The sequence below is a fragment of the Accumulibacter sp. genome, from assembly GCF_023806565.1.
GTDB lineage: Bacteria > Pseudomonadota > Gammaproteobacteria > Burkholderiales > Rhodocyclaceae > Accumulibacter.
In genome coordinates this window covers 89,298-143,507 of sequence record NZ_JAMTDV010000062.1, presented here as the reverse complement: position 1 = coordinate 143,507, position 54,210 = coordinate 89,298, and the positions used below count along the sequence as shown (strand labels likewise).

At 62.7% G+C, this 54,210-nt stretch carries 48 protein-coding genes and 1 tRNA gene; 24 read left to right on the top strand and 25 right to left on the bottom strand.

The window, feature by feature from the left end; all coding sequences use genetic code 11:
- From gmd to NFV80_RS07425, 5 genes are all read right to left on the bottom strand, one after another.
- The gene (gene gmd, locus NFV80_RS07445) at window positions 1–1,125 is read right to left on the bottom strand and encodes a GDP-mannose 4,6-dehydratase (RefSeq protein ID WP_295327820.1); all 1,125 of its coding nucleotides are present in this window, start codon (window positions 1,123–1,125) and stop codon (window positions 1–3) included.
- 610 nt (window positions 1,126–1,735) lie between these two features.
- Window positions 1,736–1,921 (bottom strand): hypothetical protein, encoded by a 186-nt coding sequence (locus NFV80_RS07440; RefSeq protein WP_296758280.1) that lies wholly within the window; start codon window positions 1,919–1,921, stop codon window positions 1,736–1,738.
- A gap of 275 nt (window positions 1,922–2,196) precedes the next feature.
- Window positions 2,197–3,240, bottom strand: a complete 1,044-nt coding sequence (locus tag NFV80_RS07435) for a DUF4351 domain-containing protein (protein WP_295327824.1) — start codon at window positions 3,238–3,240, stop codon at window positions 2,197–2,199.
- Window positions 3,241–3,435: 195 nt separating this feature from the next.
- On the bottom strand, window positions 3,436–3,963 hold the full coding sequence (locus NFV80_RS07430) for a transcription termination/antitermination NusG family protein (RefSeq protein WP_295327826.1): 528 nt from the start codon (window positions 3,961–3,963) through the stop codon (window positions 3,436–3,438).
- A gap of 98 nt (window positions 3,964–4,061) precedes the next feature.
- Entirely contained in the window at window positions 4,062–4,442 is a 381-nt protein-coding gene (locus tag NFV80_RS07425) for a hypothetical protein (RefSeq protein WP_296758277.1), read from the bottom strand.
- Window positions 4,443–4,793: 351 nt separating this feature from the next.
- Between NFV80_RS07425 and NFV80_RS07420 the strand changes: the two genes are divergently transcribed.
- The 12 genes from NFV80_RS07420 to NFV80_RS07365 all read left to right on the top strand — a co-directional run bounded on the left by NFV80_RS07420 (window position 4,794) and on the right by NFV80_RS07365 (window position 21,196).
- Entirely contained in the window at window positions 4,794–6,278 is a 1,485-nt protein-coding gene (locus NFV80_RS07420; RefSeq protein ID WP_296758275.1) for a TolC family protein, read from the top strand.
- A 76-nt stretch (window positions 6,279–6,354) separates the two neighbouring features.
- On the top strand, window positions 6,355–7,065 hold the full coding sequence (locus NFV80_RS07415; protein ID WP_295327831.1) for an ABC transporter ATP-binding protein: 711 nt from the start codon (window positions 6,355–6,357) through the stop codon (window positions 7,063–7,065).
- Window positions 7,059–8,279: an ABC transporter permease gene (locus NFV80_RS07410; RefSeq protein WP_295327832.1), complete on the top strand. Its 1,221-nt coding sequence runs from the start codon at window positions 7,059–7,061 to the stop codon at window positions 8,277–8,279. Before NFV80_RS07415 ends, NFV80_RS07410 begins: the two co-directional genes overlap by 7 nt.
- A gap of 203 nt (window positions 8,280–8,482) precedes the next feature.
- Window positions 8,483–9,730, top strand: coding sequence for a nitrate/nitrite transporter (locus NFV80_RS07405; RefSeq protein ID WP_295327834.1), 1,248 nt, complete (start codon window positions 8,483–8,485; stop codon window positions 9,728–9,730).
- Between the two features lie 36 nt (window positions 9,731–9,766).
- A complete protein-coding gene (locus NFV80_RS07400; protein ID WP_295327836.1) occupies window positions 9,767–11,413 on the top strand; it encodes an MFS transporter in 1,647 nt (548 codons plus the stop codon).
- Window positions 11,414–11,446: 33 nt separating this feature from the next.
- Entirely contained in the window at window positions 11,447–15,223 is a 3,777-nt protein-coding gene (locus tag NFV80_RS07395; RefSeq protein WP_295327838.1) for a nitrate reductase subunit alpha, read from the top strand.
- Window positions 15,220–16,743 (top strand): nitrate reductase subunit beta, encoded by a 1,524-nt coding sequence (narH, locus tag NFV80_RS07390; protein WP_295327840.1) that lies wholly within the window; start codon window positions 15,220–15,222, stop codon window positions 16,741–16,743. Before NFV80_RS07395 ends, narH begins: the two co-directional genes overlap by 4 nt.
- 3 nt (window positions 16,744–16,746) lie before the next feature.
- Complete coding sequence (gene narJ / locus NFV80_RS07385; RefSeq protein ID WP_295327842.1) at window positions 16,747–17,442, top strand: nitrate reductase molybdenum cofactor assembly chaperone; 696 nt, start codon at window positions 16,747–16,749, stop codon at window positions 17,440–17,442.
- Window positions 17,439–18,170 (top strand): respiratory nitrate reductase subunit gamma, encoded by a 732-nt coding sequence (narI, locus tag NFV80_RS07380; RefSeq protein WP_295327844.1) that lies wholly within the window; start codon window positions 17,439–17,441, stop codon window positions 18,168–18,170. The genes narJ and narI overlap by 4 nt, the downstream gene beginning before the upstream one ends.
- A 9-nt stretch (window positions 18,171–18,179) precedes the next feature.
- A complete protein-coding gene (locus NFV80_RS07375; RefSeq protein ID WP_295327846.1) occupies window positions 18,180–18,965 on the top strand; it encodes a peptidylprolyl isomerase in 786 nt (261 codons plus the stop codon).
- 69 nt (window positions 18,966–19,034) lie between these two features.
- A complete protein-coding gene (locus tag NFV80_RS07370; protein ID WP_295327848.1) occupies window positions 19,035–20,756 on the top strand; it encodes a nitrite reductase in 1,722 nt (573 codons plus the stop codon).
- A gap of 125 nt (window positions 20,757–20,881) precedes the next feature.
- On the top strand, window positions 20,882–21,196 hold the full coding sequence (locus tag NFV80_RS07365) for a c-type cytochrome (protein WP_295327850.1): 315 nt from the start codon (window positions 20,882–20,884) through the stop codon (window positions 21,194–21,196).
- Window positions 21,197–21,339: 143 nt separating this feature from the next.
- Here the strand turns inward: NFV80_RS07365 and NFV80_RS07360 are convergent, their stop codons facing one another.
- Together NFV80_RS07360 and rnr are read right to left on the bottom strand one after the other, a co-directional pair.
- Window positions 21,340–24,171, bottom strand: a complete 2,832-nt coding sequence (locus NFV80_RS07360; RefSeq protein WP_295327852.1) for an AMP-binding protein — start codon at window positions 24,169–24,171, stop codon at window positions 21,340–21,342.
- A gap of 122 nt (window positions 24,172–24,293) precedes the next feature.
- The gene (rnr, locus tag NFV80_RS07355) at window positions 24,294–26,465 is read right to left on the bottom strand and encodes a ribonuclease R (protein ID WP_295327854.1); all 2,172 of its coding nucleotides are present in this window, start codon (window positions 26,463–26,465) and stop codon (window positions 24,294–24,296) included.
- Window positions 26,466–26,504: 39 nt separating this feature from the next.
- On the opposite strand from rnr, the gene NFV80_RS07350 reads away from it, so the two are divergent.
- The 5 genes from NFV80_RS07350 (at window position 26,505) to NFV80_RS07330 (ending at window position 30,652) form a co-directional block, all read left to right on the top strand.
- Window positions 26,505–26,591, top strand: a tRNA-Leu gene (locus NFV80_RS07350).
- A 438-nt stretch (window positions 26,592–27,029) separates the two neighbouring features.
- Complete coding sequence (locus NFV80_RS07345) at window positions 27,030–28,583, top strand: acyl-CoA carboxylase subunit beta (protein WP_295327856.1); 1,554 nt, start codon at window positions 27,030–27,032, stop codon at window positions 28,581–28,583.
- A gap of 25 nt (window positions 28,584–28,608) precedes the next feature.
- Complete coding sequence (locus NFV80_RS07340) at window positions 28,609–28,941, top strand: hypothetical protein (RefSeq protein ID WP_295327858.1); 333 nt, start codon at window positions 28,609–28,611, stop codon at window positions 28,939–28,941.
- A gap of 12 nt (window positions 28,942–28,953) precedes the next feature.
- The gene (locus tag NFV80_RS07335) at window positions 28,954–29,355 is read left to right on the top strand and encodes a biotin/lipoyl-containing protein (RefSeq protein ID WP_295327860.1); all 402 of its coding nucleotides are present in this window, start codon (window positions 28,954–28,956) and stop codon (window positions 29,353–29,355) included.
- Between the two features lie 91 nt (window positions 29,356–29,446).
- Complete coding sequence (locus NFV80_RS07330) at window positions 29,447–30,652, top strand: sodium ion-translocating decarboxylase subunit beta (protein ID WP_295327862.1); 1,206 nt, start codon at window positions 29,447–29,449, stop codon at window positions 30,650–30,652.
- Window positions 30,653–30,710: 58 nt separating this feature from the next.
- On the opposite strand, the gene phaR is transcribed toward NFV80_RS07330, so the two are convergent.
- From phaR to rluD, 4 genes are all read right to left on the bottom strand, one after another.
- A complete protein-coding gene (gene phaR, locus NFV80_RS07325) occupies window positions 30,711–31,286 on the bottom strand; it encodes a polyhydroxyalkanoate synthesis repressor PhaR (protein WP_295327864.1) in 576 nt (191 codons plus the stop codon).
- Between the two features lie 142 nt (window positions 31,287–31,428).
- Entirely contained in the window at window positions 31,429–32,172 is a 744-nt protein-coding gene (phbB, locus tag NFV80_RS07320; RefSeq protein WP_295328055.1) for an acetoacetyl-CoA reductase, read from the bottom strand.
- A 263-nt stretch (window positions 32,173–32,435) separates the two neighbouring features.
- On the bottom strand, window positions 32,436–33,206 hold the full coding sequence (pgeF, locus tag NFV80_RS07315; protein ID WP_295327866.1) for a peptidoglycan editing factor PgeF: 771 nt from the start codon (window positions 33,204–33,206) through the stop codon (window positions 32,436–32,438).
- A gap of 18 nt (window positions 33,207–33,224) precedes the next feature.
- On the bottom strand, window positions 33,225–34,361 hold the full coding sequence (gene rluD / locus NFV80_RS07310) for a 23S rRNA pseudouridine(1911/1915/1917) synthase RluD (protein ID WP_295328057.1): 1,137 nt from the start codon (window positions 34,359–34,361) through the stop codon (window positions 33,225–33,227).
- Window position 34,362: 1 nt separating this feature from the next.
- On the opposite strand from rluD, the gene NFV80_RS07305 reads away from it, so the two are divergent.
- Window positions 34,363–35,157 (top strand): outer membrane protein assembly factor BamD, encoded by a 795-nt coding sequence (locus tag NFV80_RS07305; protein ID WP_295327868.1) that lies wholly within the window; start codon window positions 34,363–34,365, stop codon window positions 35,155–35,157.
- A 22-nt stretch (window positions 35,158–35,179) separates the two neighbouring features.
- Here NFV80_RS07305 and NFV80_RS07300 read toward each other — a convergent pair whose 3' ends face one another.
- The 4 genes from NFV80_RS07300 to gloB form a co-directional block, all read right to left on the bottom strand.
- Entirely contained in the window at window positions 35,180–35,632 is a 453-nt protein-coding gene (locus NFV80_RS07300) for a DUF3293 domain-containing protein (RefSeq protein WP_295327870.1), read from the bottom strand.
- Window positions 35,629–36,960: a DNA recombination protein RmuC gene (gene rmuC / locus NFV80_RS07295; protein WP_295328059.1), complete on the bottom strand. Its 1,332-nt coding sequence runs from the start codon at window positions 36,958–36,960 to the stop codon at window positions 35,629–35,631. The genes NFV80_RS07300 and rmuC overlap by 4 nt, the downstream gene beginning before the upstream one ends.
- A gap of 63 nt (window positions 36,961–37,023) precedes the next feature.
- On the bottom strand, window positions 37,024–40,386 hold the full coding sequence (locus NFV80_RS07290) for a DUF748 domain-containing protein (protein ID WP_295327872.1): 3,363 nt from the start codon (window positions 40,384–40,386) through the stop codon (window positions 37,024–37,026).
- 139 nt (window positions 40,387–40,525) lie between these two features.
- Window positions 40,526–41,290, bottom strand: a complete 765-nt coding sequence (gene gloB, locus NFV80_RS07285; RefSeq protein WP_295328061.1) for a hydroxyacylglutathione hydrolase — start codon at window positions 41,288–41,290, stop codon at window positions 40,526–40,528.
- A gap of 27 nt (window positions 41,291–41,317) precedes the next feature.
- Between gloB and NFV80_RS07280 the strand changes: the two genes are divergently transcribed.
- From NFV80_RS07280 to NFV80_RS07265, 4 genes are all read left to right on the top strand, one after another.
- Entirely contained in the window at window positions 41,318–42,037 is a 720-nt protein-coding gene (locus NFV80_RS07280) for a class I SAM-dependent methyltransferase (RefSeq protein WP_295327874.1), read from the top strand.
- Entirely contained in the window at window positions 42,027–42,488 is a 462-nt protein-coding gene (gene rnhA, locus NFV80_RS07275; RefSeq protein WP_295327876.1) for a ribonuclease HI, read from the top strand. The genes NFV80_RS07280 and rnhA overlap by 11 nt, the downstream gene beginning before the upstream one ends.
- 23 nt (window positions 42,489–42,511) lie before the next feature.
- The gene (dnaQ, locus tag NFV80_RS07270; protein WP_295327877.1) at window positions 42,512–43,237 is read left to right on the top strand and encodes a DNA polymerase III subunit epsilon; all 726 of its coding nucleotides are present in this window, start codon (window positions 42,512–42,514) and stop codon (window positions 43,235–43,237) included.
- Between the two features lie 187 nt (window positions 43,238–43,424).
- Entirely contained in the window at window positions 43,425–43,688 is a 264-nt protein-coding gene (locus tag NFV80_RS07265) for a hypothetical protein (RefSeq protein ID WP_295327879.1), read from the top strand.
- Window positions 43,689–43,868: 180 nt separating this feature from the next.
- Here the strand turns inward: NFV80_RS07265 and NFV80_RS07260 are convergent, their stop codons facing one another.
- Together NFV80_RS07260 and NFV80_RS07255 are read right to left on the bottom strand one after the other, a co-directional pair.
- Window positions 43,869–44,153 carry a hypothetical protein gene (locus NFV80_RS07260; RefSeq protein ID WP_295327881.1) on the bottom strand — a complete coding sequence of 95 codons (285 nt, stop codon included), beginning with the start codon at window positions 44,151–44,153 and terminating at the stop codon, window positions 43,869–43,871.
- Between the two features lie 282 nt (window positions 44,154–44,435).
- Window positions 44,436–44,720: a hypothetical protein gene (locus tag NFV80_RS07255; RefSeq protein ID WP_295327884.1), complete on the bottom strand. Its 285-nt coding sequence runs from the start codon at window positions 44,718–44,720 to the stop codon at window positions 44,436–44,438.
- 186 nt (window positions 44,721–44,906) lie between these two features.
- Here NFV80_RS07255 and NFV80_RS07250 point away from each other — a divergent pair, with 186 nt between their 5' ends.
- Entirely contained in the window at window positions 44,907–45,164 is a 258-nt protein-coding gene (locus tag NFV80_RS07250; RefSeq protein ID WP_296758263.1) for a hypothetical protein, read from the top strand.
- Window positions 45,165–45,221: 57 nt separating this feature from the next.
- Here the strand turns inward: NFV80_RS07250 and NFV80_RS07245 are convergent, their stop codons facing one another.
- The 3 genes from NFV80_RS07245 to NFV80_RS07235 all read right to left on the bottom strand — a co-directional run bounded on the left by NFV80_RS07245 (window position 45,222) and on the right by NFV80_RS07235 (window position 48,186).
- Window positions 45,222–46,673: a metallophosphoesterase gene (locus NFV80_RS07245; protein ID WP_295328062.1), complete on the bottom strand. Its 1,452-nt coding sequence runs from the start codon at window positions 46,671–46,673 to the stop codon at window positions 45,222–45,224.
- A gap of 5 nt (window positions 46,674–46,678) precedes the next feature.
- Window positions 46,679–47,293, bottom strand: coding sequence for a serine/threonine protein phosphatase (locus NFV80_RS07240; protein WP_295327886.1), 615 nt, complete (start codon window positions 47,291–47,293; stop codon window positions 46,679–46,681).
- A gap of 212 nt (window positions 47,294–47,505) precedes the next feature.
- Complete coding sequence (locus tag NFV80_RS07235; RefSeq protein ID WP_295327888.1) at window positions 47,506–48,186, bottom strand: TIGR00153 family protein; 681 nt, start codon at window positions 48,184–48,186, stop codon at window positions 47,506–47,508.
- A 253-nt stretch (window positions 48,187–48,439) separates the two neighbouring features.
- On the opposite strand from NFV80_RS07235, the gene NFV80_RS07230 reads away from it, so the two are divergent.
- Complete coding sequence (locus tag NFV80_RS07230; protein ID WP_295327890.1) at window positions 48,440–49,675, top strand: sodium:proton antiporter; 1,236 nt, start codon at window positions 48,440–48,442, stop codon at window positions 49,673–49,675.
- Between the two features lie 170 nt (window positions 49,676–49,845).
- On the opposite strand, the gene NFV80_RS07225 is transcribed toward NFV80_RS07230, so the two are convergent.
- The 5 genes from NFV80_RS07225 to NFV80_RS07205 all read right to left on the bottom strand — a co-directional run bounded on the left by NFV80_RS07225 (window position 49,846) and on the right by NFV80_RS07205 (window position 54,032).
- A complete protein-coding gene (locus NFV80_RS07225; protein ID WP_295327892.1) occupies window positions 49,846–50,481 on the bottom strand; it encodes a DUF47 family protein in 636 nt (211 codons plus the stop codon).
- A gap of 304 nt (window positions 50,482–50,785) precedes the next feature.
- Window positions 50,786–51,799 carry an inorganic phosphate transporter gene (locus NFV80_RS07220; RefSeq protein WP_295327894.1) on the bottom strand — a complete coding sequence of 338 codons (1,014 nt, stop codon included), beginning with the start codon at window positions 51,797–51,799 and terminating at the stop codon, window positions 50,786–50,788.
- A gap of 13 nt (window positions 51,800–51,812) precedes the next feature.
- Entirely contained in the window at window positions 51,813–52,451 is a 639-nt protein-coding gene (locus tag NFV80_RS07215) for a DUF47 family protein (RefSeq protein ID WP_295327896.1), read from the bottom strand.
- 181 nt (window positions 52,452–52,632) lie between these two features.
- Window positions 52,633–53,367 carry a hypothetical protein gene (locus NFV80_RS07210; RefSeq protein ID WP_295327898.1) on the bottom strand — a complete coding sequence of 245 codons (735 nt, stop codon included), beginning with the start codon at window positions 53,365–53,367 and terminating at the stop codon, window positions 52,633–52,635.
- A complete protein-coding gene (locus NFV80_RS07205; protein WP_295327900.1) occupies window positions 53,367–54,032 on the bottom strand; it encodes an AAA family ATPase in 666 nt (221 codons plus the stop codon). The genes NFV80_RS07210 and NFV80_RS07205 overlap by 1 nt, the downstream gene beginning before the upstream one ends.
- Between the last annotated feature and the right edge of the window lie 178 nt (window positions 54,033–54,210).

The following is a 54,210-nucleotide window of genomic DNA, read 5'->3' as shown; positions in this document are numbered from 1 at the left end:
TCACTCGTAATGTTCGAAGGTCTTGAAGCCGGCGAGTTTGACCAGCGCATCGCGCTTCGCCGCCGCGTGATCGGCCAGTACCATTTCCCTGACCAGTTCGCGCAGACTGGTTGTCGGGCTCCAGCCGAGTCTTTCGCGAGCCTTGCTCGGATCACCCAGCAGGGTTTCCACTTCCGTCGGGCGGAAGTAGCGCGGATCCACGCGAACGATCACCGCCCCCGGTTTGACCTTCGCCTGATCGCCCTCGACCCTGGTCACGACGGCAACCTCGTTGACGCCCTCGCCTTCGAAGCCAACGCTGATCCCCAATTCGGCGGCAGCGAATTCGACGAACTGTCGCACGCTGTACTGCACTCCGGTGGCAATCACGAAGTCTTCGGGATGCTCCTGCTGCAACATCAGCCATTGCATCTCGACGTAATCCCGGGCGTGTCCCCAGTCGCGCAGGGCACTCAGATTACCGAGGTACAGGCAATCCTGCAGGCCCAGCGCGATTCGCGCGATGGCTCGGGTGATCTTGCGGGTAACGAACGTTTCGCCTCGCACCGGGCTTTCGTGATTGAAGAGAATGCCGTTGCAAGCGTAGATCCCGTACGCCTCGCGGTAATTGACGGTAATCCAGTAGGCATACAGCTTGGCGACCGCGTACGGGCTGCGCGGATAGAACGGGGTCGTTTCCTTCTGGGGTATCTCCTGAACCAGACCATAGAGCTCGGAGGTGCTCGCCTGGTAAAAGCGGCTTTTCTTCTCCAGGCCCAGGATGCGGATTGCCTCGAGCATGCGCAGCGCTCCGAGACCGTCCGCGTTGGCAGTGTACTCAGGCTCCTCGAAGCTCACGGCGACGTGGCTTTGCGCGGCGAGGTTGTAGATCTCGTCCGGCTGCACTTCCTGGATGATGCGGATGAGATTCGTCGAGTCGGTGAGATCGCCGTGGTGCAGAATGAAACGCCGCCCGGGTTCGTGCGGGTCCTGATAGAGGTGGTCGATCCGATCCGTGTTGAAAAGCGACGACCGGCGCTTGACGCCGTGAACCTCGTAGCCCTTCTCGAGCAGCAGCTCTGCCAGATAGGCTCCGTCCTGGCCGGTAACACCGGTGATCAGGGCTACCTTCCGATTTGCTTCCAATAGAAAACCCCTTGCATAGTCTTCGCAACAAGAACCGGCTGTGTGACTTGGCAGCACGCCCTTTCACTCCTGTGGGCGAAGGTGCCAGACCCTCCCGGGCACGCTACCGCCATGCCCGAATGTTCTCCCATTCAGCAGTCTCATCCGCTCTCGTAGAATAGCGGTCGGTACAGCACCGCGCGCAACACCGGCACCGCGACCTGCCCGCATGATCTCATCGCGGGCTCCAGCGGGATGTGCATTCCTTCACGTTTTCCGCCCGTTCCCGCGTCCGGGCGAGTTCCGCGCCGTCTGCGGCCGAGTCGATCGGCCGGCGCGGGATACCTGCGAAAGGCCTATCGAGTCGGCACTTCGAGGCGATTCGAGCTACCCCAACCGTGCGACGCGTGATGCTCGCCCACCCGAACCGCCAGGCCCAGCCCCGCCTTTCGGCTTCGCCGATCAGCACAGCGGCCGCTGGTCGGCATGGCAATGCAGCCGTGGCCGGCAAAAGCCGGGCGCCGGTCACCCCCCTCGCTGGCTGCTTCATCGATCAGCGGATTGCCATCGCTGCGAGTGCCATTCGGAGGTCCTCCGATCCGTGCGGACCGCCGTTCTGCCATACGGGTTCTCATCCTGTGTACTTATCGACGATGATCGCGGCGTCTTTAATCACATTCGGCACGATCGCCAGGAGTATCGGGGACAATGCTGCGACAGCCCTTTGGATCTGGCGCCTTTTTTCCGTCGCGTATTCCCGAGCGATCAGGTTTTTCCGCTCACGGATTGCGGAATGTCCCGTTGCGCTCAGTCTCATGCTTTGATCCCGGCAGGAAGGCCGGCGGGTGGGGTCGGCGATTCTGTCCCAGTACAGATGGTGGAACGGAACGGCGACGACAAATTCACGGGCGCGAATCTGCTTGCCCAGGAGGGCGTCCGTCCGACGGTGTACGGCGATGCGGGTACGTCGGCAGTTGGCGTGGCACTCGGCACCCACCGATTTCGCGTGGGCCAGGCCGCTCGGTCGGTGTTGTCGGCCGTTTGCGCGGGTTGTCCCTCTGACCCCCGCACCGAAAATGACGTCAGGAAAGTTCAGTTTTCGTTGAAGACTTCATCGAGCGTGGCGGCGTCGAGAAGCTTCTCGGCCCAGCGGTCGAGCTGTTCGAGTGTGGCGGCTTGCAGGCGCGCACGGGTTTCGGCACTGAGCGGGCCGAAGCGTCGGGCAAGCAACCGCTCGACGACCCTCGCTTCGCCGATCCGCTCGCCTCGCTCCGTACCTTGCTCGATGCCTTGCTCGATGCCTTGCTCGATGCCTTGCTCGATACCCTGCTGGATGCCTTGCTGGATGCCTTGCTCCATCCCGCGCTGCGTGGCGAGGCGTTCGACACTGGTGACGTAGGGCATTCGCGTTTCTCCTTCCATCGCTTCGATATCTTTCCACAACTTCTGTTCCAGGGCATCCGGCAGCCGCATCATCCAGTCGAGCACCGCAAAGAGGTCGAGGATGCGCTGTCTCTCCCAGCCCTGTCGATACAGCAGGCGGACGAGACTGCGCTTGGCCTGGTAACGGGCTTCGGCGTCATGCCGCGTCTGCCGGGTGCGGCGGTGCGCGGCTGTGACCAGGGCGAAGGGGTTGGGGTTGGCGTCCAGGTTCTCAAGGTCTTGGCAAGACTCGCTGAGCTTGTCGATCGGGAAATGCAGGTGGTGGCGGCAGCCGAGTACCTCGAAGCCGAAATGGTCGGGCTTCCAGCCTTCGTCGTCGTCGGCGAGTACGGCAAGGCTGGCGATCGGACAGGCGTAGCGGTCGTAGAGCCGGTAGTTGTAGGTGAACATGCGCTGCGCGAAATCGGCATCACGCTGACCCTGAACTTCGACGTGGATGTAGATCCAGCGTTCTTCCCCATTGGTCAGCGTGACCTGGACGAGCGCGTCGGCGAAGCGCTTGCCGAGTTCGGCGTCGCGAACGACTTGCCGCAGTTCGGTGTTCCGGAACTGGTGGCCCCGCGTCCAGTCGATCTCTGCGTCGGCAGCCGGGAAATAATAGGCCATGAACTCGGGGAAGGCATGTTCGAGCATGTCCTTCCACGGACTGTCGTAGCTGTCGGCGACGTTGTCAGAGGTATCGGTTTCGGTCACGCGGGGCAGCGGCAGCGGTTCCGGAATGAAGGGCTATGAGTCGTCGGAGCCGCGTTCGAAGTCGTCTCCTGCTGCGCGCGTGGCGCTGTTCGGGCGCGCTTCCGGCCGAATTCGTCTTCGATTCTCCGGGCACGCTACCGCCATGCCCGAATGCCTCACAGCATTCAGCACTTCAGCCATGCAGCCCGACGACACCTACCCCAGGGCCAGTTGATCCGGAGGTATCGCGACCGGCTTTTCCCGACCGAGCAGGCTAAGCAGCACCGTCACCCGTTCCGTGGCGACGGCGGAAACGATCCCGGACATCCCCTTCAGCGGACCATCGCATATTTCCACGCTGTCGCCGGCCTGGAAAGGAAATAGTTCCTCATTTGACCGGTTTTCCTGGCGCTCGACCAGCGCGCGGATCGCTTCCAGGATCGATTCGTCGAGCGTCGCCGGGATCATGCCGAAGGTCACCAGCCCGCTCATCCCGGGTGTGCTGCGGACCGGGCCGATGCTTTGCCCGGGGCGACCACAACGCAGGAAAGCGTAGCGAGGGAACATCACCTGCTGCTTTCTTGCCCAGCCCTCCTTTTTCCTCTCCCACTGCGTGAGCATCGGAAGGAAGACCTCGTACCCCTGTTCCTCGAGCTTACGCTTCGCCAGAGCCTCCTGGCGAGGCTTGGTGAAACAGACATACCAGCTATTGGAGTGATTGGACAGGGGCGGATTGGAAAGCAAGGGAGAACGAAGGCGAGACCGCTCTGGGCTTGCGGGACCCGCGGAAGAAGCGGATGTCCGACTGAGTGTGCAAGTATCTCCGGATCCGCCCTCTCCCGTCAATCGGCTCGCGCAGCATCCAGATGGTAGTGCAGGACACGGTCGAGGTATTGCTCAAGATCCGGTACGGGCAGACCGGCATCGGCAACCAGTTGCTGCGTATCCCGGTTGGCAAAGGCCCGGTCGGTGGCGAGGCAATCGAGGAATGGCGGCAGCGTCCTGACCGCGCGCCTGGCCTCGTCCGACATCAGCACGGTGACGCCGGTCAGGATCGCCCGAAAGACTCCCGTGGGCAGATTGATGACCGGTGGCAGCCGGCGGCCGGCAAGCGAATACGCCTGCCGCACACGGTCGCGCAGGCGGTACAGCGGCAGCGCCAGATCCGGCCCCGAGCAGGAATGCAGGATGCGCCGCCGCCGCTGATCGTCATCGTAGTCCACCAGGCGATGATCCTGGCAACGCAGTCGGCGGGGACGATGTCCAGCCTTGCCTGGCCGAATTTCGGTGTCAGGCCGAGGGTGCTCCGCCCCGAGAGGAATTCGCACAGGTGACAAAAAGGCCTGGAAGTAAATGATGCGCCCGCTTGCGCTGTCGCCGACCAGCATGCTCGGACGATGTACGGTCAGCGGCAATGCGGAGCGCCCCCCGTCGGGACGGCGCACCAACGTCAGCAAGCCGCGCGACAGCCGCCAATCATCGGGGCAAATGACGATCCGGTTCATCTCGATGCCAGCCGCTGGATCACTGCCACGCACACGAGATCGTTCCCCCTCTGGCTATACTAGCGAAAAATGGTTCAGATCACACCTCCAGCACTCGCCAAACCCGCCTTGGCGCCTACGAGCGATCGGCAGCAGGGCGGCAACGCCCGAAACGTCGTCATCACCACACTCTTGCTGGGGACACTGGCCGGAGATTTGCCCGCCTTCGAACTGCGCGACCCCTTCGCCACCCGCTCGCTGGTCCCACCGCGCCCGTCGCTCTACGGCGAACGCGCCGCGCCGCCCTGCCAGCCGTTGCCAGCCGATGCCCCCTATGGCCTGCTCGAAGTCGTGAACCTGGCACTTTGCAGGAATCCGACCACCCGCGAGGTGTGGTCGGCAACGCGCGTGCAGGCCGCCCAGGTCGGTCTCGCCGAATCCGATTTGCTGCCGACGCTCAACGGCCAAGCCAACGCCAGCCGGGTCAGGATCGATTCGCAGAGCGCCCAGCAGCGCAGTGCCTCGCTGACCCTCTCGTGGCTGCTCTTCGACTTCGGCGCCCGCTCGGCCAACCTCGAAGTCGCCCGGCAGTTGATGAGCGCCGCCGTCTCGACGCTCGACTCGACGGTCCAAAGCGTCTTTCTCAACGCCCTGCAGGCGTATTACAACGCCCAGGCGGCGCGGGCGGCGGTGGCTGCCGCGCTGGAGACGGAGCGGGCCAGTCGCGAGAGCCTCACCGCCGCCGAGGTCCGCTATCGTGTCGGCACCGGCACCCCGGCCGATCGACTGCAGGCGCAGACCGCCTGGTCACAGGCGACACTCAGCCGCATCCGCGCCGAAGGCCTGCTGCGGAACAGCTTCGGCCGCCTGGCCAACGTCATGGGACTCGACGCCAATCAGCCGTTGCGGCTCGACGACCTCGCAGCGACGCCGCCGGACGCGAGCTTCGAAGGCGACGTCGCGGCGCTGATTGCCGAAGCGCGCGAACAGCGACCGGACCTCAAGGCCGCGGAAGCCGAACTCAGGGCCGCCGAAGCCGGCGTCGACTATGCACGCGCCGCTGGCATGCCGACGCTTTCGCTGAGCGCCGGTCCGCAATGGGCGGATCTCGGCAGCGCCACGGCCAACGGCAGCTCGATCGGCCTGACCGTCAATCTGCCGATCTTCTCCGGCTTCAACACCACGTACAACGTCCGCGCCGCCGAAGCGCGGACCGAGGTGCAGACCGCCCGGCGCGACAATGTCCGTCAGCAGATCGCGCTGGACGTCTGGGAAGCGTATCAGAGCCTCGCCACCGCCACCCAGACGGTACGCAGCAGTGTCGACCTGCTGGCCAGCGCCGAGCAATCGGAACGAGTCGCGCTGGGAAGATACAAGGCCGGCGTCGGCAACATCCTCGACGTCCTCAATGCGCAAAGCGCATTGGCCAATGCCCGCCTGCAACGCATCCAGGCGATGCTCGACTGGTATGTGTCGCGCGCGACTCTGGCCAAGGCCGTCGGCACGCTCGACGGCCAGCTTCTGCTGATGGGCAGCAATCGGCCGCAGGCCACGCGGCCGTCCGGCCCGCGATGAGCACCGTCTGGGGGCGACCGCCGAAGCTTCCGCCGATTGGCGAGCGGCGCGACGCGGTCGACACGGAATTTCTCTGATGGCCGACCCGGTCATTCGCGTCTGTGGTCTCGGCAAGTCCTACCGCACCGCCGCAGGACTCTTCCCGGCGCTGCGCGAAGTCGACCTCGAAATCCAGGCGGGCGAGTTCGTCGCCATCATGGGACCTTCGGGGTCGGGCAAGTCGACCTTCATGAACCTGCTCGGCTGTCTCGATACACCGAGCTGTGGCGAATACTTCCTGACCGGCCAGCGCGTGGCGCAATTGAGCCGTGACCAATTGGCGGAGTTGCGCAACCGCAGCATCGGTTTCGTCTTCCAGGGCTTCAACCTGTTGCCGCGCATGACACTGGCCGACAACGTCGCGCTGCCGCTGGTCTACGCGGGCGTCGAGCGCGACCAGCGGCAGCGGCGGGCGCTGGACGAACTGGCCCGGGTCGGCCTCGGCGAATATGGCAACGCACTGCCCAGCCGCATTTCCGGAGGACAGCAGCAGCGCGTGGCGATCGCGCGGGCGCTGGTCAACTCGCCGCAGTTGATCCTCGCCGACGAACCGACCGGCAACCTCGACAGCCACACCAGCGAAGAAATCATGATGCTGTTTGCGGCGCTCAACCGCGAGGGCATCACGATCGTTCTGGTCACCCACGAACCGGACATCGCCGCGCACGCCGGGCGGCAGGTGCGTTTTCGTGACGGACGCGTGGTCAGTGACGCGCCGACCCCGGCGCGCGTGCCCACCGCATGTTGAGGGCAATGCTCGGGGAAGCCTGGCAGGCGATGGGGATCAACCGCCTGCGCAGCGCGCTGACGATGCTTGGCATGGTGATCGGCGTCGGTTCGGTGGTGCTGATGATGGCCATCGGCCAGGGCGCACAGTACGCCGTGGCGCAAACCATCAGCACCATGGGCAGCAATCTGTACATCCTGATCTCGGGATCGACCAGCGCCGGCGGGCTGCGCAGTGGCGGGGGTGGTGGTCCGACGCTGACCATCGCCGACGCCGCGGCGATCGCCGAGCTCGACGGCGTGGTCAACGTCGCTCCCGTGCAGCAGGGTACACAGCAACTGGTGGCCGGTGCCAGCAACTGGAGTTCGACGGTGGTCGGCACGACGCCCCCTTACCTCGATGCGCGCGCATGGACGATCGTCAGCGGCTACCCGTTCGGCGACTCCGATGTGCGCGCGGCGACGCGGGTGGCTCTGATTGGCCAGACCGCTGCCGACAATCTGTTCCCGAATGACGATCCGCTCGGCAAGACGATGCGCATCGGCCAGAGCCCGTTCATGATCATCGGCGTGCTCGGCAAGAAGGGGCAGAATCTCGACGGCCGTGACCAGGACGATACCGTGATCATTCCGCTGACCACCGCGCAGCGCAAGGTTTTCGGCAACCCGTTTCCGGGCTCGGTGCGTCTGATCTTGGTGCAGGCGAATTCGGCCGAAGCGATGCCGGCGGTCGAGAAGAGCATGGTCGCGCTGCTTCGCCAGCGCCATCGCCTGCGCGAGGGACAGGACAACGATTTCTACCTGCGCAATCTGGCGGCCGCCGCCGATTCGGCCGCCGAGACAACGCGTGTGATGTCGGTGCTGCTCGGCGCGATTGCTTCGGTCTCGTTGCTCGTCGGCGGCATCGGGATCATGAACATCATGCTCGTCTCGGTAACCGAGCGCACGCGCGAGATCGGCATCCGCATGGCGATCGGCGCGCGTCAGAGGGATGTCCTCGCCCAGTTCCTGCTCGAAGCGCTGATGATCTCGATCGCCGGCTGCCTGATCGGACTATTGCTCGGCATCGGCGGGGCGCTTCTGACCAACGCGTTGACCGACATGGTGATCGTCATCTCCGGTGCCTCGATCCTGGTCGCCTTCACTGTCGCCGCCGGCGTCGGTATCTTCTTCGGCTACTATCCGGCACTCCGCGCCGCCGCTCTCGACCCGATCGAGGCGCTGCGGCATCAGTAGTCGGCAGCGGCAGACGGGCACCGGCCGCCCCCGCCTGCTCGTCGCGGAATGACCGAAACGGCGCCGGAAACCTGCCGCCTACCTCGTCGGCGAGCGCCCGACCAGCGATTTTTCTAATCTTGATCCGCATCAAGTTGGCTGATCAGGGTCCTGCGTTAGCCTTCTCCTGTTTCGATCGACACGCAGGGACGGGGATCTTTTCTATGAGCAGGCAGGGGCAAGGGCTGGCGGTGCTGATCGTCAGCACGCTGGCGTTCACGGTTTGTTTCATGGTGTGGATGATGTTTGGCGTGATCGGCATCCCGATCAAGACCACGCTCGGCCTCAACGCCACCGAATTCGGCCTGCTGACGGCGACGCCGGTGCTCACCGGCTCGCTGATCCGCGTGCCCCTGGGAATGTGGACCGACAAGTACGGCGGCCGCATCGTCCTCTTCGTGCTGATGATGCTCTGTGTCGTGCCGATCTTCCTGATTTCCTACGCCACCGAGTACTGGCACTTCCTGGTCCTCGGCCTGTTCGTCGGCATGGCCGGCGGCTCGTTCTCGGTCGGCACGCCATACGTCGCACGCTGGTTCAGCAAGGAACGGCAGGGTTTTGCGATGGGCGTCTACGGCGCCGGAAACTCGGGCGCTGCGGTCAACAAGTTCGTCGCGCCGGCGCTGATCGTCGCGTTCGGCTGGACCGCGGTTCCCCAGGTGTATTCCGGAGCAATGCTCGCCACCGCACTGATCTTCTGGCTGTTCAGCCATTCCGATCCGACGCATCTGGTCGATTCGAAGATCACCTGGCGGCAACAGCTGGTGGCGCTCAAGGATCCCAAGGTCTGGAAGCTGTGCCAGTACTATTCGATCGTCTTTGGCGGCTATGTCGCGATGAGCCTGTGGATGGTCCAGTACTACGTCGGCGAATTCGGTCTGACCATCACCAACGCCGCCCTGCTGGCCGCCTGCTTCTCGTTGCCCGGCGGGGTGCTGCGCGCCGTCGGCGGCTGGCTTGCCGACCGCTTCGGGGCGCACGCCGTGACTTGGTGGGTGCTGTGGCTGAGCTGGATCTGCCTGTTCCTTCTCAGCTACCCGCAGACCGACTTCACCATCATGACGGTCAATGGTCCCAGATCGTTCCATATCGGCCTCAACGTCTACCTGTTCACCGCTTTGGTGTTCCTGCTCGGCATCGCCTGGGCTTTCGGCAAGGCGTCGGTGTTCAAGTACATCTCCGACGAATATCCGGCCAACATCGGGGTCATTTCCGGCGTCGTCGGACTGGCAGGGGGACTGGGCGGATTCGTGCTGCCGATCATGTTCGGCGCGATCATGGACCTCACCGGCATTCGTTCCAGCGCGTTCATGCTGATGTACGGAGTGGTCTGGGTTTCGCTGATATGGATGTACTACACCGAAGTGCGCGGCACCCATCTCCTGGGCGCCGATAGCCGCCGAGCCTCCTAGCGTGCGCACGCCCTCCCTTTCTTGATCGGAGCCCTTATGCAAAGCACCAAGCCCGCCGCGTCCGTACGCACGAGTTCGGCCGACGTCATCGACTGGCGACCCGAAGACGACGCATTCTGGGAAAACACCGGCAAGCGGATCGCCTACCGCAATCTCTGGATTTCTGTGCCGGCACTGCTGTGCGGTTTTGCCGTCTGGGGCATGTGGGGAATCATCACGGTGCAGATGCTCAATCTCGGCTTTCCCTTCAGCCAGGCCGAGCTGTTCACGCTCACCGCAATCTCCGGGATCGCCGGCGCGACGATGCGCATTCCGGCCTCGTTCCTGATCCGCCTGGCCGGCGGCCGCAACACCATCTTTCTGACCACCGCGATGCTGCTGGCACCGGCGATCGGAACCGGCATCGTGTTGCAGCACAAGGACTGGCCGCTGTGGGCCTTCCAACTGATGGCGCTGTGGTGCGGGGTGGGCGGAGGAAACTTCGCGAGTTCGATGTCGAACATCAGCACCTTCTTCCCGAAGCGGCTGCAGGGCACCGCCCTCGGACTCAACGCCGGACTCGGCAACTTCGGCGTGACGACGATGCAGATCGTCATCCCACTGGTAATGACAGTGCCGCTGCTCGGCTCCTTTGGCGGCGAGCCAATGACGCTGCTCAAGAACAGCGGCTGGATTTTCGGCAAGATCCCGGCCAGCACGCCGACCTGGATCCAGAACGCCGGCTTCGCCTGGGTGCTCTCGCTGGTGCCGCTGTCGATTCTTTGCTGGTTTGGCATGAACAACCTGAAGAGCGTCTCGCCGGACACCGGTAACCCCATCGTCGCGTTCGCCAAGATCACGTGGCTCTACACGCTGGCCTTCATCCCGTCGATCCTCGGCCTCTACCTTTACCTGCCCAAGCCCACGGGCCTGGGCCTCATCAGCATGTGGGTCGCGATCCCGCTCGATATCGTCAGCGCGCTGCTGATCATGAAGCTGGCGGCATTTGGCACGATGAAGGAGAATGTTGCCAGGCAGTTCGCGATCTTCAAGGACAAGCACACCTGGAGCCTGACGGCGCTGTACATCGTCACCTTCGGCTCGTTCATCGGCTTCTCGATGGCCTTGCCGCTGGCGATGAAGGTGATCTTCGGAGTCAGCCACGTGCCCGACGCGAACGGCGTGATGCAGCACACCACGAACAACCCGAACGCGCCCACTGTACTGGCCTACGCGTGGATCGGGCCTTTCGTCGGGGCCGCGGTGCGCCCGATCGGCGGCTGGATCTCCGACAAGCTTGGCGGCTCGATCGTCACCCAGTTCATCTCCGCGGTGATGGTGGTCGCCTCGATCGCGGTCGGCTACGTGATGATGCAGGCGTATGCCTCGGCTACCCCCGAGCAATACTTCCCCGCCTTTCTCGGCCTGTTCATCGTGCTTTTCGCGGCCAGCGGCATCGGCAACGGCTCGACCTTCCGCACCATCGGCGTGATCTTCGATCGGCAGCAGGCCGGCCCGGTACTCGGCTGGACTTCCGCCGTCGCCGCCTACGGCGCCTTCATCGCTCCCATTGTCATCGGCGACCAGATCAAGGCAGGCACGCCGCAGATCGCAATGTACGGTTTTTCCATGTTTTACGCCGTGTGTCTGGTGCTCAACTGGTGGTTCTACCTGCGCGCCAACGCGTACGTGAAGAATCCCTGATCTGCCAGGCCCTTACGTTCCCGAGGAATCCGCATGAGCCACTTTCTAGACCGACTGAGCTACTTCTCTGCGCCAAGCGAGACCTTTGCCGACGACCATGGCAAGGTCACCGGCGAGGACCGCACCTGGGAAGACGCCTACCGCAATCGCTGGGCGCACGACAAGATCGCGCGCTCGACGCATGGCGTCAATTGCACGGGTTCGTGTTCATGGAAGATTTACGTCAAGGGCGGCATCGTCACCTGGGAAACCCAGCAGACCGACTATCCGCGCACCCGCTGGGACATGCCCAACCACGAACCGCGCGGCTGCGCGCGCGGCGCCAGCTATAGCTGGTACCTCTACAGTGCGAACCGGGTGAAGTATCCGATGGTGCGCGGCCGTCTGCTCAAGAGCTGGCGTGCCGCCCGCCTGGCGTACGAGCCGGTGGATGCCTGGGCGTCGATCGTCGAGTCCGACGCCAAGCGCCGCGAGTATCAGAGCGTGCGCGGTCTCGGTGGCTTCGTGCGCTCGAGCTGGGAGGAAGTCAACGAAATCGTCGCCGCGGCAAACGTTTATACGATCAAGAAACACGGGCCCGATCGGGTGATCGGCTTCTCGCCGATTCCCGCCATGTCGATGGTCAGCTACGCTGCCGGCAGCCGCTATCTGAGCCTGATCGGCGGCGTCTGCATGAGCTTCTACGACTGGTACTGCGACCTGCCGCCGTCCAGCCCGCAGATATGGGGCGAACAAACCGACGTCCCCGAATCGGCCGACTGGTACAACTCGACCTTTCTCATCGCCTGGGGCTCCAACGTGCCGCAGACGCGCACCCCGGACGCGCACTTCTTCACCGAGGTGCGTTACAAGGGTGCCAAGACGGTGGCGGTGACCCCGGACTATTCCGAAGTGGCCAAGCTCGCCGACCTCTGGATGCACCCCAAGCAGGGCACCGACGCGGCTGTGGCGATGGCGATGGGGCATGTGATCCTGAAGGAGTTCTATTTCGACAGGCGCAGCGAGTATTTCGACGACTATGTCCGCCGCTACACCGATCTGCCACTGCTGGTGATGCTCAAGGAGCACACCACCCCGTCTGGCGACAAGTTGCTGGTGCCCGATCGCTATCTGCGCGCCTCCGATTTCGCCGGCAAGTTCGACCAGGACAACAACCCGGAATGGAAGACCGTGGCGTTCGATGCGACCGGCAAGGTCGTCGTGCCGAATGGTTCAATCGGCTTCCGCTGGGGTAGCGAAGGACGCAGCGATCAGGGCAAGTGGAACCTCGAAGACCGCGAGGCAGTCGCTGGCGAGCAGGTGAAGCTCAAGCTGTCGCTGCTCGAAGGAACGCCGGAAACGGTCGCCAGCGCGCAGGTCGGGTTCCCCTATTTCGGGGGCGTGCACAGCGAGCACTTCCCGAGCAATCGGCAAAGTGACGTGCTGGTGCGTACGGTTCCGGTGCAGCGACTGACGCTCGCCGGGGACGGCGGTCTGCGTGAAGTGCTGGTAGCCACGGTGTTCGACCTGCAGGTGGCCAACTACGGCGTCGCTCGCGGTCTGCCCGGCGAAGCGGCAGCCACTAGCTACGACGACAATGTACCCTATACCCCTGCCTGGCAGGAGAGCATCACCGGCGTGCCGCGCGACCAGGTCATCACTGTCGCCCGCCAGTTCGCCGACAACGCCGACCGGACGCACGGCAAGTCGATGGTCATCATCGGCGCGGCGATGAACCACTGGTACCACAGCGACATGAATTATCGCGGCATCATCAACCTGCTGATGATGTGCGGCTGCATCGGCAAGAGCGGTGGTGGCTGGGCACATTACGTCGGACAGGAGAAACTGCGCCCGCAAACCGGCTGGACCGCGCTGGCCTTTGCGCTCGACTGGATCCGCCCGCCACGCCAGATGAATTCGACCAGCTTCTTCTACGCTCACACCGACCAGTGGCGCTACGAAAAGCTCGGCATGGAAGAGGTACTCTCGCCTCTCGCCGACCGGGGCAAGTACGCGGGCAGCATGATCGACTACAACGTGCGCGCCGAGCGCATGGGCTGGCTGCCTTCGGCGCCGCAACTTCAGACCAATCCGTTGCAGGTGGTGCGCGACGCACAGGCGGCTGGCCTGGAGGTCCGGGATTATGTCGCCAGGGCATTGACCGATGGCTCGCTGAAACTGAGTTGCACCGATCCGGACAACCCCAGCAACTGGCCACGCAACCTGTTCGTCTGGCGCTCCAACCTGCTCGGTTCCTCGGGCAAGGGACACGAGTACTTCCTCAAGCACCTGCTGGGCACCAGCAACGGCGTTCAGGGCAAGGATCTGGGCGATGAGCAGGCGAGGCCGACGGAAGTCGTCTGGCACGAGAAGGCCCCGGAGGGCAAACTCGATCTGCTGGTGACGCTGGATTTCCGCATGAGCACCACCTGCCTCTACTCGGACATCGTGCTGCCAACCGCAACCTGGTACGAGAAGAACGACCTCAACACCAGTGACATGCATCCCTTCATCCATCCCTTGTCGGCGGCGGTGGATCCCGCTTGGCAGTCGCGCAGCGACTGGGAGATCTACAAGGGTTTCGCCAGGAAGTTCAGCGAGATCTGCGTCGGCCACCTGGGCGTCGAACGGGAGGCCGTGCTGACGCCGATGATGCACGATACCGCCGCCGAACTGGCGCAGGCGCTCGACGTGAAGGACTGGAAGCGCGGCGAAACCGAGTTGATCCCCGGCAAGACGGCGCCACAGGTGCAGGTCGTCGAACGCGACTACCCGAATGTCTATAAGCGATTCACCGCTCTCGGTCCGCTGATGGGCAGGCTCGGCAATGGTGGCAAGGGCATTGCCTGGAATACCCAGGATGAAGTGAAGCAACTCGGCGAACTGAGCGGCGTGGTGCTCGCCGAGGGCGTCACCTGCGGCATGCCGAAAATCGAGAGCGACATCGATGCCTGCGAAGTGGTGCTGCAACTCGCGCCGGAGACCAACGGCCATGTCGCCGTCAAGGCGTGGCGGGCACTGGGCAAGGTCACGGGCCGCGATCACAGCCACCTGGCGCTGTACCGCGAGGACGAGAAGATTCGTTTCCGCGACATCCAGGCGCAGCCACGCAAGATCATCAGCTCACCGACCTGGAGCGGCATCGAAAGCGAAACGGTTTCGTACAACGCCGGTTACACCAACGTGCATGAACTGATTCCCTGGCGCACGCTGAGCGGCCGTCAGCAGTTCTATCTCGACCATCCGTGGATGATCGCCTTTGGCGAAGGCTTCTCGAGTTACCGGCCGCCAGTCGATCTCAAAACCACCGCCGGCATCCATGGCGTCCGGCGCAATGGCAACCCGGAAATCCTGCTGAATTTCATCACGCCGCACCAGAAATGGGGGATACACTCGACCTATACGGACAATCTGCTGATGCTGACGCTCAGTCGAGGCGGACCGATCATCTGGTTGAGCGAGGATGACGCACGGGCAGCGGGGATCGTCGACAATGACTGGGTCGAACTGTTCAACGTCAACGGCGCCATTGCCGCCCGCGCAGTGGTGAGTCAGCGGGTCAACCCGGGAATGGTCCTGATGTATCACGCGCAGGAGAAGATCGTGAACACCCCCGGTTCCGAGATCACCGGCGTCCGCGGCGGCATCCACAATTCGGTGACGCGCGCCGTCCTCAAGCCCACCCACATGATCGGCGGCTACGCCCAGTTCAGCTACGGATTCAACTATTACGGGACGATCGGCACCAATCGCGACGAGTTCGTCGTGGTCCGCAAGATGGCCCGCGTGGATTGGCTCGACGAGCCAGCGCAAGGAGCACAGGCATGAAAGTTCGCGCCCAAATCGGCATGGTGTTGAATCTGGACAAGTGCATCGGCTGCCACACCTGTTCGGTCACCTGCAAGAACGTGTGGACCAGCCGTCCCGGAATGGAGTACGCGTGGTTCAACAACGTCGAAAGCAAACCCGGGATCGGCTACCCCAAGGAGTGGGAAAACCAGGATCGCTGGAACGGCGGCTGGGTACGCAAGGCGAACGGCAATATCGAACCACGCCAGGGAGCGAAGTGGAAGCTGCTGATGCGCATCTTCGCCAACCCGAACATGCCGCAGATCGACGACTACTACGAACCCTTCACCTTCGACTACGAGCATCTGCACTCGGCGCCGGAAATGAAGGCGGCACCGACCGCACGGCCGCGCAGCCTGATCACCGGCAAGCGCCTGGAAAAGATCGAGTGGGGACCGAACTGGGAGGAAATCCTGGGCGGCGAGTTCAGCAAGCGCGGCCAGGACCGGAACTTCGACGACATCCAGAAGGAAATCTACGGCGAGTTCGAGAACACCTTCCTGATGTATCTGCCGCGTCTTTGCGAACACTGCCTGAACCCCGCGTGCGTGGCATCGTGCCCGTCGGGCTCGATCTACAAGCGCGAGGAAGACGGCATCGTCCTGATCGACCAGGACAAGTGCCGCGGCTGGCGGATGTGCGTTTCCGGCTGTCCGTACAAGAAGATCTACTACAACTGGAAGAGCGGCAAGGCCGAAAAATGCATCTTCTGCTATCCGCGGATCGAATCCGGACAACCGACGGTCTGTTCGGAAACCTGCGTCGGTCGCATCCGCTATCTGGGCGTGCTGCTGTACGACGCGGACCGCATCGGCGAAGCGGCCAGCGGTGAGCACGATCGCAACCTCTACCCGGCGCAGCTGCAGATCTTTCTCGACCCCAACGATCCGAAGGTCATCGAGCAGGCGCGCATCGACGGAATCCCCGACGCCTGGATGGACGCCGCGCGCAACAGTCCGGTCTACAAGATGGCGGTCGACTGGAAGGTAGCGCTGCCGCTGCACCCCGAATACCGTACGCTGCCGATGGTCTGGTACGTCCCACCGCTCTCGCCAATCAGCGCGGCGGCCAATGCCGGCCACCTGGGAAGCAACGGCGAAATCCCCGACGTCAAGCAACTGCGCATACCTGTCAAGTACCTGGCCAACCTGCTGACCGCCGGCGACACGGCGCCCGTGGTGCGCGCCCTCGAACGCATGCTGGCGATGCGTGCCTATCAGCGTGACAAACACGTCGACGGCCGCGTCAACCTGGAGGTGCTCAAGCAGGTGCAGATGACCCAGGCCGAAGTCGAGGAGATGTATCGGGTGATGGCCATTGCCAACTACGAGGACCGCTTCGTCATCCCGTCCACGCACCGCGAATATGCCGAAAACGCCTTCGACGTACGCGGCGGCTGCGGCTTTTCATTTGGCAACGGCTGCTCGGAGGGCGCCAGCCAGACGAGTCTGTTCGGTGCAGGCAAGCGGCGCACCATTCCGGTCAAGGTGGAGATCTGAGTCATGGCTCTCTTCGAGACGATCCCCACGGCAAACAGGACGCTGCGCGCGCTGGCACGTCTGCTCGGCTACCCGGACGCGGAGACGCGCGCGAACGTAGACGAAATGGCTGCCGCGCTCGACGCCGAAGCTGCTCTCGGCACGCCCAGGCGGGCAGAATTGCAGGGGCTGCTGCAGTCCATCGCGCACCGTCCGCCGCTCGAGGTCGAGGCCGAATACGTGGAACTGTTCGATCGCGGGCGTTCCACCTCGCTGCACCTGTTCGAGCACGTCCATGGCGACTCACGCGAGCGCGGCCCGGCGATGGTCGATCTGCTGCGCACCTACGAGAGTGCGGGCCTGCACCTCGCGCCCGGCGAGTTGCCCGATTACCTGCCGGTCGTGCTCGAATTCGCGTCGACACAGCCGCCACGCGAAGCGCGCGCCCTGCTCTGCGAGTTCGTCCATCTGCTCAACGCCCTCTTCGCGGCGCTGCAACGGCGGCGCTCGGCGTATGCCAGCGTGATCGCGTCGCTGATCGAGCTGGCCGGCGAGAAGGCCGAGGCCGTGGCAATCGTCGCCGACGAACCGATCGACGCAAGCTGGGCCGAACCGCCCGTTTTCGGCGGCTGCTCGGCGCTCGGCCAGACCCGACCCCAGCAGGCGCAGCCCATTCATTTCGTACGCAGCACATCTGTCGCAGGAGGAGTGCAAGCATGAGCACCTGGCTCAATACCTTCTTGTTCGGGTATTACCCCTACATTTGCCTGAGCGTCTTTCTCCTGGGAAGCCTGCTCCGTTTCGACCGGGACCAATACACCTGGAAAAGCGACTCGTCCCAACTCCTGCGTACCGCACAGCTGCGCTGGGGCAGCAATCTTTTCCACATCGGCGTCCTCTTTCTCTTCTTTGGTCACCTGCTGGGAATGCTGACGCCGCACGCCGTCTATGAGCATTTCATCAGCGCCGGATCGAAGCAGGTGATGGCGATGATCTCGGGTGGCATCGCGGGTGCTCTGGGTTTTGTCGGAGTGACGATCCTGCTGGCTCGGCGGCTGACCGACGAGCGCATCCGCGCCACCTCGAAAGCCAGCGACATCATGATTCTCGCGCTGCTCTGGGTGCAGCTGGCGCTCGGCCTGATCACCCTGCCGTTCTCGGCGCAGCATCTGGACGGCAGCGTGATGCTTCTGCTCGCCGGCTGGGCACAGGCCATCGTCACCTTCCACGGTGACGCAGCCGATCTGCTGGCCGGGGTCAGTTGGGTCTTCAAGCTGCACATGTTCCTCGGCATGAGCCTCTTCCTGGTCTTCCCCTTCACCCGCATGGTGCATGTGTGGAGCGGCTTCGCCTCGCTTGCCTACCTGCTGCGCCCGTATCAATTGGTGCGCAGCCGCCGGCTCAACGTCCCCGCGGGCCAGGTCCGCCAACCCGGCGCCGCACAGTAGGGCAAGCGCATGCCGACCACCGATTGCGCCCACAGCATCGCACGCGTCAACGGTGTCGCGCTGCACACCGCCGCGGCAGTGCTGACGGCGGAAGAACTGCGCCAGCGCGCGTGCACGGAACTGCTGCGACAGGCGGCGCAGGCGGCGGGACTGCTCTGCGCCGAGGATGCGCCGAGCGCCGACGGAGTGATCGGCGAACAGAGTGCGATGGCCATCGAAGCACTGCTCGACGACACCTTGCAGGTGCCCGAACCATCCGAGGACGAGTGCCGGCGCCACTATCTGGCGCACGCCAGCACCTACCAGACAGGCGAGACGGTGCACCTGCGGCATATCCTTTTCGCAGTCACCCCCGGCGTCGACCTGGGCGCCTTGAGAAGGCGCGCCGAGGCGGCTCTGCTCGATGTTCGCAGCCACGACGATGACGAGGCGGACCGCTTCGCCGCGGCGGCTCGTCTCCTGTCGAATTGTCCGAGCGCTGCCGAGGGCGGCGACCTCGGCTGGCTGGCCGCTTCCGATTGCGCTCCCGAGTTCGCTCGGGAGGTGTTTGGCCAGACCTCGATGGGTGTCCTGCCGCGACTCGTGCACAGCCGCTTTGGCCTGCACGTGGTCGAGATCCTTGGGCGCAATGCCGGTGTTGCGCAGCCGTTTGCAGTGGTGCATGCCACGGTGGCATGTGCGCTGCGGCAGAAGACCTATGTGACCGCGCTCCGCCAGTATCTTCGTGTTCTGGCCGGACAGGCGGTGATCGAAAACGTAGACCTGGACGCCGAGGCGACATTTCTGGTGCAGTAAAACGGCAACGCCATGCCGGTAGTGTCGGACGACGCAGGCGGGAAGTTTCTCATTCACAGGAGGGTACAAATGAAGAAGGACAGTGCAGGAAAGCTGGCCATACTGGCCGCCAGCGTCGCGCTCGCGATCGGTCACCTTGGTGCCGAGGAAGCGAAGAAACCACTCGAGGAAGGGCCGATGCAGATCGGCGGCTCGTCGCCGGTCGGCGGCGTCGAAATGGTCCAGACGCTGAACCCGAAATCGCCGCCGATGAGCAAGGCAGATTTCGAAGTGGGCAAGAAGATCTACTTCGAGCGTTGCGCAGGCTGCCATGGCGTACTTCGCAAGGGGGCGACCGGCAAGCCGCTGACAACCGACATCACCTTGGAGCGGGGATCGGACTATCTGAAGACCTTCATCTTCTACGGCTCGCCACAGGGAATGCCCAACTGGGGTAGCTCGGGGACGCTTACGGACAAGGAAGTGGACATCATGGCGCGCTACATCCAGCATGAGCCGCCGACGCCGCCGGAGTTTGGCCTGAAGGAAATGAACGCGACTTGGAAAGTGCTTGTGCCGCCGTCGCAGCGCCCGAAGACCAAGATGAACAACCTCGACGTGCCCAACCTGTTCTCCGTGACGCTGCGCGACGCCGGCAAGATTGCCCTGATCGACGGCGCCAGCAAGAAGATCGTCGAAGTGATCGACACCGGTTACGCGGTGCATATCTCGCGCCTGTCGAAATCAGGCCGCTATCTCTATGTCATCGGTCGGGATGCCAAGGTCGTGCTGATCGACCTGTGGATGGAGAAGCCGACGGCGGTTGCCGAGATCCGCGTTGGTCTCGAGGCCCGTTCGATCGAGACGTCGAAATTCAAGGGTTACGAGGACCGCTACGCGATCGCCGGCAGCTACTGGCCGCCACAGTATGTGCTCATGGATGGCGACACGCTGAAGCCGCTAAAGATCATCGGCACGCGCGGCATGACCTCGGATGCCAACGAGTATCACCCCGAGCCACGCGTCGCGGCGATCGTCGCGTCGCATTTCCATCCGGAGTTTCTGGTCAACGCCAAGGAAACCGGTGTCGTCCATATGGTCAACTACAGCGACATCGACAACCTCAAGGTGACGATGATCAAGACGCCGCGCTTCCTGCATGACGGCGGATTCGAATCGACCGGACGCTACTTCATGGATGCAGCGAACGCTTCCGACAAGATCGCCGTGATCGATACCAAGGACGGCAAGCTGGCAGCCGTAGTGTCGGTCGGCAAGACGCCACATCCGGGAAGGGGCGCAAACTTCGTGCATCCGAAGTTCGGCCCGGTCTGGGCGACCAGCCATCTCGGAGACGACAGCATCACGCTGATCGGTACCGACCCCGTCAAGCACGCGCAGTACGCGTGGAAAGTGGTGCAAACGCTGAAGGGCTCGGGCGGCGGCTCCCTGTTCATCAAGACCCATCCGAAGTCAAAGAATCTGTGGGTCGACGCACCGCTCAATCCCGATCCGAGCATCTCGCAATCGGTGGCGGTGTTCGACATCAACAACCTCGACAAGGGCTTCGACCTGCTTCCGATCGGCGAGTGGGCCGGTGTCAAACCGGGTTCGAAGCGCGTCGTTCAGCCCGAGTACAACCGTGCTGGGGACGAAGTCTGGTTCTCCGTGTGGAGTTCCGGCAGCGAGGAATCTGCACTCGTCATCGTGGACGACAAGACGCGCAAGCTGAAGGCGGTGATCAAGGATCCTCGCATCGTGACACCGACCGGCAAGTTCAACGTCTATAACACGCAGAACGACGTCTACTAAGCCGCTGCCGACCGGGCAGGTTCGCTCACGACCTGCCCGGCCGTCGGTCGACGAACGAGATGGTATGACCAGGCCTGCTGCCCAAGCCGGATGATTACGAATCCCTGATTGCAAACGGAGCAAAGATGAAGACTATCCACCTGTGCCTGCTGGCGGCTGCCGGCATGATCGCCACCGGCACTACCCAAGCAGCCGACGACGCCGAAGCCCTGGCGAAGTCCAAGAATTGCCTGTCCTGCCACGCGGTCGACAAGAAGCTCGTCGGCCCCGCCTACAAGGAAGTGGCGAAGAAATACACCGCCGCAGACGAAGCGATGCTCGCCGAGAAGGTGATCAAGGGGAGCAAGGGCGTCTGGGGTCCGGTGCCGATGCCGCCGAACCCTTCGGTTACGCCTGAGGAAGCCAACAAACTGGTGAAATGGATCCTCGGCCTGAAGTGATCAAAGCATAACCACGAGATTGCGCGCCTGCCTGCGGCTGGGCGTGCAATCACCACCGGGAGAGCGGAGAGCACAGCAAGCAGGTAAACGCTGACGCCGCGCGCCTTTCCACCGATCCGATCGCCTGCTTCGCACACAAGCTCTCAGCGCTCGAGGTCGTGCTCGCCGCAGAACTGCAGCATCGCCCGGCGCGTTGCGTCACGCAGGCGCACCGCTGCGCCCCAGTCGTCGCCATCGGGAGCAAGCAGAGGTCCGATCTCGAACGCCACCTGGCCGCGGCGCGGCATCCAGGTCTGATCACGCAGCACTGCGCGCGTTCCGCGCAATCCGCCGACCAGCACCGGCACACCGGCCCGCGCCGCGGCGACGAAAGCGCCCATGCGGAACGGCTTGAGCCCGGCCTCCCGGGAGAAAGTGCCTTCCGGGAAGACCACCACCTTGCGACCTCGGGCCAGCGCAGCGACGATTGCTTCCACGTCTTCCTGACTCCTGGCCGCATCGAAACGCTCGACGAAAAGCGTACCCAGCGCGCGCAGGAAAGCGTGCACGAGCGGCTGTTCGACGAACTCGCGCTTGGCAACGAAAGCGTAGGCGCAGCCGGGCGGCAGGACGGCACCGAGCACCAGGGAGTCAAGATAACTGCAGTGGTTGACCAGCAGCAGGTGCGGTAGCTTGGGCAGGTCGCCGGCGCGAGCAGACGGAATCGCCATGCCGACCAACCGCAGGAAGACGCGTGCCGCACGGTGTACGACGTGACGGCCGATCGCCGGCCTACGGAAGGCGACCACCAGCGGGATCACCGGCAGGGCGAGGAGCAGAAAGACACACCAGCACCACGCACCGTACGCCCTGGTCACGAGATGATCGGTCGACTCGGCAAGGCGGGCGCGCAGCGACGCCATGGCAAGCCGCCAGAGCTGGATTCGCGGAGGAGCACTGCGGGCACCGATCAAGCCCTGTTCGAAGGCTTCACGCGAGGCGTTGCGCCGGATCTTGCCGCTCGAAGTCTTGAGCACCGAGTTCGGCGGAGCGAGAACGACCTCGTCCGCCGGCATGCCGATGACCTCGATCGCCGTTTCGTTGATCTGCCGCTGCAACGCGTCGCGCCGCCCGGCATCGTCCTCGCGCGTTTCTGCAAGGACGACCAGCCGCTCGCTGGCAGTGACCGGGTCGTTGCTGGCAAAAACCGCGACGCATCCCCTGCGCACACCTGCGAGGTTGCCGACCGCCTGCTCGAGTTCGTACGGATAGAGGTTGCGACCGCCACGGATGATCAGATCCTTGACCCGACCGGTCAGGTAAATCTCGCCCTCCACGGTATAGGCGAAATCACCGGAGTCCAGCCAACCGTCGCGAAACAGTGTTTCTGTCGCCGCCGGATTGCGATAGTAGCCGCGCGTCGCAGACGGCCCTCGAAATTGCAGACGCCCGACACGCCGATCGGGCAGTTCGGCGCCATGCTCGTCGACCACGCGGATTTCGTGCCGCGGCAAGACGTGGCCGCATGCCGGCACGCACATCGCGTCGCCGTCTTCTCTGGCCACCGGCAGCGCACACTTGCGATGGACCAGCGCCTCCCGCTCGATCCGGTCGATGCGTGGTCCACGATCCAGCGGCGGGAATGCCAGCCCGACCGAATTCTCGGCCAGACCATAGACGGGGGTGATCGCCTTGCCACTCAGGCCATAGGGAGCGAAGCGGGTGGCAAAGGCCTGCAGCGTTGCCGGGCTCACTGGTTCGGCACCGTTCAGGGCGAGGCGCCAGCTGGAGAGATCGAGCCCGGCGAGATCGGCGTCGGCGAGCCTGCGCGCACACAAGTCGTAGGCGAAATTGGGCGCAGCAGAAACCGTTGCGCGATGCTGCGAAATGGCCCGCAGCCAGCGCACCGGTTGCGCCAGGAACGCCAGCGGCGACATCAGCACCAGGCGCATGCCGAAATAGAGCGAACCGAACCAGGCGCCGATCAAACCCATGTCGTGGTATAGAGGCAACCACGAAACGAAAACGTCGTCGCCTGACACCCCGACGGCATCGCCAATGGCGTGCAGATTGGCGAGCAGGTTGGCATGGCTGAGGACGACCCCCTTCGGGTCGCCGGTACTGCCGGAAGTGTATTGCAGAAAGGCAATGTCGTCCGGCCCGGCCCGGTAGAGCAAGCTGATCGGCTCGCTGTCTAGTTCCGCCGGGGTCAGGATGTCGGTCAGCGTCGGCGCCTCTGCACGCAGCAGCGCAGCCACACCCTTTGCCGCGGGCACGGTGATGATGAACACTGCCTCGGCGTTGGCCAGGATGCGCGCGTGTCGCCGCAGGTGATCCTCGATCTGCCCCAGGCGCGCCGGGGGATAGATCGGCACGGGAATGCCACCGGCGAGCATCACCCCGAAAAAGCTCGTCAGATAGTCCCGTCCGGTGGGCAGCATCAGCGCAACCGCCTGTCGTGGCAGCAGGCCGCGCGACACCAACCCGGTCGCCACGCGACGCGCCTGCAGCAACAGATCGCCGTAGGTGATTACCTGCGCGCCGGATGCACCGTGCTCGCTGCCGGCATCCCCGTAGAGCAGCACGTGCGGGCGTTGCGCCTCGTGTTTCACGTACCACTCGAGGACTTCGACCAGCGTCTCGGCGTGCCTGGGAATGCTGATCTGGCCGACGCGGCCGGCAAACTCGACGCGCTCCGCCGCAGGGCGCTCGGCACTCGCCCGGTCGATGAAACGTAGAAGGTCCTGTGTGGTTTCGGCCTCGGCGAGCGCCGCCTCGGGCAGTGACTTGCCGAACTCGCTACCGACGCGCAGCAGCAGTTCGACGCGCGCCAGACTGTCCAGACCGAGATCCCGCTCGAGATGGCTGTGCATGCCCACGCGCCCGACCCGTCCCGGACGAGTCTCCTCGACCATCGCCGACACCACGCGCAGCAGCCTCGCCGAGGTATCCGCCGACGCCTCGTGCGATGGCACTTCCCGAATCTCTGCGTTCACCACTTCACCTTTCCGTTGCCTGCCGCGACTCCGCGAACGGCACCGCGGCGCGGCGCCACACTATCCTCTGCGCGCTCTTCGACACCAACCCGCACGGGTAACCGAAGCAGATCGATCCGGCATCACGACGCATCCGGAAGCACGAAGTCGATCCGCCCCGTCTCCAGATCCGCCCTCACGAGCTTCACCTGCAATCGGTCGCCGAGGCGATAGCGTCGACCGGTGCGCTCGCCCAGCATCTGGTGCTTGACCTGGTCGTACTGAAAGTACTCCTCGCCGAGCTCCGATACATGCACCAGACCCTCGACATACACCTGATCGAGCGCCACGAAGATGCCAAAGGGCACCACCGCCGCGATCGTCCCAGCAAAAACCTCGCCGATTCGGTCTCGCATGTAATAGCATTTTAGCCAGTTGCCGACGTCGCGCGTTGCCTCGTCGGCACGCCGCTCGGTCATCGAGCAATGCAGGCCGATCTCCTCCCAATCGCCGGGAGTGTAGTGCGTCCCGCCCAGCGCGGCCTTGATCGAACGGTGAACCAGCAAGTCCGGGTAGCGGCGGATCGGCGAAGTGAAATGCGTGTAGTGCTCGTACGACAGCCCGAAGTGGCCCACGTTGTCCGGGCTGTACAGCGCCTGGCGCAAGGAACGCAGCATCACCGTCTGCAGCAACTGCGCATCGGGCCTGTCCCTGATACTGTCCAGCAGCCTGGCGTAGTCCTTGGCCTTCGGATCGTCCCCACCGCCAAGGCCGATTCCGAACTCCCTGAGGAAGTTGCGCAGTGCTTCGAGCCTCTCTGGCGTCGGGCCTTCATGGATGCGATAGAGGCATGGATGCCGTCTTCTCTGGAGAAAGTCGGAAGCGCAGACATTGGCAGCCAGCATGCACTCTTCGATCAGACGATGAGCATCGTTACGGCGCAGCGGAACGATGTTCTCGATCTTGCCGTGCTCGTTGAACAGCATCACCGTTTCGATCGTCTCAAAATCGATCGCTCCGCGCTTGCTGCGCGCCTCGCAGAGTACCTTGAACAGCGCATAGAGCGCCTGCAGCCGCGGCAGCAGCGCGCGCTCGGCCTCGTTCGTCACCTGCGCCGTTCCGGCAAGCCAGCTCCAGACCTGGTCATAGGTCAGTCGCGCGTGCGAACAAAAAACTGCCGGATAGAAACGGTAAGCGGTGATCTCGCCATGCGAATCTATTTCCATGTCGCAAACCATCGCCAGACGATCGACGCCGGGATTCAGCGAACACAGCCCGTTCGAAAGTTTCTCCGGCAACATCGGGATGACCCGGCGTGGAAAATACACGGAGTTGCCGCGCGCCCTGGCCTCCCGATCGAGCGCCGTCCCCGGCGCTACGTAGTGACTGACGTCGGCGATCGCCACCACGAGCCGCCAACCGGCGTCCGCCTGCTCGGCAAAGACTGCGTCGTCGAAGTCGCGCGCCGTTTCGCCGTCGATCGTCACCAGTGGCAACGCACGCAGGTCGGCTCGTCCCTGCCAATGTCTCGGATCGAGCGCCTCGGGCAAGGCCGCCGCTTCCGCGAGAGCGCTGGCGGAGAACTCGAAGGGCAGTTCATGCTTGCGCAGCGCGATTTCGATTTCCATTCCGGGGTCGGCGTAGTTGCCGAGCACCTCGACGATGCGCCCAATCGGCTTCGAGTGCCGATTCGGCTGCTCGATGATCTCGACGGTGACCACCTCGCCTGCCCCGACCATGCTGCCACCATCCGGCGCGATCAGGATATCCTGGTTGATGCGCCGGTTTTCGGGTACGACGAAGGTGATGCCATGCTCGATCACGACGCGGCCGACGACCCGGCTATTGGCCCGTTCGAGAACCTCGACGATCACCCCCTCGCGTCGCCCGCGACGGTCGACGCCGACGACGCGTACGAGCGCACGGTCGCGATGAAGCACCTTCTGCATCTGGCGGGCTTCGAGAGAAAGATCCTCGCTTCCGTCGTCGGGAATCAGAAAACCATAGCCATCGGGATGTCCCTCGACACGCCCTGCGATGAGACTGGCGCGCTCCGGCAGGATGAATGACCCCTTGCGGTTGCGCAGCAGCTGCGCTTCCCCTTCCATCGCCCGCAAGCGGCGCTGGAACGTATCCAGCTCCTCTTGGCGAATTTCCAGGAGCTCGCATAGGTCTTCGAAACTGACCGGTTTTCCCTGCGCCTCGAGCATCTGCAGCACGTATTCGCGCGACGGCAGCGGCTTCTCGTAGCGCTTGCGCTCGCGCTCCAGAAACGGATCGCGCCGGCGGACTGGCGACAGTTCGATTATTGACATTTGCTGATCTTCCTTTAGAATTCGGCCTTCGCTGGAAATGCCCAGGTGGCGAAATTGGTAGACGCGCTAGGTTCAGGTCCTAGTGGTGGCAACACCGTGGAGGTTCGATTCCTCTCTTGGGCACCAATCACACAGGCCCCGATCTCTCGGGGCTTTTTTGTGGTGGCCGTCTGCGCCGCGAGCGCATCGGACTCGCCGAGCGCGAAGCAGATCCGATTAGCCACGCCACAAGGCGACGCCTGCTCGCTATTGTACGCGATCGGGCAACTTCCCCCACGACATCTGCCGACAGCCGCTTCTGCCCGACCCCGCCGCAGCGTTCGCTTCTCGATGTTCGCTGATCGTACGTCCTTTTCGAAACGCAAGCCGAAGCGTGCATGCCCAAGTCAAACGGGACCGGTATCACCAAAGTCACTGCGCCGCGCTGCAGCCCATCCGAAAAAATTGTTTTGCACTAGCCAACACTCGCGAAAATATGGATACTATCGTGCCGGAAGGTCGCCAGTAATTTGCAGAATCGATAATGAGAATTAGTTCCAACCTAGCCACCTGTCAGGACTTCCCATGACGATACGACCCGAGTTGATAGAAAAGCTCCGCACGAGGCGTGCCAAGCTCACTGAAAACATCAGTCCCGAAAAGCTGGAGGCGTTGCATGCCAAGGGCCTGTTGTCCGCCCGGGAGCGCCTCGACGCCCTCTTCGTGGAGGGAACGTTCCAGGAACTTGGCTTGCACGCAGTGCACAGCGCGACCCACTTCGGCATGGCCGGACGAGATCTGCCCGCCGACGGCGTACTTGCCGGCAGCGGCTACGTAGGAAACATCCAGGTCGCAGCATTCAGTCAGGACTTCAGCGTCGTCGCCGGCACCCTGGGCAAGATGCAAGCCCGCAAGATCACGCGCATCATGCGCCACGCACTGAAAATCGGCGTGCCCGTGGTGGCGTTCAAGGATTCGGGCGGCGCGCGCATTCAGGAGGGTGTGGATGCGCTTTCCGGCTATGGCGACGTCTTCTACGCCAACGTTCTGCTCTCCGGCGTAGTGCCACAGATTGCGGTGATCTGCGGCCCCTGCGCTGGCGGTGCGGCGTATTCACCTGCGCTGATGGACTTCGTGATCATGACGCGTCACAACGCGCACATGTTCCTCACTGGACCGGAAGTGATCAAGGCGGTCACCGGTCGCGTGACGACCATGTCGGAAGTCGGCGGCGCCGAAATGCACGCGACGGTCAGTGGCAACGCCCATTTCATCGCCGAAGACGATCAGCACGCGATTGCGCTGGTCAAGCAACTGCTTTCGTACCTCCCTGCCAACAACACCGAGGATCCGCCGCATGATCTGACGGTACCGATCGAGGAAATGGAAGACCCGGAGATCAATGACTGCATCCCGGACAGCCCGTCCGATCCGCTGGACATGCACGCCGTGATCCGCCGGGTGGTGGACCACGGCGAGTTGCTCGAAGTGCACGCGGGCTTTGCGCGCAACGTGATCGTCGGTTTCGCCCGGATCAGCGGCGTCGTCGTTGGCATCGTGGCCAATCAGCCCATGGTGATGGCCGGTGCCCTCGATCTCAACGCGGCGGACAAGGTCGCTCGCTTTGTCCGCACCTGCAACATCTTCAACGTACCGATCGTGACCCTGGTCGACGTTCCCGGCTTCCTGCCGGGGGTCGAACAGGAGCGGGGCGGCATCATCCGCCACGGGGCAAAAATGCTCTCGGCCTACGGTTCGTGCACCGCTCCGAAGATCACGGTGATTCTGCGCAAGGCCTACGGCGGATCGTATCTCGCTATGTGCAGCCAGGAACTGGGAGCGGACATGGTCTTCGCCTGGCCTACCGCCGAAATTGCCGTCATGGGTGCAGAGGCAGCGGTGAAGATTCTCTACCGCAAGGAGCTTGCGGAAGCCGAGGATCGCCTGGCGAGGGCAGCAGAACTGGCTCAGGAGTACCGCGACGAATTCGCCTCACCGTACGTTTCGGCCGGCAATTTCTATATCACGGACGTGATCGAACCGCAGGACACGCGCTGGATGGTCGCGCTCGCATTGCGCAAGATCCTCGACAAGCGAGAACTGCGGCCGGCCAAGAAACACGGCAACATCCCCATGTGACGGTCAGCAACAAGGAATATCACTCATGGTGACTGCTGCAATTCTCCAGGGACTCCAGGTCTACGGCATTTCCATCGTGATCTCGGCACTCGTTGCCATATTGATCAAGGTTCTGGTTGCCGTGACCGGCCGCATGGAAAAGGCCATACAACCCGAGATTCCAACCGGGACCGTCTGTCCGATAGGGCTTGGCGTTCCGGATGAAGACGTGGCTGCTCTGTCGGCAGCGATCTACGTGGCCATCGGAGCGCACCGGATACTGCACATCGCACCAACCAGTCATGGCTGGGCCGCCGGCGCGCGCGCCAGTCAGCATTCCCATACGCCAGGGCCCGCCACGGGCCGCGGTGCCAGATAACAGGAGCAAGAAATGCCGAGGCAATTCAAGGTTACCGTAAACGGACGCGAGTACGAGGTGAGCGTTCTTGAACTTACTGTCGGTCAGGCCGCGCAAGCACCGGCGCCGAATGCCGCCTCCGTTGCGGCGACGGTAGCTGGTACGGTCGCGAGCACAACGGCTGCGCCGGTAACGTCCGCACCGCCTCCAGCCGCCGCCGGAGCAGGGGACGAACTGGCCGGAATGGGAGGCGTGGTCGTCGAGGTCGACGTCACGGTCGGCCAGACGGTTGCCGCTGGCGACCGTCTGCTGGTGCTCGAGGCAATGAAAATGAAGACCCCCGTTACCGCGAGTCGTGCCGGCCAGGTTACGCGTGTGCTGGTAAAGCCGGGGGATGCGGTCGAGGGGGGACAGCCACTGGTAACGATCAGCTGAGCTGGATTGGCCGGCAGGAGCACTTTCCTGCGATCAGCAACTCTATGCGTCGGCGGTGCAGCGATGCCGCCGTGCGCGGGAACCGAAGCGTATGGAAGGCATCCATTTTCTCGATCTGTTTCAGGGCGTCGCAACCTTGGTCGCCGCGGACTCGAAGGTCACCTTCGGGCGCATCTTTCTGATGTTGCTCGGTTTTTTTCTGATCTATCTGGGCTCGAAGAACGTTCTCGAGCCATTGCTGATGATCCCGATGGGCCTCGGCATGTCGTCGGTCAACGCTGGCGTCATGTTCATCGAAAATGGCAAGATGGGGACGCTGTTCGTGGATCCGCTGATCTCCGATCCGATCGAACTGATGAACATCATGCAGATCGACTGGCTGCAACCGATCTATACGCTGACATTCAGCAACGGTTTGATCGCCTGTCTGGTGTTCATGGGTATTGGGGTCCTCCTGGACGTTGGCTACGTGATGGCGCGCCCCTTCCAGAGCATGTTCATCGCGCTGTTCGCCGAACTGGGGACGATTGCTGTCTTCCCGATTGCCGTTGCTTTGGGCCTCAGCGAACGCGAGGCGGCCGCCGTGGCAACCATCGGCGGCGCCGACGGACCCATGGTCCTGTTCACGTCGCTGGTGCTGGCAAAGCATCTGTTCGTCCCCATCACCGTTGTCGGCTATCTGTATCTCGGTCTGACCTATGGTGCGTACCCGTACCTGATCAAGTGGCTGGTACCGGAGCACATCCGCGGGATCAACATGGTCGCCGATCGCGGATCGAAGATCAGTCGTTCGCAGAAACTCATCTTCGCAGTGGTAGCCTGTACGCTGCTCTGCCTGCTGTTTCCGGTAGCCGCCCCGTTATTTTTCTCGCTGTTCGTCGGCGTCGCGGTACGTGAGAGCGGCATCGACTCCTTCACCAAGCTGCTCGGCGACGTCTTCCTCTACGCTGCCACGTTCTTCCTCGGACTGACGCTGGGGGTGCTGTGCGAAGCCAACACGCTGCTCGAACCGACCGTCCTGAAACTGTTGCTCCTGGGCATGTTGGCCTTGACCATTTCCGCCCTCGGCGGCCTGTTGGGCGGCTATATCCTCTACTTCTGGAGTGGTGGCAAGTACAACCCGATGATCGGCATCGCCGGCGTCAGTTGCGTCCCGACGACCGCCAAGGTGGTCCAGAAAATCGCCTCTACTGCCAATCCCCGGGCGATCATCCTGCCGCACGCGTTGGGAGCCAATATCAGCGGGGTGATCACCACGGCGATCATTGCCGCCACCTACGTCGCGCTCCTGCGCTGACCCTGCGCGAAGAGAAACGGACGAGAATGACATCAAGAGAGGCGCGCAACTGCATGATTCACGTCTCTGCGTCTTTCGGGTGCTTGGCCGAGTCGCCTGGGAAGCCCGTCAATGGGATGCTGGTAAACAGGGTGCGCGTCTGACTCTTCAACTGGTCCTGCATCTGATGCAGCATCTTCTTGCTCTGCTCCATGTAGGTGGCCATCATCGTCTGCATCGCCGGTCCCTGGAAGTTCATGAACTGCGACCACATGTCGTTCTGCATCTGGCTGCTGCTTTCCCCGTATAGCTGCTGCGACTGATCCTGCAGCTTCTTCTGGAATTCAACGAAGGATTTTATGTTCGTTTCCAGATACTTGCCAAGCATTCCCTGCATCGCGTGACCGTAAAAGCGAATCATCTGCGCCAACAGGTCGGTGGTGAACAGAGGAATGCCAGCGGCCTCCTCCTCGAGAATGATCTGCAAGAGAATGCTGCGCGTAATGTCCTCGCTGGTCTTGGCGTCCAGCACATTGAAGTTTTCTCTCGCCAGAACCAGGTCCTTGACATCGCTCAAGGTGATGTAGGCGCTCGTCTTTGTGTCGTAAAGACGTCGGTTCGGGTATTTCTTGATCAGTCGCGGCTGCTCGGGCATGAGGACCCTTCCTCCATTTGGTGATGACTCGACAAGCATTCTGTGACGCCCGTTGATGCGGTGCAGCACAATTATACGCCGGCAAAAAAAAACAGGCCCCTATTGGAGCCTGTCCTGGTCTATCTGCCGCAAAAACCCGTGTCTACTGGTAATAGAGACCACCACAGATGTTCAGCGTCGATCCAGTGATGAACCCGGCAATGTCCGAAGCGAGATAGGCACAGGCACCGCCAATCTCTTCCGGCCGCGCCAGACGCTTCATCGGCACGGTATCGACGATACCTTGCAGAATCTCCGGCTTGATCGCCATCACCATTGGCGTCGCTACATAACCGGGAGTAATGGCGTTCACCGTCACGTTCTTGGCCGCCAATTCGGCTGCGAGCGCCTTGGTAAAGCCGATCACCCCCGCCTTTGCGGCGGAGTAATTGGTCTGACCGGCCTGTCCCCGAAGGCCATTTACCGACGAAATGTTGATGATCCGCCCCCAGCCGCGCTCGGCCATCTTCGACGAAACCTGTTTGGTCATGTTGAAGAGACTGCCCAGGTTGGTTGAAATCACGGCATTCCATTGAGCCAGTTCCATGCGTGCAAACATCTTGTCACGCGTGATGCCTGCATTGTTGACCAGAATGTCGATCGGACCAGCCTTCGCCTCGGCCTCTGCGACCAGACTGACGCAGGAATCATAGTCGGAAACGTCGCCGGCTACGGTAATGAAGTCGTTGAAGCCGGCTTCGGCCATCGCCTTGCCCCACTCTTCCGGTTTGTCGAACTCCGGATGGTAGGCGGCAACCACTTTGTGGCCAGCCTTGGCCAGTTCCTGGCAAATGGCCGTACCGATTCCGCCCATGGCACCTGTAACCAAAGCAACACGTTGCGTCATAATTCCTTCCTTTCCTGTTGACGAATCAAACAAATGGCGGCACCACACCGCCAGGCTCACAACACCTGCCGACCACTGCCGCCCGCACCGGCGCGCCCGGGCCGAACTCCCCCACCGCGATCAGGACGACGCTTGCAGCGCTTGAAAGTCACCGACACAGCGACCTTTTATTCTGCATTGCAGCATGTGAGCTGTCAATGCAAAGTGTTCGAAAAGCTCCACTCGGCAAGAGCGGTACCGCGGACGACTAACTTGCGCACCGACTACGCCGCCGACAGCCAGATCAGGGAAGCCATGCGTCCGGTCACTCCATCACGCCGAAACGAAAAGAAGCGGCTCGCCTGACCTACCGTGCAGTGTCTGCCACCGAAGACGGCCTCGACCCCGAGACGCGCCAGACGTTGGCGCGCCAGCAGGAAAATGTCGGCCAGCCATCCGCCCGAACCATCGACCTTCCTGGCGATGGCGGTGAACGCCACCGCCGCCTCGGCGTGCACTTCGACGAAGGCGGCGCGGACCTCGTCGCCAACCTCAAAGGCCCGCGGGCCGATCGCAGGCCCGAGGTAGGCGAGTAGCCGACTGCCTGGTACGCGCATCGCTGCCACCGTGTTTTCCAGAATGCCGGCATGCAGGCCGCGCCAACCGGCGTGGGCGACCGCGACGACCGACGCCGTTTCATCGCAGAGCAGCACTGGCAGACAATCTGCGGTCATCACCGCGCAGACGGTTGCGCCCGTCCGGGCAAGCGCACCATCGGCGGTCGGAAGCCGCAACTGGGAAGCCCCGGCGTCAACTACCGCGGTGCCGTGCACCTGATTCAGCCAGTACGGCGACGACGGCAACTGGCGCGAGAGTTGTCGGCGATTGGCCGCCACCGCCAACGGATCGTCACCAACATGAGCACCAAGGTTGAAACTTGCATAGGGAGCGACGCTCACCCCGCCCCGACGCGTCGTGATCAAGCTCCGCACGCGAGCGGGTGCCGGCCACTCGGGAACGATCCAGTCCTCGTCGAGCAGCGCATCACTGGACATGTCGCATGACTTCGTCGGCTATTGCTCGTCCGGCAACTCGTCGCAGCAATCGTCGCCGCATATGCCTTTGGACCCAGGGTTGATGTCGCGCGCTGCATTCCGTACATCGCTGGCCTCATCGCAGAGGCCTTCACAAGCGTTCACTCCTGCTGCCAGCAACCGTGTCTCCTGCCGCAGCGTCTCGATCAGCAACGCCATGTCATCGGGCAGCGCCGATTTCCAGGACATGGCCCTGCCCGTGTCCGGGTGCGTCAGCGACAGGCGGCAGGCGTGCAGGGCCTGGCGAGGAAAGCAGGGGCCTTGCGGCACGCCGCCGAGAGCGCGCCCATAGACCGGATCGCCCACCAGAGGATGACCAAGCGCGGTCAGGTGTACGCGTATCTGATGCGTCCGCCCGGTTTCCAGCGCGCATTCGATCAAAGTACAACCAATGAAGGACTCCAGCCCTCGGTAATGCGTCCGTGCCGGCCGACCGTTGGCGACCACCGCCATCCGGGTGCGCAGCGTCGGATGCCGACCTACCGGCGCGTCAATCGTTCCGCCTCCTTCCAGATTACCGCGCGCGAGCGCCTGATAATGCCGCTTGACGGTGCGCGCCTGCAGTTGTCGCACGAGATCGGTCTGCGCTGCAAGAGTCTTGGCCACGACCATCAGGCCGCTGGTATCCTTGTCAAGGCGATGGACAATCCCCGCCCGCGGCACCTTCTCGATTTGTGCGACATGGTGCAGCAGGGCATTCAGCAAGGTGCCGCACCAGTTGCCATTACCCGGATGAACCACTAGGCCGGCAGGCTTGTCGATGACCAGCAGGCTGTCGTCCTCGTAGACCACCTGCAATGGAATGTTTTCCGCTGCCGAAGGCTCGGCGCGTTCGTCGCGGGCTTCGGCGACTTCGATGGTCTCGCCTCCCCACAGCTTGTGTCTCGGCTCGACAATCGGCGTCCCGCCGACCGCCACCCTTCCTTCGCGTATCCAGCCCTGCAGGCGGCTTCGCGAATGCTGGGCAAGCAGTCGGGCAAGGACCTGGTCCACTCGCTGACCGCTGCAGTCGCCGGGCACGCTCAGGGCAATTCTTGGGTTTGCGCTATAATCGGGCCGCCCGATCTCCCGCCTTGGCGCGTCGGCCGCCGCCTTCCTTCTCTTTGGGCTTTCCATCATGCGTAGTTTAGCGGTAATCGCAACGCTTTTCCTCGCAACCCTGATCTCCGGCTGCGGGCTCTTCCCGGAAGAAAAGGACGAAACCATAGGCTGGTCGGCGAACAAGCTGTACACGGAAGCGAAGGACGCACTCAACGGCGGCTCGTACAGCAAAGCCATCAAGTACTTCGAGAAGCTTGAATCGCGCTACCCCTACGGCCGCTACGCGCAGCAGGCGCAGATCGACATCGCCTACGCCTACTGGAAGGACATGGACACTGCTTCGGCCCTTGCTGCCTGTGACCGCTTCATCAAACTCCATCCGAATCATCCCAACGTAGACTACGTCTATTACCTGCGCGGGCTGATCAACTTCAACGAGGACCAGGGCCTCCTGGGGAGCATCAGCAACCAGGACATGACCGAACGCGACCCGAAAGGCGCGCGCGAATCTTTCGATTCCTTCCGCGAGCTGGTCACGCGTTTCCCCGACAGCAAGTACACTCCGGACGCAATTCTGCGCATGAAGTATCTGGTCAATGCGCTGGCCACGCTGGAATTGCACGTCGCCCGTTACTACATGAAACGAGGTGCCTATCTTGCGGCAGCCAACCGTGCCCAGTACGCAGTGTTGAACTACCCCGACGCACCCGCTATCGAGGAAGCGCTGTTCATCATGGTCAAGGCCTACGATGCGCTTGGCCTGATCGATCTGCGTGACGACGCCGAACGCGTCATGCGCAAGAACTTCCCCGACAGCGAGTACTACGTGCGCGGCCTCGAACGGCAGCAACCGTGGTGGAAACTCTGGTAAGGCAACGCAACCGTAGCACCGGTCACAACCAGATCAATTGCGGCGCTTCCCTCGTTCGCCCACAGACCACGGCGACTTGGCCGAATTCGCGTCCCAAGCTCGCTACTTCTGCGGTGTCGGCGAGCAGCAGATAACTCGGTTCCTCCGGCCAGGACCCGCCATCGGCAAGGTTGCAGGCGGCAAGAAATGGCCAGCCCGAGGCCGCGATCCGCTCGTACAGTCGCGCCTGCGCGAGCCGGTTGTCGTCTTCGGAGCGCAGCAATCCCGGATTGTACGCGGTGACTATGCCCCAGCAGACACCAGCGGTATATTCGCGCTGCTGCTCGCCGAGCGGCAGCGTGGGCGGCGCCCGGTGAAGAAGGAAGCTGTCAAAGGCCGGATGCGCGACCCCGATCCGCAGGCAGAAAAACCCTTCGGGAACCGTGACACGGTACGTCGTCGCGCGAAACGAGGCTTCCAGCGCAGCCCGCCTCATGGCTCGTCGGCAGGCGAATCGAGCTCTTCAAGATCACCGAGCCGCAATTGCGCTTCGAGCACCGGTAGCGCTTCGACGCCTCTCAGTTTGCGCTCGATCTGGCGTGTCCGAACGCCGGCCGACTCGATGCTGCGGCTCGCCTGCTCGAGCTTGCGCCGGGTCAGTTCGAGCACTTCGCCGAACTTTCCGAACTCCGTCTTGACAGCGCCAAGAACGGCCCACACTTCCGACGATCGGCGCTCGATGGCCAAGGTCCGGAAACCCATTTGCAGACTGTTGAGCAGCGCTGCCAGCGTCGTCGGCCCGGCGACACAGATCCGGAAATCCCGTTGCAAGCCGTCGACCAGCCCCGGTCGCCGCAATGCTTCCGCGTACAAACCTTCGGTCGGCAGATAGAGCATCGCGAAATCCGTCGTATAAGGCGGTTCGACGTATTTGTCGCGGATCTTTCTGGCTTCGTCGCGCAACCGGCCTTCCAGCGCCTTGAACGCCAGTTCGAGCGCTGCGGGATCGGCTCTCTCCTGCGCGTCGAGCAAGCGCTGATAGTCCTCGAGCGGAAATTTCGCGTCGATCGGCAGCCAGACGGGTCGCTGTTCGTCCGCCTTTTCGGTCCCCGGCAAGCGAATGGCAAATTCGACGCGATCCAGACTGTGCGGCCTCGTCGCGACATTTCTTGCATATTGCTCGGCAGTCAGCAATTGTTCGAGCAGCGCGTCCAGTTGCACCTCACCCCAGGTACCGCGAGTCTTCACATTGGTCAGCACGCGCTTGAGATCGCCGACCCCTGTCGCCAGCGTCTGCATCTCGCCAAGCCCCCGGTGCACCTGCTCCAGGCGCTCGCTGACCAGTTTGAAGGAATCGCCAAGCCGCTGCTCGAGTGTCGCATGCAGCTTTTCATCGACCGTCCGGCGCATCTCTTCCAATTTGATGGAATTGTCGTTCTGCATCGTGGCAAGGCGCGCTTCGAGCGCCAGACGCAAACTCTCGAAGCGTTGCTCGTTGCTGCTGGTCAACCGTGACAACTGCTGCGCGAAGGACTCGAGTTGCTGCGTCTGCAGTTTGCCGAGTTGCGCCAGTTGCGTGGCCAGTGCCTGCGCCAGGCGGCTCAGCGAGACTGCCTGCTCCTCGCGATCGCCACGCGCTGCAGCTGCGGCCTCACGCCTTCCCTCGGCCAGTTCCTGCCGCAGTTCGCGCTCCAGACGGTCGATCCCTGCCTGCACTTCGTGCAAACGCACGTCCAGCAGCGCTCTCGCAGGCCCCCCTCGCAGCAGCACAACGATCTGCAACCCGATCAGTACGAAGCCGATCAGCGCCAAGGTGTAATACATGCCCTCACCCATCGCTTGTTCTTCCGGGAAGCCGATTGCCAACGCAGCGGGCAACGAGCGGCACTACTTGAGCGAAAGTGCCACCCGGTTTTCCTTGGGTAGCGATCCGTCCGACCGACCGCTCGCCGCGCCGAGCTTCACCGGCAGCAGAAACAGGCGTTCGCCATCGACCTGACGCGCGACCAGCCCATCCAGCACTGCCTTTGCCCGCCGATCCGCAAGTTCGCGCAGATCCTCTTCCTCGACAATCGAGTTGGCCAGGATCAGTTTCTCCATTTCGTCGACCGGAAGCCCTTTCACCATCCCAATCAGATTGCGTGGCTTGGGAAATTTTTCCGCCCGGTAGACCCGTTCCAGGAGTGCCGGGTATTCCCCTGAACTGACTTCGACGACGTCCGTCGCTCCATTCCGTCCCCCCTTTCTGGCGAGGTCCTCACGCTTCAGATCCCGCACTTTCTGATCCAGACGCGCCCGCTTGAGCCCTTCCGTATCGCCGTCGGAGTCCGCTCGTCCTTCGATGTCCAGTTTCAGTGCAGGCCGATCGTTCAGTGCCTTGGCGAGATTCTCGATGCGCTGCTGCGCCTGCGGAGTAATCGTCGCCTGGCCAGGGTCGAATTCCAGGTTTGAAAGCTCCTCGCCGCCACCAAATATCGATCCCAGCAGCGCGAAAGGTGAAGTCACCGCCTTCACCAGCAGGTTCATGATCACCTTGACCACCAGTCCGCCGACGCTGAATTCCGGGTCATCGAGGGAACCGGCAATCGGTAGATTGATGTCAATCTCACCATTCCGGTTCTTCAGCAGAGCAACCGCCAGCATCACCGGCAGCTTGGTCGCGTCCGGACTGTCGACCGCGTTGCCGAAAGTCAGTTGATCGAGGAACACGCGATTCTCGGCGGTCATCCGGTTATTCTCGATCTTGTACTTGACGAACAGCGACAGCTTGCCCTTTTCGATCGCATAACCCGCATACTTCCCCGAATACGGTGAAAGCGAAGTTAACTCCACGCCCTTGATCTCCGCCTGCACGTCGAGATAGGGCCTGGGTGAAAGCGGGTTCACTTGCCCGGAAATGCTGAGAGGCGCAAGATTGTCGTAGCTTCCACGCAGGTCGAGAGTCGCCACGCTTTCCGCTGCGGACGACAGACCACTGATCGTGCCGCCGATCTTCTTCAGATTCGCCGAGTAATTCGGCTTTACGAAGTTGTCGCTGAACCGGATGTCGCCACCCTGCAAGGTGATCCTGCCGATCCTTATCGGCGGCCTCGGCGTGCCCGTCGCCACCGCCGCCACGGCCGTATCGCCGCCCGCCACCACCGGCTGCACTTGCGCTTTCGGCGTCGCCGCGTCGTTCTGACGAACGATCTGCAGCAGGTTCAGCTTCCCCTCACGACTGACGATCACGCGCGCGAAGAAATCGGCCAGTGCCACCTCGCCGATCGAGAGCGAATCGGGATTCAGACGGGCCTCGACCTTTCCGACATACAAGGATTTCCACTTCAGGAAGTCTGCCGAGTTGATCTTGTCGACCGCATAGAAATCGCCCACCGTCACCTGTCCGGCAAAACCGCCGGACAGCCGGGCACTGTCTGGCGAACCAGGCCCCGACTGACGCAATTCCAGGTCACCGTTGAGTGTCACCTGACCACGGCTGACCTCGACGTTCAAGCGCTCCGTAAAGTAAGGCTGTACCGGCAAGAGTTCAAACGCCGTGACGCCTACCTTGAGGTCCGCCTCGAGTGGGAAAGGCTGAAAACTGCCACCCACCTCGATCTCGCCCCGGCGGTTGATGCGAAACCGTGCCGCCACCTTCGCTTTCCTGCCCGGCTCCGTCGACAGGTTCTCGGCGTCGACGTTCATTGCCTCGATGGTGTTCACCACTGCCGGCGAAACAGCGCCATCCTCGAAACGCAGCCCCAAGTCCTCCCCGTGGTACTTGGCGACGTTCAATTTCCATGGTGCTCCCGAATCCTTGCGCGCGGCTTGGACGGCGCGCAGGGAAGGCGGCGGAACGAACTCGATCCTGCCATCGGCAGCTCGTCGCAGCAGCAGCCGGGTACCGCGCACGGCAACCTCGTCGATCGCGATCTCGCGCTTGGCGAGGCGGAGATGGCCTCCCCTGATCGAAAACGCGTCCCCTTTGATCCACTGTCCAGCCTGCAGCCGCCACGCCGCAGCGAATTCGGCTGACCCGTCACCGCTGCTGTCGAGTCCCTTCAAGCTCGCCTCGAGTCCCTCGACGCTAGCCTCGAACGGCGCACCATGCGATTCGTCGAACCAACGCAGCACACCACCGGTTATTCTCGCTTCTCCGAGCGACCAGCTTGGCGACGAGGGCTGCCTGGCCGTTCTGGCATCCGCCTCTGGCGCTCCGCGAGACCCGAGTTGCTTGTTGAAGAAATCGATCCAGTTGATCGTCCCTTGCCGGCTGACCCGCGCGTGGATTTCGGGGCCATCGACGGCAACCCGTTCAATTGCGAAATTCCCGTTGGCGGGATCCACCTCACCAAGCTCCACCTCCAGGCGCCTCAGGGCCAACAACGGACCACCTTCGCTATCCTTGACCAGCAGATCCTTGATGGCGAAACTTCCAGACACACTGAGCGTAGAGCGATCATCGTCCGCACGGCGAAAGCCCAGCTTCAACTCACTGTCAAGCGCGCCGGAAGCGACCTCGATCGGCAGGCGAATCGGCGAATACGCGAGATACCGGCCAAGGTGCACATCGCGAAAATTCAGAGCCAGCTCGCTTTCCCTGGACTTTGCGAAAGGCTTGCTCTTGCCCTGAGCGACCAGCAATGAGCCATCGATCAACGCGGAAAAAGCCGGTTCGACGAAGATTTCGGTCGAACTGGGCAGGCTCGAAAGGAATGGCAATGCAATGCTCAACTCGCTGACGAGATGTCTTTCATCAAGCATCCGGTCGTCGTACTCGAGCTGGCCGCCAGTAATCTGGATATTGCTGACCGCGAAGGAGGGCGTCTGCTCGTTCGACTCGGGTCGGGCCAAGAACTCGTCGATCAGATCGGAAAAGTTCAAACGTCCGTCGGCCAGACGCACCAGTTTCAGCCTTGGACCGGCCAACTGCAGCTCGCTGATCACCGGCCCGCCGCGAAACAGCGAACTGGATTCCAAGTTGACGTACAGCCGGTCGAAGCCCGCCACCTTGTCGCCCCCTCCCTTTTCCTCGATGGCAAATCCATCGATCTGCACGGACAGGGCGTAGGGGTTGATGCGGATGCTGGCGATGCTCACCGGACGATGCAACGTGGCGGCGAGCTCATCCACCAGGATTGACTTCAGTATTGGTGGCAGAACGACAAAACCGAGCAGGCCGATGCCCAGTATGGCGAGCAGCAGCCACCACCCATATTTTGCGACGAAGCGGGAGGCGGCTGCCCCGAGCGGAGCGGCTTGGTCATTCATGGCGGCTGGCGAGCAGGGGAAATTGCCAATTTAGCATGAAGAGACGGCCCCCGCATCCGCGTCACGGCGAGCCCACGGGCGGCCGGGAAAACCAATGACCACGTACGCGCGGAAAGTTGCTGCGTCAGAAGCCGCTGCGTCAGAAGCCGTTCTTCCACTCGCGCAGGGCGGCAAAAATCGTCAACTGGTCGCCAGCAGCAGGTGTCCTGCGTCGGACGGAAGCCACCACTTCCGGTTCGCTACAACGCAGGAAGGGATTGGTCGCCTTTTCCAGCCCGATCGTTGATGGTACCGTCGGTTGGCCCTTGGCGCGCGCCTCCGCGACCTCCACCGCTCTACCTTGCAGCCGAAGATTCCCGGGTTCGACCGCCAAGGCGAACCGCAGATTCGCCTGCGTGTATTCGTGGGCGCAGTACACCGCCGTGTCGTCCGGCAATGCCGCCAGGCGAGACAGCGAATCGGCCATCTGAGCGGCAGTTCCCTCAAACAGACGACCGCAGCCGCCGGCGAACAAGGTGTCGCCACAAAACAGACAAGCTGCGCCATAATACGCAAGGTGTCCGAGGGTATGCCCCGGCACTGCAAGCACCCGCAAATCGACACCCAGTGAATCAAGCTGCACCGTATCGCCGCCACGCAAGGGTTTGCTGATACCGGCAATCGACTCCGCTGCCGGGCCGAAAACTTCGGCAGCAGGATGGTGCTCCAGCAGGTCCGCGACACCACCCTGGTGATCGCCGTGGTGATGCGTGATGAGAATGCTGCGCAGAGACAGTCCCTCGCGCTCCAGCACTGCGAGCACGGGGCGAGCGTCGCCGGGATCGACCACGACAGCTGCGGCCCCCTTGCGCAACAGCCAAATGTAGTTGTCCTGGAACGCAGGTATCTGAATGACGTCAAACATCATCGAATTTTGAAAGAACTGCAGAAAATGTCAATCCTCGGCCTCGACGCGTGGCTGCAATCCCCACAGGGGAATTACGTCATGGCGTGGGAACAGGCCGCGATCGACGCCGTGGTCGTCGACGTTTTCGGCTACAACGCGATCCAGTTGGGCATGCCGCAACGCGATCTGCTTGCGCAGAATCGCATTCCCTTGCGCCAGGTCGCTGCCGACTCGGGCAGGGTTGACGTTCTCTGCGATTTGCGGCAGTTGCCATTCGCCGCCCATAGCATCGATCTGATTGTCATGCCGCACGTCCTCGAATTCCACCGGGACCCACACCAGATCCTGCGCGAGGTCGAGCGTGTGCTGATTCCCGAGGGCGAGCTGCTGCTTACCGGGTTCAATCCGATCTCGCTCTGGGGCCTGCGCCGCCGCCTGCCCAACTGCCCCGGCGATTTCCCTTGGGAGGGGCAATACCTGTCAGTGCCACGTCTCAAGGACTGGCTGCAATTGCTCGGTTTCGAGGTCGAGTGCGCCAGTCTCGGTTGTTACTCGCCGCCATGCATGCATGAACGCTGGCTGAAGCACTGGCACTTTCTGGAAGCTGTTGGCAGTCGCTGGTGGAGCTTTGCCGGCGGGGTCTACCTCTTGCGGGCGATCAAGCGCGTTCACGGCATGCGCCTGATCGTCCCACGATGGAAACAGCAGGGGGCTCCACGCAAGGCATTGTCGGCAATCAGCAAGAAAGAACGACGTGAGCGCTGAATCAGCCGTCATCATCTACGCCGACGGCGGCTGTCGCGGCAATCCCGGACCGGGGGGCTGGGGGGTGCTGCTGCAGGCAGGCGACCGCGTGAAGGAACTGTGGGGTGGGGAAGCATCGACCACCAACAACCGCATGGAATTGACCGCCGCGATCCGTGCCCTGGAAGCGCTCAAGAGACCGGCGACAATCGAACTGCACACCGATTCCCAGTATGTGCAGAAAGGCATCAGCGAGTGGATCCACAACTGGAAGCGAAATGGCTGGCGCACCGCCGACAAGCAGCCGGTGAAGAACGCCGATCTCTGGCAACGGCTGGACGAGCTCGCCGGCCAGCACCGGATCAGGTGGTGCTGGGTCAGAGGCCATGCCGGGCAGCCCGGCAATGAGCGCGCCGACGCGCTGGCCAATCGAGCCATGGACGAACTGCGTCAAGTGCCCGCTCCCCGCTAGGCGACGGACATAGGAAGCCGCACATGCGCCAGATCTTTCTCGATACCGAGACTACCGGCCTGGAGCACAAGCTTGGGCATCGCATCATCGAAATCGCCGGCGTCGAGATGCGCAACCGGCGGCTGACCAACCGCCATTTCCACCGCTACCTCAATCCGGATAGGGAAATCGACGCGGGTGCCCTGTCGGTACATGGAATCAGCCGCGAGTTTCTGCTCGACAAGCCCCGCTTCGCCGACATTGCGCCAGAGTTTCTGGATTTTGTGCGCGGTGCCGAACTGGTCATCCACAACGCAGCGTTCGACGTCGGTTTCCTCAACGCCGAACTGGCGATGCTTGAAATGGCGCCAATCGATACCGTCTGTCACTCCGTGTGCGACACGCTACGCATGGCCAAGGAGCTGCACCCAGGCAAGAAAAACAACCTCAACGCGCTATGTGATCGCTACGGAATCGACAACTCGCATCGCACGCTGCATGGCGCCCTGCTCGATGCGGAGATACTTGCCGAGGTCTACCTGGCAATGACTCGTGGCCAGGAAAGCCTGGTCATCGATCTTGACGACGATACAGGAGTTCGCCTCGAAGCTGCCGCACGAGCGGCGCCCGGCGAAGAACATTCCCGCCGGACACTGCAGGTCACACGCGCCAGCGCAGAGGAACTGGCCGAACATGAAGCAGTACTCACCGCCATCGACCAGGCGAGCAAAGGCAACTGTATGTGGTTACGCGCCAGGAGCGGCAGCTGATGCGATAGCGGAGTGCGGAGAAGGGCCGGTCTCAGCCCTCGCCCGGGGGCTCAGTCGGGCGTCGCGGCCGCCGCACGTGTCGCTTGGGCGAGCGCGTCTCGGGCGTCACGTCCGCTGCAGATTCCATGCGGGGCACTGGCGATCGCGGATCGGAACGCGGTAGATTGGGCCTGGGTCCGGACTTGCGTTGCTCGGGGCGACGACCACCTGGGGCGACGCCCTGCCGCTTTTCGGCCTGACGCTCGGGTTGGCGATCCGCAGGACGATCCGACTCGCGGTTTCCCGGGGCGAGCGTGATCTCGATCTCGATGAGTTCATCCCATTGCTCGTCGGTACGATCGCGCTCGGGAATGGCGAGGAGTTCGCGGAGCCGGCGACGCGGATCCTGGGGCGGCGAGTCATTCATGGCGACATTATGACTCACACGGCCACCATCCTTCAACAACCGTGAACACTACCGTGAACGCGGCCCTCAGGCGCGACCCTTTGCCATCGCCAGAAGCAGCGGGAAACCGCTCATCAACTGGCCACTGCACGCGGTCGCCGTCGTGCCTGAAGGGAAACCTGTCCGTCCGCCTCCCCTCGTACGCTCGCAGCGGGAACACGCGACCTTGCTACGGCAAGTCGCACATCAGTGCTGCGCCAGAAGACCCGCGGCGAACGAAATCTCCAGACTTTCCGGCAGATCGAAACGGGAGAAAGCGCGGTGAATGGCCGCTTTGCTGACGCGCACACCGGACTCCTCGAAGCGGATGCCCAGCGAGCGCCCGCAGCGAGCGAGGGTGGCGAAGGCAAATCGCCAGCGCTGCGCCTCCGCCAAGCGCTCACGCAACTCAGTTTCGTTGCTTATCACTATACCTGCTTGCTTCAGAGAATCCAGGAACTGGTTAAAACACTCGGCACCTAGACGACTCATTTCGCTCTCCATTATCAGTGTTGTCGTGTGTCTCCACCATGTCGATAACGCTAGGGACGGACAGCGGTTGACAGGATGGAACAGGTGCCGCTTCGATTGATCGCGCCTGTCGAACGGAAGGGAAATTTCGGCCAAAGCCTTTTGGCGAGTCTTGACGGGATGCAGCAAACGGAAAAGGCCCATCAACACGGGGGCCTTTTGTTTCTCCAACACCCGGGGGTCAGCCAAGGATCGGTGGAACCGACGGCCGCCGCGTTTCGCCGGGCGAAGACCAGCGAGTGATCAATGTCCAGTCCGAAGGCTGGCCGCAAAGGTGTTCTGGAGAACTTCAGGAAACTGGAAGCGAGCAAAGGTCTCGTGGATTCCTGCCTCGTTGAGTCCGCTGCCGCCATCCTGAAAACGAATCCCCAACGGCCGACCATTGGCCGCCAAGGTGGCGAAAGCAAAACGCCAACGCTGCGCTTCCGCCAGTCGCTCGCGCAACTCGCTCTCGTTACTGATCTCGACACCGGCCTGCTTTAGGGAATCGATGAACTGGTCGAACGATTCGGTGCTTAGACTACCCATTCTCTTCTCCTGTCGAAGTATTGTTGCGTCTCTTCCATGGAGCGAACAACGCTCGCCTCCGAGTTCGGTTGACAAGCGGCGTCAACCAAACTGCACCAACCCACGCGAAGGAGTGACGGGAATAGCCGCGGCACGTTCGGCAAAGACCACTTTCGCCCTGACAGCAACGGCGTCTACGCCCTGAACATGCCGGGCAACACGCAGGTCAGCTTCCGCACGCTGACCGGTACCAACCAGTTCTACATTCAGACCGCCACCGCCTTACCCGTGCCGGCCGCCGCCTGGTTGTTCGGTTCGACGGTCGTCGGCTGGCTGGGTATCGCACGTCGGCGGCTTCCGCACCAGCGCCGGTTTCCCGGCCGACGATTCGCGCCTCCTCCCGGTCAGGGCAAGGACGGCAGGACTCCCCGGCGAATCCCTTCAAACGATCTACCCGATCACTAGCTTCCTCGGAAAGATCGATGGCTTGCTGAAAGTCGAACGGTGGAATCCGGAAGAAGATCAGTTCGCGTCTACCCGCAGGGCATTGATCACCGACGTCATGGCATCGACCGGGTAACGCAAGGGAACCATGGCGTCGCCGACGCGCGTGAATACGCCGACCTGATCAGGACTGGCGCTGAACAGGACATGATGATTGGCAATTCCATCGACATTCAACCAGAGCGTCTGCTCGCGATCGATCGGCGTGTGCCCAACGATCAGAGGCGTGTCCGGATCAAGCCCCAGGCAGCGGCGGAAGCGCTTGACGTCCCGCCGGCGGTAACCCAGCGGACGGTTCGGCCGTTGCAGGCGGTTGTTGGTCAGTTCGAGGATCAGTCGCGGGTGGCGATGGATTTGCACCAGCATCTCGCGGCTGACCTTGCTCGTCGGCGGCGCCGCGTGGCAGGCCACGAAATCCCGGGAAGCGACGACGTAGGGCAACAAACCGTAGAACTCTTCCATCGCTTTCAGATAGGCGGCGCCCCGCCGCTCGCTGAGTTCCCTGGCCCACAGCAGCCCCTGCGGAACGCCATCCTTGGACATTTCCTCGGAAAAGGAATCGTGGTTGCCTCGCAGATAGAACACCTGCTCGGGAAAACGCAGCTTCAGACGAAAGATCAGATCCATCATCAGCATCGAGCCTTCCATTTCCCTGAGTTGCCCATCCAGCTCACAATGCACCGCGTCACCGAGGATGACGAGCGCCGCCTGCCTTTCCTCCAGCGCGGCCAGAAAGGCATTCTGGCTCAACACGGTCAGCAGATTGTCGACCTGGGCGTGCATGTCGGCGACGAGAACCGGGGTGATCGCCGGTGGCAGGTCGAGCAACCCGCCCGGCAGTCCCCGCTCGTCCAGCGCGCGATAGCTCTCCTGACGCAGCAGCGCGTTGACTGCTTCGATCAGCCGCAGCGCTTCGTCTCTTTGCAGCAGGCGAATCGGGCCACCAAAGATTGCGCGCAAGCGCCGGAACAGTCCCTCGCGGACCCACGCGGGTTCGGGCGGCAGCGGGCCGATCGCGCTGCCGGCGTCGCTGAGATTGCGAAACACCAGTGCGTCGCGGCCATAGACCACCACCAAGTGCTGCTCATCCACGGTCGGCGGGTAATTGAACAGCGCCTGCTGCACCTCCTCGCCAGAACCCAGAGCGAGCCAGCTCTTCGGGGTCAGACGAAGGAAGCCGTTGATCCGACGACGATGTGCGCTGGGATCGACGATGACGATACTCGTCAGTCGAAGCAAGTGTCCGCGCGGGTCGATTCGGGTTTCCGGGTAGAGGTGCAGCCGTTTCTCGTTGCGCCCGAGGGTGATCTCGATCGGCAGGCCATCGAGCGGCACTCGCACCTTGCCGCTCCCCAACTGGTAGGCTTCACCCAGCTTGAGGTCATGCCCCCAGCCGAAACCCAGGCGGGCAACCGCGGCCCGCAGCCGTGCCCACAGACTCGATGGCCTGAACGAGCGGCGGGCGGCCATTCTGCTCACGGTTCTGGCAGCATTTCCGGGAAACGTCGCAATTGGCCGTCCGTCCCTTCGCGCAGATGGACGCTGAACCCATTGCGGTGCAGGAACTCGGCAACGCAACGGAATACGTCGCGCTGTGCCAGGCAGATGGCCAGACTGAGTTGGGCGTCCACCGGGTGAGTGCTCAGGATCGCCCGTTGCGTGCGGCGTGCGAAGACCAGCTCGGGCGGCGGCAGAAGGAACTCGAAGACGTAGCGGTGGTACCAGTCGACCGAAAAAAAGTGGCGCTTGCGCGGCGGCAGGACGATGCGATCGAAGTCGACCGGCGGCAGCGGATCGCGGTCGAGAAATTCTGCGTCGAAGACCGACACGGCATTCGCCAGGCCCTGAAAAGGCAGGCCCAGATGAATCTCGCGCGGACGAACGCAGAGGATTTCGGACCGCCACCAATGCTTGCGGCCGAGATCGAGATAGCCTTCCTCGGACCAGCCGCCGAGGTGGCCGATCAGCGTCGTCTTGCCGGCGCCCGGAGGGCCGGTGACCAGAATCTGGCCGCAGCGAATGTCGGCGGGAAAGTCAATGCCTCGGAAGTTCTGCAGCCGTTCGATGGGCCGGGTTGGCAGATTCGTCATCGTCGCAGGCGCCAGCGCTCAGTCAAGTGCCGGCGGAGGAGCCGGCGGCACGGCAGCGCCTCGTGCACGCTGTGGCGTCCGATCCGGTGAGGTGGGTGCAGCGAAAAGGGGAAAACCGGTCGCTTCTGCTGTTCGAGCCCTCGGCCGATTTCCCGGAACGATTCGTGGCCGGCAGCAAACATCGGATTGGCCGACGCCCGCACGCCTGGCGGTCAGCGCGAAGTGAGCAGGCGCAAGCGATCGCCGACCTTTTCGGCGTAATCGGCAAGATTGCCCACCCACTGGATCAACTGGTACCAGATCATCACCGACACCGGCTTGAAGTTGTCCTCCTCCGAGAACAGGGCACGGGCCAGCGCCATCCCCATCACGTCCGTATCGCTTTCCATATTGCTCAATTCGACGACCATCTCGTCCATCCGGCTGCCTTCGCGGCCCCGGAAGCCGGTCTGCTGCGGGTCGCCAAGTTTCTGGACGATCAGGTGCGCGTGGTGGCAGGTTTCGATGCAACGGCAAACCAGGCGCATCAGCGGCTCCCCCATGCCACCGTACACCTCCATCGGACGCTCGACCAGCAAGCCAGCGATATCCTGCGCCGTGTCGGCGATCGCATCCTGCAATGCCAGGACTTCGAGGAAATCCTGCCGATCGACGGCCCGCAGCATGCTTCTCGGCAGGCGGTCGCAGAGTTCGTTGCGCATCGCGTCGGCCTCGCGCTCCTTGAGGAAGATGCGGTTCTTGCATTCTTCCAGTTGCTCCGTATCCCTGGCGATCAAGGCCTCGAACAAAGGTCGCACCTCATCGACACACTCGATCACGATGCGCATATGCTGCTGCAGGGGCTTGAACGGCGATCTTCCGAACAAGGCCACGACCCGATTGCTGGACAACATCGGCATCCTCCTTCATGGCGAGTGGAAAGGCCGGGACAGTCGAACGGCGAGTGATCGGCACCGCAACGAGGCAGCGACCGGCACCTCCGGTACGCACGACAGAACCCTCCTTGGCTTCCCGGGCGAATTGTAGTCCCAAGTGCGGCCGATGGGACCAGCCAAAATGGATCCACCGATTTCGCTTATACTGCGTCCCGGCCCGGTCGGCAGACACTTCGCGCCACCTCCTCCCCTTTCTTTATGGAGACCTTCCGTGGATTCGCCCAGCAGCATCGATCTTGCCAAGAGCATTCTCCAGGTATTCATGGTCCTGCTCGGATTCGGCATGCTTGCCCGCGTCGCCGCCGTCTGGATAAAGATTCCGGACATCGTGGTGTTCCTGATCGTCGGCATCCTCCTGGGCCCCGAGGTCTCCGGCCTGGTGGCGATCCAGGCCGATTCCGCGCTCAACCAGATCATTCTCATCTTCGGCGCCTGTTACCTGCTCTTCGACGGCGGGGCATCGTTGCGCTTCAGCGTGCTGAAGGAAGTGTGGATCACCATCGTCGTCATCGCAACGCTCGGCGTGCTGGTCACCGCGACGATTACCGGCTTTGCCGCGTACCATTTCCTTGGCTTGCCATTGCTCGTCGCCATGCTGCTCGGGGCCGCGATCGCATCGACCGACCCGGCGACGCTGGTACCGATCTTTCGACAGGTCCACGTGCGTGACCGGGTGGCACAAATGGTGGTCAGCGAGTCGGCGCTCAACGACGCCACCGGTGCGGTATCGACCTTCGCCGTGCTGGCGGTAGCCACCGGCAGCGGGGAGTTTTCTGCGGCAACGGCGGTTGGCGACTTCTTCTTCCAGTCCGGCGTCGGCTTGCTCGCGGGTGCCGTATTGGGCTATGCAGCCGCCTTCATCATCGGGCACCGGCGCTTCGACTTTCTCGCCGAATACGCGCCCCTGGTCACGCTGATGGCGGTGATGGCTGCCTTCCTCAGCGCCGACGGTCTGCACGCGAGCGGCTTCATGGCAGTCTTCGTCTTCGGCCTGATGCTCGGAAACAAGGAATCCTTCGGCTTTGCCATGGATAGCGAAGAGGGTCGCCGCCTCGACGAGTTCGTGATGACCACCGCGCTGATTGCGCGCATGCTGATCTTTCTGCTGCTGGGATCGCAGATCGATTTCCGCTTGATGGAGAAGTATTTCTTCGGTGCCGCGCTGGTGGTGACGGTATTCATGCTGGTCGCCCGGCCGGCGGCGGTCTTTCTCTGCGCGCTGCCCGACCGCCGCGCCAAGTGGAGTCTCGAAGAGCTCCTGTTCATGTGCTGGACACGTGAGACTGGCGTCATTCCGGCGGCTTTGGCCGGCCTGTTGCTCGGGGTCAAGGCGCCCGGGGCGGAAGTCATCGCCGCCGTCACTTTCGTTGCGATCATCATGACCATCCTGATCCAGGCGACGACGACCAAGTGGCTGGCGCGCCGTCTCGGCTTGCTGGTCGAATGAGCTACGAACTGCCCGGCGGCAAACAGGCTCGCCGCAGTCCTGCCGCAGACGTCTGATTCCCGCCGCCCGCGCTGGCAACCGCAGTTGCCGGCCTACTCCGGCATGCCGAGGCGCGAAGGTCGGCGGCAGCGTGCTGGCCAGCCGCCGATGTTCCGGCCTCGGACAAGCGATCAGAAATTCGCGATCAGAATCTCTTCAAGCATTTGCGCGGTCTCCTTGCAGCTGCGGAGGACTTCCTCCTGCAGGGAATAGAACTGCCGCATCCGTAGCGCATTGAGGGCGGCAGCGTCATCCCCCTCGTGCTCGAACAGGCCACGGATTGCCTGCTGCATGACCAGGTCGGATTTTTCTTCGATGCGCTCGATTTCCTGACACAGGTTGACCGCCTCGTCGCTGCGCTCGTTCTCCTTCAAGGCGCAGATCGCCCGCGTCAGGCGCATGCACGCCTCGACCCCCATCGAGGCCAGCGTCCGCGTTTCGGGGGTAGCCACGTTGATGTGGTAGATTCCGACCGCCTGCGCGACATCCTGCACGGCATTGACGACGCGGTCTAGATCCAGCGTGATCGCGTATACCTGGTCGCGGTTGAGCGGCGTCACGAAGGACCGGTGCAGCAGCGTGATCATGTCGCTCTTGATCTTGTCCGCACTGCCTTCGTTCATGTTGACTTCATTGATAAGGCCGGCCATGTCCGCCTCTTTTGCTCCCAGGCTGCTGATCAGACGCAGCATGGCATTGGCACTTGCCTGGACTCGCTCGCTATGTGCCGCAAGGAGGTCAAAAAACTCGGTCCGCTTGGGTAACATAAGTAACTCCCTTGGTAATCATTTGTCTTAACGATTGCTACGCGTCATGCCGGACGTTGCTCACTTTCAGCTGGACCAATCCTCGGCGGGGGTGCTGCCGACTGCGTCGAGAACATCGCGAGGGACGCTCCCGGCGGGAAGCGGCTGCTTCGACAAGATGCGCCGTGCCGCTTTCGCCGTTCTCGCCAGTCGCGCCACGGGCCGGCAGTGATACCGTCAGCAGGAATGGCCGCCAGCGCTTCGAGACCGCGAAGCGGGCCCCCTCGCCGCGGGGCCGCCCGAGTTGCAGAGAGCGACCGGGCACCTACAGAAACTTGGTTCCGATGTACCAGAAGATTGCCGCGATCAGACCTGCTGCCGGAATCGTCAACACCCAGGCAACAAGCAGGTTGGCGGTGATCGCCCAACGTACCGCCTTGACGTCGGTAGCAGCCCCGACCCCGATGATCGCACCGGTGATGGTATGCGTCGTTGACACCGGAATACCGCCGAACGTCGCCAGCGCCAGAGTGATCGCGCCGCCCATGGAAGCGCAGGAGCCGCTGATCGCGTTGAGCTTGGTGATCTTGGTGCCCATCGTCTTGACGATTCGCCAGCCGCCGAGATAGGTTCCCCAGGCGATGGCGAAGTAACAGCCGTACACCACCCACATCGGCAGGCTCGCCTGGTCCTTGGTCGCCGCCCCGGCGGTGATCAGCAACAGCCAGATGATGCCGATCGTCTTCTGTGCGTCGTTGCCCCCGTGCGCGAGGCTGTACGCGCCGGCCGCAAACAACTGCGCGCCCTTGAACCATTTGCCCGCCTGATAGGGCGATTTGTTACGGAAGATCCATGCAACCAGCACCATCAACAGACCGCCGATGATCACTCCGACCAGCGGCGAAATGATGATGAAGGCGAGAATCTTCCCGAACCCTTCCCAGATGATTGGCGCACCCGATCCGGACTTGGCCACGGTCGCCCCGACCAGACCGCCGACCAGCGCGTGCGACGACGACGAGGGGATTCCGTAGTACCAGGTGATGATGTTCCAGGCCAGGGCCCCGACCAGCGCCCCGAAAATCACGTAGTGATCGACAAAATGCGGGTCGACGGTGCCTTTGCCGATGGTCGCCGCCACCTTGAGCTGAAATATCCACAGCGCCGCGAAGTTGAAAAAGGCGGCGAACAGTACCGCCTGTTTGGGGGTCAGCGCGCCGGTCGCGACAATCGTCGAGATCGAGTTGGCACCGTCATGAAACCCGTTCATGAAGTCGAACGCCAACGCCACCGCAATCAGTAGCGCCAACGTCCAGATACTCAAAGTCAGGCCTTCCATATTGGGCTACCTCTCAGGAGTTTTCGATCAGGATCTCTTCGATCATCTTGGCCGCATCCTGACAGCAGTCAAGCACGGCCTCCTGAAGCGAATAGAACTCCCGCATCTTCATCGTTTGCCAGACATTGGCTCCTTCCTGGAATAGCTCGGTGATCGCCTTGTGCTGAATGGTGTCGGCCCGCGACTCGATCTCCTCGATTTCCTTGCACAGGCTGAGCGTCTCCTCGCGCCGACTCTTGTTGCCCAGTGCGGCAACTGCGCGATTCAGACGCATGCAGGCATCCGCACCCAAGGACGCCATTTCGCGTGCTTCGACCGTCGACTGCTTGATGCTGTACATGTCGAGGGCGTTGGCGACGTCCTGCAGGGCATTCAGCGTCTTGTCGAGATCGGTCGTCAGCGCGTGGATCTGATCGCGGTTGATCGGCGTCGTGAACGACTGGTGCAGACGCTCGATCACCTGAGTCTTGATCTTGTCGGCCTCCTTCTCGTTGAGATTCACCTCGGCGACCAGCGCCGAGACGTTTTCCCCCTCTCCCCCCAGGCCATTGATCAGGCGCAAGGTGGCATTCGCTCCCGCCACGACCCGTTCGGAGTGAGCGGCGAGGAGTTCGAAAAATTCCCTGCGTTGTGGCATCAGACTACTGAACATACTAACCTCCCTTGGTTTTCCACCCTCGCGGGCGGCTCTCGGTTGAACTACGCCGCTTGCTGTTCGGCGCCATTTCGGTCACAAAAAAATTCTGCCCAGGCAACGGGCAGCCTTCGATCGGAAACCCTCCAATTCCTCGGCCGGGGCCACACGTGCGTTCAGCGCCGCGGCCATTGCCGGATCAGCCTTTCTTCTTGCCCCCCGAGGCAGCGGCCAAACTGGCGAGCAATTCCTTCATCTGTTCGACCTTTTGTTCGGCGAAAAGACGTACGCCGGCACGCAGGATGTCCGACTTGCTGGCGGCCCAACCCGCCGCTTTCGCCAACTCCGCGCGCAAGCCTTCGATGGCCGCCGACTCGCTTTTCAGCAACTCGACCGAGTGACGGACGAGCTTGTCGCCCTTCTCGCGGGCCGACTTTTCCAGCTTCCCCACCGCCTCTTCCAGCTTGCCGGCCTTTTTCCCGCTCTCGGTCTTCGCGACCGCCGGCGCAGACTCGACCCGGGACGGAGACCTGGCCACTTTTCCCGAGGTGCCGGGCTTGGCGACCATGGTCGCGCCCTTGCCGGACGACTTCGACTTTGCTGCAGCAGCAGGTAGGCTCGCTTTCGCCGGCGCTGCCCTTTTGGCACTCTTCGCAGCCGGCGCGGGCGCTGCTGCCTTCGCCGCGGCGGCCGACTTCACGACTGCGGCTTTGGCCGGTTTGGCGGTACCGGTCGCAGTTGCCAGGCCTGTCTTGCGCGCCGGAGCCACAACGGTGCCCGCTGCCGGCACAGGGATTTCGGAACTCTCGGCTTCCGCCGGTGGCACCAGGGGAACGTCCGTTGCCGCCAGACGTTCGGCAAGCGACTCGTCTTCCTTTTTCAGGCTTGCCCGAAGGGCGGTCTTGTTGTTGGCAGTGCTGGTGGGTGTCGTCATCAGGTATCTCCCAATTGTTTAAGAACGGCTGCGACAAGCTTGCGGACCTCTTTTTGTGCGGCTTCGGCACCCGCTCCGAGCTGAAAAACCGAGGCTCCGACAACCGCACTCTGCGCGTAAGCGTTGCGCTGGCAGAGCATGGCATCGAGGATAGGCAGGGTGAATTCATGCAGCAGTTCAAGCACATCCGTAGCGAGCGCGGTGTTCTGGACGCGATTCGGGAGAATGCAGCCATGCAGGCGGTGGCTTTGCTCCATGCGATTGAGAATCAGGCGCTCGACGGCAAGCGTCGACCACAGGTCGGTCGGACTGGGTACCGCCGGGACCAGCGCGAGATGTGCGACGGCGAGTGCAGCCAGGGTGGACGGGTGGTAGATCGACGGCGGCGTGTCGAGAATGATGTACGAAGCCTCCTCCTGCAGTTCCCCGACCCGTTTGATCAGCTCGAGCCCGGACATCTTGCGGACGTCGAGCTGCAGACTGGAATCGAGCAAGGGTGCGGACTCCGCCCAGCGAAACGCGCTTTCCTGCGGATCGAGATCGACGAGCAGCACGGAAGCGCCGATGGCGTGGAATCCGCCGCCCAACTGCATGGCAACGGTGGTTTTTCCGGCCCCCCCCTTCTGCGAGACCACCGCGACCACTCGGCCCAATGGAAATGTCATGAAACGTACCTCTTAACAAGCATGTGGATCGAGATCCGCATAAACGGCAATTATGCCATCGCGCGGGAGACGGACAAGCCACGGGGGGCTTGCAAACGGGCCAAAAAACGGGCCATTTTTGAAGATTTGGCGAATGTTTGCGCAAAGTCAAGGAAAAGTCGGGATTGCCGCTTTTCTC

Bases quoted from the DNA above. Each gene is read 5' to 3' on its own strand.
- NFV80_RS07440 (WP_296758280.1), bottom strand. From the start codon at position 1,921: ATGAGACTGAGCGCAACGGGACATTCCGCAATCCGTGAGCGGAAAAAC.
- NFV80_RS07420 (WP_296758275.1), top strand. From the start codon at position 4,794: ATGGTTCAGATCACACCTCCAGCACTCGCCAAACCCGCCTTGGCGCCT.
- NFV80_RS07415 (WP_295327831.1), top strand. From the start codon at position 6,355: ATGGCCGACCCGGTCATTCGCGTCTGTGGTCTCGGCAAGTCCTACCGC.
- NFV80_RS07410 (WP_295327832.1), top strand. From the start codon at position 7,059: ATGTTGAGGGCAATGCTCGGGGAAGCCTGGCAGGCGATGGGGATCAAC.
- NFV80_RS07405 (WP_295327834.1), top strand. From the start codon at position 8,483: ATGAGCAGGCAGGGGCAAGGGCTGGCGGTGCTGATCGTCAGCACGCTG.
- NFV80_RS07400 (WP_295327836.1), top strand. From the start codon at position 9,767: ATGCAAAGCACCAAGCCCGCCGCGTCCGTACGCACGAGTTCGGCCGAC.
- NFV80_RS07395 (WP_295327838.1), top strand. From the start codon at position 11,447: ATGAGCCACTTTCTAGACCGACTGAGCTACTTCTCTGCGCCAAGCGAG.
- narH (WP_295327840.1), top strand. From the start codon at position 15,220: ATGAAAGTTCGCGCCCAAATCGGCATGGTGTTGAATCTGGACAAGTGC.
- narJ (WP_295327842.1), top strand. From the start codon at position 16,747: ATGGCTCTCTTCGAGACGATCCCCACGGCAAACAGGACGCTGCGCGCG.
- narI (WP_295327844.1), top strand. From the start codon at position 17,439: ATGAGCACCTGGCTCAATACCTTCTTGTTCGGGTATTACCCCTACATT.
- NFV80_RS07375 (WP_295327846.1), top strand. From the start codon at position 18,180: ATGCCGACCACCGATTGCGCCCACAGCATCGCACGCGTCAACGGTGTC.
- NFV80_RS07370 (WP_295327848.1), top strand. From the start codon at position 19,035: ATGAAGAAGGACAGTGCAGGAAAGCTGGCCATACTGGCCGCCAGCGTC.
- NFV80_RS07365 (WP_295327850.1), top strand. From the start codon at position 20,882: ATGAAGACTATCCACCTGTGCCTGCTGGCGGCTGCCGGCATGATCGCC.
- rnr (WP_295327854.1), bottom strand. From the start codon at position 26,465: ATGTCAATAATCGAACTGTCGCCAGTCCGCCGGCGCGATCCGTTTCTG.
- NFV80_RS07345 (WP_295327856.1), top strand. From the start codon at position 27,030: ATGACGATACGACCCGAGTTGATAGAAAAGCTCCGCACGAGGCGTGCC.
- NFV80_RS07340 (WP_295327858.1), top strand. From the start codon at position 28,609: ATGGTGACTGCTGCAATTCTCCAGGGACTCCAGGTCTACGGCATTTCC.
- NFV80_RS07335 (WP_295327860.1), top strand. From the start codon at position 28,954: ATGCCGAGGCAATTCAAGGTTACCGTAAACGGACGCGAGTACGAGGTG.
- NFV80_RS07330 (WP_295327862.1), top strand. From the start codon at position 29,447: ATGGAAGGCATCCATTTTCTCGATCTGTTTCAGGGCGTCGCAACCTTG.
- phaR (WP_295327864.1), bottom strand. From the start codon at position 31,286: ATGCCCGAGCAGCCGCGACTGATCAAGAAATACCCGAACCGACGTCTT.
- phbB (WP_295328055.1), bottom strand. From the start codon at position 32,172: ATGACGCAACGTGTTGCTTTGGTTACAGGTGCCATGGGCGGAATCGGT.
- pgeF (WP_295327866.1), bottom strand. From the start codon at position 33,206: ATGTCCAGTGATGCGCTGCTCGACGAGGACTGGATCGTTCCCGAGTGG.
- rluD (WP_295328057.1), bottom strand. From the start codon at position 34,361: ATGGAAAGCCCAAAGAGAAGGAAGGCGGCGGCCGACGCGCCAAGGCGG.
- NFV80_RS07305 (WP_295327868.1), top strand. From the start codon at position 34,363: ATGCGTAGTTTAGCGGTAATCGCAACGCTTTTCCTCGCAACCCTGATC.
- NFV80_RS07300 (WP_295327870.1), bottom strand. From the start codon at position 35,632: ATGAGGCGGGCTGCGCTGGAAGCCTCGTTTCGCGCGACGACGTACCGT.
- rmuC (WP_295328059.1), bottom strand. From the start codon at position 36,960: ATGTATTACACCTTGGCGCTGATCGGCTTCGTACTGATCGGGTTGCAG.
- NFV80_RS07290 (WP_295327872.1), bottom strand. From the start codon at position 40,386: ATGAATGACCAAGCCGCTCCGCTCGGGGCAGCCGCCTCCCGCTTCGTC.
- gloB (WP_295328061.1), bottom strand. From the start codon at position 41,290: ATGTTTGACGTCATTCAGATACCTGCGTTCCAGGACAACTACATTTGG.
- NFV80_RS07280 (WP_295327874.1), top strand. From the start codon at position 41,318: ATGTCAATCCTCGGCCTCGACGCGTGGCTGCAATCCCCACAGGGGAAT.
- dnaQ (WP_295327877.1), top strand. From the start codon at position 42,512: ATGCGCCAGATCTTTCTCGATACCGAGACTACCGGCCTGGAGCACAAG.
- NFV80_RS07260 (WP_295327881.1), bottom strand. From the start codon at position 44,153: ATGAGTCGTCTAGGTGCCGAGTGTTTTAACCAGTTCCTGGATTCTCTG.
- NFV80_RS07255 (WP_295327884.1), bottom strand. From the start codon at position 44,720: ATGGGTAGTCTAAGCACCGAATCGTTCGACCAGTTCATCGATTCCCTA.
- NFV80_RS07250 (WP_296758263.1), top strand. From the start codon at position 44,907: ATGCCGGGCAACACGCAGGTCAGCTTCCGCACGCTGACCGGTACCAAC.
- NFV80_RS07245 (WP_295328062.1), bottom strand. From the start codon at position 46,673: ATGGCCGCCCGCCGCTCGTTCAGGCCATCGAGTCTGTGGGCACGGCTG.
- NFV80_RS07240 (WP_295327886.1), bottom strand. From the start codon at position 47,293: ATGACGAATCTGCCAACCCGGCCCATCGAACGGCTGCAGAACTTCCGA.
- NFV80_RS07235 (WP_295327888.1), bottom strand. From the start codon at position 48,186: ATGTTGTCCAGCAATCGGGTCGTGGCCTTGTTCGGAAGATCGCCGTTC.
- NFV80_RS07225 (WP_295327892.1), bottom strand. From the start codon at position 50,481: ATGTTACCCAAGCGGACCGAGTTTTTTGACCTCCTTGCGGCACATAGC.
- NFV80_RS07220 (WP_295327894.1), bottom strand. From the start codon at position 51,799: ATGGAAGGCCTGACTTTGAGTATCTGGACGTTGGCGCTACTGATTGCG.
- NFV80_RS07215 (WP_295327896.1), bottom strand. From the start codon at position 52,451: ATGTTCAGTAGTCTGATGCCACAACGCAGGGAATTTTTCGAACTCCTC.
- NFV80_RS07210 (WP_295327898.1), bottom strand. From the start codon at position 53,367: ATGACGACACCCACCAGCACTGCCAACAACAAGACCGCCCTTCGGGCA.
- NFV80_RS07205 (WP_295327900.1), bottom strand. From the start codon at position 54,032: ATGACATTTCCATTGGGCCGAGTGGTCGCGGTGGTCTCGCAGAAGGGG.